Annotated in this window: 58 protein-coding genes and 1 pseudogene (2 of these 59 cut by a window edge); 33 read left to right on the top strand and 26 right to left on the bottom strand. The window is 70.2% G+C overall.

The features are described from left to right. From BM396_RS06170 to BM396_RS06155, 4 genes are all read left to right on the top strand, one after another. A protein-coding gene (locus BM396_RS06170; protein WP_244538820.1) for a PAS domain-containing protein crosses the window boundary here: on the top strand, positions 1-276 show its final stretch. It extends 306 nt beyond the left edge of the window; only the last 276 of its 582 coding nucleotides appear in the window; its start codon lies beyond the left edge, outside the window; its stop codon occupies positions 274-276. Positions 277-450: 174 nt separating this feature from the next. Beyond that, positions 451-576, top strand: coding sequence for a type B 50S ribosomal protein L36 (ykgO, locus tag BM396_RS06165; protein WP_003601867.1), 126 nt, complete (start codon positions 451-453; stop codon positions 574-576). 140 nt (positions 577-716) lie between these two features. After that, a complete protein-coding gene (locus BM396_RS06160) occupies positions 717-1,328 on the top strand; it encodes a tetratricopeptide repeat protein (protein ID WP_078947118.1) in 612 nt (203 codons plus the stop codon). After that, positions 1,325-2,341 carry an alpha/beta fold hydrolase gene (locus BM396_RS06155; RefSeq protein WP_043380290.1) on the top strand — a complete coding sequence of 339 codons (1,017 nt, stop codon included), beginning with the start codon at positions 1,325-1,327 and terminating at the stop codon, positions 2,339-2,341. Before BM396_RS06160 ends, BM396_RS06155 begins: the two co-directional genes overlap by 4 nt. 155 nt (positions 2,342-2,496) lie before the next feature. On the opposite strand, the gene pyk is transcribed toward BM396_RS06155, so the two are convergent. The 3 genes from pyk to BM396_RS06140 form a co-directional block, all read right to left on the bottom strand. Next, positions 2,497-3,933 (bottom strand): pyruvate kinase, encoded by a 1,437-nt coding sequence (gene pyk / locus BM396_RS06150; protein WP_043380293.1) that lies wholly within the window; start codon positions 3,931-3,933, stop codon positions 2,497-2,499. Positions 3,934-4,046: 113 nt separating this feature from the next. Further along, positions 4,047-4,529, bottom strand: a complete 483-nt coding sequence (locus BM396_RS06145; protein ID WP_075381519.1) for a DUF1036 domain-containing protein — start codon at positions 4,527-4,529, stop codon at positions 4,047-4,049. Continuing rightward, complete coding sequence (locus BM396_RS06140; RefSeq protein WP_043380296.1) at positions 4,495-5,814, bottom strand: glycerate kinase type-2 family protein; 1,320 nt, start codon at positions 5,812-5,814, stop codon at positions 4,495-4,497. Before BM396_RS06140 ends, BM396_RS06145 begins: the two co-directional genes overlap by 35 nt. A 178-nt stretch (positions 5,815-5,992) precedes the next feature. Here BM396_RS06140 and BM396_RS06135 point away from each other — a divergent pair, with 178 nt between their 5' ends. The 3 genes from BM396_RS06135 (at position 5,993) to BM396_RS06125 (ending at position 7,523) form a co-directional block, all read left to right on the top strand. After that, entirely contained in the window at positions 5,993-6,757 is a 765-nt protein-coding gene (locus BM396_RS06135) for an N-formylglutamate amidohydrolase (RefSeq protein ID WP_043380299.1), read from the top strand. 62 nt (positions 6,758-6,819) lie between these two features. Further along, positions 6,820-7,128, top strand: coding sequence for a DUF1244 domain-containing protein (locus BM396_RS06130; protein ID WP_043380301.1), 309 nt, complete (start codon positions 6,820-6,822; stop codon positions 7,126-7,128). Between the two features lie 116 nt (positions 7,129-7,244). Beyond that, a complete protein-coding gene (locus BM396_RS06125; protein WP_026604676.1) occupies positions 7,245-7,523 on the top strand; it encodes a DUF2312 domain-containing protein in 279 nt (92 codons plus the stop codon). A gap of 211 nt (positions 7,524-7,734) precedes the next feature. Here BM396_RS06125 and BM396_RS06120 read toward each other — a convergent pair whose 3' ends face one another. Beyond that, positions 7,735-9,567 (bottom strand): alkaline phosphatase family protein, encoded by a 1,833-nt coding sequence (locus BM396_RS06120; RefSeq protein WP_043380303.1) that lies wholly within the window; start codon positions 9,565-9,567, stop codon positions 7,735-7,737. 127 nt (positions 9,568-9,694) lie between these two features. Further along, a complete protein-coding gene (locus BM396_RS06115; protein WP_043380306.1) occupies positions 9,695-10,732 on the bottom strand; it encodes an aspartate-semialdehyde dehydrogenase in 1,038 nt (345 codons plus the stop codon). Positions 10,733-11,050: 318 nt separating this feature from the next. Between BM396_RS06115 and BM396_RS06110 the strand changes: the two genes are divergently transcribed. The 3 genes from BM396_RS06110 to BM396_RS06100 all read left to right on the top strand — a co-directional run bounded on the left by BM396_RS06110 (position 11,051) and on the right by BM396_RS06100 (position 14,211). Beyond that, complete coding sequence (locus tag BM396_RS06110) at positions 11,051-11,875, top strand: hypothetical protein (protein WP_244538819.1); 825 nt, start codon at positions 11,051-11,053, stop codon at positions 11,873-11,875. Positions 11,876-12,011: 136 nt separating this feature from the next. Beyond that, complete coding sequence (locus BM396_RS06105) at positions 12,012-12,434, top strand: hypothetical protein (RefSeq protein ID WP_043350497.1); 423 nt, start codon at positions 12,012-12,014, stop codon at positions 12,432-12,434. 157 nt (positions 12,435-12,591) lie between these two features. Then, a complete protein-coding gene (locus BM396_RS06100; RefSeq protein ID WP_043380309.1) occupies positions 12,592-14,211 on the top strand; it encodes a gamma-glutamyltransferase family protein in 1,620 nt (539 codons plus the stop codon). A 4-nt stretch (positions 14,212-14,215) separates the two neighbouring features. Here BM396_RS06100 and BM396_RS06095 read toward each other — a convergent pair whose 3' ends face one another. The 9 genes and pseudogenes from BM396_RS06095 to ruvA all read right to left on the bottom strand — a co-directional run bounded on the left by BM396_RS06095 (position 14,216) and on the right by ruvA (position 20,439). Next, a complete protein-coding gene (locus tag BM396_RS06095) occupies positions 14,216-15,184 on the bottom strand; it encodes a hypothetical protein (protein ID WP_043380310.1) in 969 nt (322 codons plus the stop codon). 152 nt (positions 15,185-15,336) lie between these two features. Beyond that, positions 15,337-15,534, bottom strand: a complete 198-nt coding sequence (locus tag BM396_RS33250) for a DUF2809 domain-containing protein (protein ID WP_244538834.1) — start codon at positions 15,532-15,534, stop codon at positions 15,337-15,339. Between the two features lie 180 nt (positions 15,535-15,714). Continuing rightward, positions 15,715-16,566, bottom strand: a pseudogene (locus tag BM396_RS06090) (DUF817 domain-containing protein); the annotation flags it as partial. A gap of 29 nt (positions 16,567-16,595) precedes the next feature. Then, positions 16,596-17,249 carry an alpha-ketoglutarate-dependent dioxygenase AlkB gene (locus BM396_RS06085; RefSeq protein ID WP_043380313.1) on the bottom strand — a complete coding sequence of 218 codons (654 nt, stop codon included), beginning with the start codon at positions 17,247-17,249 and terminating at the stop codon, positions 16,596-16,598. Then, positions 17,250-17,888, bottom strand: coding sequence for a 2,3-bisphosphoglycerate-dependent phosphoglycerate mutase (locus tag BM396_RS06080; protein ID WP_043380315.1), 639 nt, complete (start codon positions 17,886-17,888; stop codon positions 17,250-17,252). Between the two features lie 17 nt (positions 17,889-17,905). Further along, positions 17,906-18,703, bottom strand: a complete 798-nt coding sequence (gene dapB, locus BM396_RS06075) for a 4-hydroxy-tetrahydrodipicolinate reductase (RefSeq protein WP_043380318.1) — start codon at positions 18,701-18,703, stop codon at positions 17,906-17,908. A 111-nt stretch (positions 18,704-18,814) separates the two neighbouring features. After that, on the bottom strand, positions 18,815-19,312 hold the full coding sequence (gene bfr, locus BM396_RS06070) for a bacterioferritin (protein WP_043380322.1): 498 nt from the start codon (positions 19,310-19,312) through the stop codon (positions 18,815-18,817). Between the two features lie 44 nt (positions 19,313-19,356). Then, positions 19,357-19,629 (bottom strand): (2Fe-2S)-binding protein, encoded by a 273-nt coding sequence (locus BM396_RS33245; protein ID WP_081948583.1) that lies wholly within the window; start codon positions 19,627-19,629, stop codon positions 19,357-19,359. Between the two features lie 192 nt (positions 19,630-19,821). Next, positions 19,822-20,439 carry a Holliday junction branch migration protein RuvA gene (ruvA, locus tag BM396_RS06060; protein ID WP_043352190.1) on the bottom strand — a complete coding sequence of 206 codons (618 nt, stop codon included), beginning with the start codon at positions 20,437-20,439 and terminating at the stop codon, positions 19,822-19,824. 133 nt (positions 20,440-20,572) lie between these two features. On the opposite strand from ruvA, the gene BM396_RS06055 reads away from it, so the two are divergent. From BM396_RS06055 to obgE, 6 genes are all read left to right on the top strand, one after another. After that, positions 20,573-21,205 carry a YceI family protein gene (locus tag BM396_RS06055; protein ID WP_043380324.1) on the top strand — a complete coding sequence of 211 codons (633 nt, stop codon included), beginning with the start codon at positions 20,573-20,575 and terminating at the stop codon, positions 21,203-21,205. A 424-nt stretch (positions 21,206-21,629) separates the two neighbouring features. After that, on the top strand, positions 21,630-22,031 hold the full coding sequence (locus tag BM396_RS06050) for a hypothetical protein (protein WP_043380327.1): 402 nt from the start codon (positions 21,630-21,632) through the stop codon (positions 22,029-22,031). Positions 22,032-22,222: 191 nt separating this feature from the next. Continuing rightward, on the top strand, positions 22,223-22,537 hold the full coding sequence (gene rplU / locus BM396_RS06045) for a 50S ribosomal protein L21 (RefSeq protein ID WP_010683509.1): 315 nt from the start codon (positions 22,223-22,225) through the stop codon (positions 22,535-22,537). An 86-nt stretch (positions 22,538-22,623) separates the two neighbouring features. Next, on the top strand, positions 22,624-22,890 hold the full coding sequence (gene rpmA / locus BM396_RS06040) for a 50S ribosomal protein L27 (RefSeq protein ID WP_043352185.1): 267 nt from the start codon (positions 22,624-22,626) through the stop codon (positions 22,888-22,890). A gap of 187 nt (positions 22,891-23,077) precedes the next feature. Then, positions 23,078-23,674, top strand: a complete 597-nt coding sequence (locus tag BM396_RS06035) for a GNAT family N-acetyltransferase (RefSeq protein ID WP_043380331.1) — start codon at positions 23,078-23,080, stop codon at positions 23,672-23,674. 89 nt (positions 23,675-23,763) lie between these two features. Continuing rightward, complete coding sequence (gene obgE / locus BM396_RS06030) at positions 23,764-24,792, top strand: GTPase ObgE (protein ID WP_043380334.1); 1,029 nt, start codon at positions 23,764-23,766, stop codon at positions 24,790-24,792. A gap of 84 nt (positions 24,793-24,876) precedes the next feature. Here obgE and BM396_RS06025 read toward each other — a convergent pair whose 3' ends face one another. Beyond that, a complete protein-coding gene (locus BM396_RS06025) occupies positions 24,877-26,067 on the bottom strand; it encodes a cupin domain-containing protein (RefSeq protein ID WP_043380337.1) in 1,191 nt (396 codons plus the stop codon). A gap of 293 nt (positions 26,068-26,360) precedes the next feature. Here BM396_RS06025 and proB point away from each other — a divergent pair, with 293 nt between their 5' ends. The 10 genes from proB (at position 26,361) to BM396_RS05975 (ending at position 36,008) form a co-directional block, all read left to right on the top strand. After that, positions 26,361-27,476: a glutamate 5-kinase gene (gene proB / locus BM396_RS06020; protein ID WP_043358093.1), complete on the top strand. Its 1,116-nt coding sequence runs from the start codon at positions 26,361-26,363 to the stop codon at positions 27,474-27,476. A gap of 158 nt (positions 27,477-27,634) precedes the next feature. Continuing rightward, positions 27,635-28,933: a glutamate-5-semialdehyde dehydrogenase gene (locus BM396_RS06015; protein WP_043380340.1), complete on the top strand. Its 1,299-nt coding sequence runs from the start codon at positions 27,635-27,637 to the stop codon at positions 28,931-28,933. A gap of 19 nt (positions 28,934-28,952) precedes the next feature. Continuing rightward, entirely contained in the window at positions 28,953-29,627 is a 675-nt protein-coding gene (locus BM396_RS06010; protein WP_043380342.1) for a nicotinate-nucleotide adenylyltransferase, read from the top strand. A gap of 57 nt (positions 29,628-29,684) precedes the next feature. Further along, positions 29,685-30,074 (top strand): ribosome silencing factor, encoded by a 390-nt coding sequence (gene rsfS / locus BM396_RS06005; protein ID WP_075381505.1) that lies wholly within the window; start codon positions 29,685-29,687, stop codon positions 30,072-30,074. Between the two features lie 15 nt (positions 30,075-30,089). Further along, positions 30,090-30,584 (top strand): 23S rRNA (pseudouridine(1915)-N(3))-methyltransferase RlmH, encoded by a 495-nt coding sequence (rlmH, locus tag BM396_RS06000; protein WP_043380345.1) that lies wholly within the window; start codon positions 30,090-30,092, stop codon positions 30,582-30,584. Positions 30,585-30,590: 6 nt separating this feature from the next. Beyond that, positions 30,591-31,958, top strand: a complete 1,368-nt coding sequence (locus tag BM396_RS05995; RefSeq protein ID WP_091994723.1) for a murein hydrolase activator EnvC family protein — start codon at positions 30,591-30,593, stop codon at positions 31,956-31,958. Then, positions 31,958-33,298, top strand: a complete 1,341-nt coding sequence (locus BM396_RS05990) for a S41 family peptidase (RefSeq protein ID WP_043358098.1) — start codon at positions 31,958-31,960, stop codon at positions 33,296-33,298. Before BM396_RS05995 ends, BM396_RS05990 begins: the two co-directional genes overlap by 1 nt. 171 nt (positions 33,299-33,469) lie before the next feature. Then, positions 33,470-34,705, top strand: coding sequence for a divergent polysaccharide deacetylase family protein (locus BM396_RS05985; protein ID WP_043380347.1), 1,236 nt, complete (start codon positions 33,470-33,472; stop codon positions 34,703-34,705). A 94-nt stretch (positions 34,706-34,799) separates the two neighbouring features. Beyond that, positions 34,800-35,354: an RNA pyrophosphohydrolase gene (locus BM396_RS05980; protein WP_043380350.1), complete on the top strand. Its 555-nt coding sequence runs from the start codon at positions 34,800-34,802 to the stop codon at positions 35,352-35,354. Positions 35,355-35,378: 24 nt separating this feature from the next. After that, a complete protein-coding gene (locus BM396_RS05975) occupies positions 35,379-36,008 on the top strand; it encodes a DUF2939 domain-containing protein (RefSeq protein WP_043380352.1) in 630 nt (209 codons plus the stop codon). A gap of 97 nt (positions 36,009-36,105) precedes the next feature. Here BM396_RS05975 and BM396_RS05970 read toward each other — a convergent pair whose 3' ends face one another. Together BM396_RS05970 and BM396_RS05965 are read right to left on the bottom strand one after the other, a co-directional pair. Continuing rightward, complete coding sequence (locus BM396_RS05970) at positions 36,106-36,471, bottom strand: hypothetical protein (protein ID WP_043358110.1); 366 nt, start codon at positions 36,469-36,471, stop codon at positions 36,106-36,108. 24 nt (positions 36,472-36,495) lie between these two features. Further along, a complete protein-coding gene (locus BM396_RS05965) occupies positions 36,496-36,924 on the bottom strand; it encodes a response regulator (RefSeq protein ID WP_043380355.1) in 429 nt (142 codons plus the stop codon). Positions 36,925-37,131: 207 nt separating this feature from the next. Here BM396_RS05965 and BM396_RS05960 point away from each other — a divergent pair, with 207 nt between their 5' ends. The 4 genes from BM396_RS05960 (at position 37,132) to BM396_RS05945 (ending at position 40,780) form a co-directional block, all read left to right on the top strand. Beyond that, positions 37,132-37,806 carry a YoaK family protein gene (locus BM396_RS05960; RefSeq protein ID WP_043380358.1) on the top strand — a complete coding sequence of 225 codons (675 nt, stop codon included), beginning with the start codon at positions 37,132-37,134 and terminating at the stop codon, positions 37,804-37,806. Then, the gene (locus tag BM396_RS05955; protein WP_043380361.1) at positions 37,803-38,816 is read left to right on the top strand and encodes a WD40 repeat domain-containing protein; all 1,014 of its coding nucleotides are present in this window, start codon (positions 37,803-37,805) and stop codon (positions 38,814-38,816) included. Before BM396_RS05960 ends, BM396_RS05955 begins: the two co-directional genes overlap by 4 nt. A gap of 94 nt (positions 38,817-38,910) precedes the next feature. Continuing rightward, positions 38,911-39,435, top strand: coding sequence for a DUF2937 family protein (locus BM396_RS05950; RefSeq protein WP_043380362.1), 525 nt, complete (start codon positions 38,911-38,913; stop codon positions 39,433-39,435). A 106-nt stretch (positions 39,436-39,541) separates the two neighbouring features. Further along, positions 39,542-40,780: a hypothetical protein gene (locus tag BM396_RS05945; protein ID WP_043380516.1), complete on the top strand. Its 1,239-nt coding sequence runs from the start codon at positions 39,542-39,544 to the stop codon at positions 40,778-40,780. Positions 40,781-40,784: 4 nt separating this feature from the next. Here the strand turns inward: BM396_RS05945 and BM396_RS05940 are convergent, their stop codons facing one another. Both BM396_RS05940 and BM396_RS05935 read right to left on the bottom strand, forming a co-directional pair. Beyond that, positions 40,785-41,798: an alpha/beta hydrolase gene (locus tag BM396_RS05940; protein WP_043380518.1), complete on the bottom strand. Its 1,014-nt coding sequence runs from the start codon at positions 41,796-41,798 to the stop codon at positions 40,785-40,787. 116 nt (positions 41,799-41,914) lie between these two features. Next, positions 41,915-43,216, bottom strand: coding sequence for an RsmB/NOP family class I SAM-dependent RNA methyltransferase (locus BM396_RS05935; RefSeq protein ID WP_043380521.1), 1,302 nt, complete (start codon positions 43,214-43,216; stop codon positions 41,915-41,917). Between the two features lie 212 nt (positions 43,217-43,428). Between BM396_RS05935 and BM396_RS32670 the strand changes: the two genes are divergently transcribed. Beyond that, the gene (locus tag BM396_RS32670; protein WP_164706329.1) at positions 43,429-43,602 is read left to right on the top strand and encodes a hypothetical protein; all 174 of its coding nucleotides are present in this window, start codon (positions 43,429-43,431) and stop codon (positions 43,600-43,602) included. A gap of 21 nt (positions 43,603-43,623) precedes the next feature. Here BM396_RS32670 and panE read toward each other — a convergent pair whose 3' ends face one another. From panE to BM396_RS05920, 3 genes are all read right to left on the bottom strand, one after another. Next, a complete protein-coding gene (gene panE, locus BM396_RS05930; RefSeq protein ID WP_043380364.1) occupies positions 43,624-44,568 on the bottom strand; it encodes a 2-dehydropantoate 2-reductase in 945 nt (314 codons plus the stop codon). 7 nt (positions 44,569-44,575) lie between these two features. Continuing rightward, positions 44,576-46,069, bottom strand: a complete 1,494-nt coding sequence (gene guaB, locus BM396_RS05925) for an IMP dehydrogenase (RefSeq protein WP_043351032.1) — start codon at positions 46,067-46,069, stop codon at positions 44,576-44,578. 311 nt (positions 46,070-46,380) lie between these two features. After that, entirely contained in the window at positions 46,381-47,271 is an 891-nt protein-coding gene (locus tag BM396_RS05920; protein WP_043380367.1) for a DUF3313 domain-containing protein, read from the bottom strand. Between the two features lie 207 nt (positions 47,272-47,478). Here BM396_RS05920 and BM396_RS05915 point away from each other — a divergent pair, with 207 nt between their 5' ends. Then, positions 47,479-48,927 (top strand): MFS transporter, encoded by a 1,449-nt coding sequence (locus BM396_RS05915; RefSeq protein ID WP_043380525.1) that lies wholly within the window; start codon positions 47,479-47,481, stop codon positions 48,925-48,927. Here the strand turns inward: BM396_RS05915 and BM396_RS05910 are convergent, their stop codons facing one another. The 4 genes from BM396_RS05910 to BM396_RS05895 all read right to left on the bottom strand — a co-directional run bounded on the left by BM396_RS05910 (position 48,928) and on the right by BM396_RS05895 (position 52,570). Further along, complete coding sequence (locus BM396_RS05910) at positions 48,928-49,455, bottom strand: DoxX family protein (RefSeq protein ID WP_043380369.1); 528 nt, start codon at positions 49,453-49,455, stop codon at positions 48,928-48,930. Positions 49,456-49,530: 75 nt separating this feature from the next. Beyond that, positions 49,531-50,802 (bottom strand): multidrug effflux MFS transporter, encoded by a 1,272-nt coding sequence (locus BM396_RS05905; RefSeq protein ID WP_051975962.1) that lies wholly within the window; start codon positions 50,800-50,802, stop codon positions 49,531-49,533. Positions 50,803-50,889: 87 nt separating this feature from the next. Further along, positions 50,890-52,176 carry an MFS transporter gene (locus BM396_RS05900; protein WP_043380372.1) on the bottom strand — a complete coding sequence of 429 codons (1,287 nt, stop codon included), beginning with the start codon at positions 52,174-52,176 and terminating at the stop codon, positions 50,890-50,892. A 37-nt stretch (positions 52,177-52,213) separates the two neighbouring features. Next, positions 52,214-52,570: a MarR family winged helix-turn-helix transcriptional regulator gene (locus BM396_RS05895; RefSeq protein WP_244538818.1), complete on the bottom strand. Its 357-nt coding sequence runs from the start codon at positions 52,568-52,570 to the stop codon at positions 52,214-52,216. Positions 52,571-52,812: 242 nt separating this feature from the next. Between BM396_RS05895 and BM396_RS05890 the strand changes: the two genes are divergently transcribed. Beyond that, on the top strand, positions 52,813-54,109 hold the beginning of the coding sequence (locus tag BM396_RS05890) for an NAD-glutamate dehydrogenase (RefSeq protein ID WP_043380376.1). 3,548 nt of this gene lie beyond the right edge of the window; the window shows 1,297 of its 4,845 coding nt (coding positions 1-1,297); the start codon lies at positions 52,813-52,815; the stop codon falls past the right edge of the window.

The raw sequence follows: 54,109 nt of genomic DNA, 5'->3' as shown, positions 1-54,109 counted from the left end.
GGCGTCGTGGACGAGGCCCACGGGATCGTCATCGATGTGACCGCGTGCAGCCGTGAGGGCTTTCTCGACGAATCGGCGTTCTACGCGACGGATGCCGCCGCCGGCGGCATCGATCAGGTCGCCGAGATGGCGCTGGCCCTGTACACGGCTGCAGAGAATGGCCTCTCCCGGCCGGGTTTCGACCGTCTGAAACCGCTCCTCGACATGCTGCTGCACCAGATCGGCCGGCAGCTCGTGATCGCCCCGGCGGTGCCGGATCTCGACAGCGTCCATTGAGCAGGACCGGCAGCACGATGTCCGCTGCGCCTTGCCTTGTGGGGGCGACTCCTGATATGGCCGCGCCATCCCGCGATGCGTGAGCCGTGATCGCCGGACGCGACTGCGCGTCCTGCCTCAGGGCTACGTTCCCGATCCCTTACTGATGGACGGCCCTCCGGGCTCGAAAGACCGATGAAGATCCGCAACTCCCTCAAGTCCCTGCGTGGCCGCCACCGCGACAACCAGCTCGTGCGCCGCAAGGGGCGGGTCTACGTGATCAACAAGACCCAGAAGCGCTTCAAGGCCCGCCAGGGCTGAGACCGTTCCGACCGGCCGAGGCCGGACGGAGAACGGCACCGATCGAGGAAACGGCCGTGTCCACCGGGTGCGGCCGTTTCCGCGTGCGCGCGGCACCGCGGCACGTTGACGGACGTGGCGACGGCGCACAGTCTGGCTGCATGATGCCGACCCGTCTCATAGCCGCCCTGGTCTGCCTGCCGGCCCTCGCGGCGACACTGCCGGCGGCCCAGGCAGCGCCGCAATCGACCCGGCCCGGCCGGCCGACCGCCGAAGCGAAGCCGGCACCGAAGCCGCCGAGCCTCGATGACCTGTTCGCGCGCCTGCGCGCCAGCGAGGATCCAGCGGAGGCCAAGGGCATCGCGCGACTGATCGAGCGGCACATGGCCGGATCCGGCAGCCCGACCGTCGACCTGCTGACCGACCGCGCCCGCCAGGCCGTCACCGCCCACGACTTCCCCCTGGCGGCCGAGCTGATGGACCGCGTCACCGCCCTCGAACCGAATTGGTCGGAGGGCTGGAACCGCCGCGCGACGGTGTTCTGGCTGCTTACCGACAAGGACGATGCGCTGGCCGATCTGCGGCGGGCCCTAGTCCTGGAGCCGCGCCACTTCGAGGCCTGGGCCGCCATGGGCCGGATCTACGAATCCCTCGACGACAAGGCGCGTGCGCTGGCAGCGTTCCGGCGGGCGAAGGCGCTCTACCCGCAGATGGAGAAGGTAGGCGAGGCGATCAACCGCCTCACCCCGGAGGTCGACGGCCGCGACCTGTGACCCGGGTGATCGCCGTCCTCCTGACCCTCCTTGCCCTGCCCTTCGCCCTCGCCGGCCTCGTTCTGGCGATCGGGGCCCTGGCGGCGCTGGTGATCACGCTCCGGGTCGGCGCGGCCAACCCGCCCGCGGGTCCGTTCGTGACGATCACCGGCGGGCGGCTCGCGACCCTGCAGGACGGCCCGGCGAACGGGCCGCCCGTCGTCCTCCTGCACGGGGCCTCGGCCAACGCGTCGGATCCCATGGAGGGGATCGGCCGCCGCCTCGCCGCGCAGGGCTTCCGGGTGATCGCCTTCGACCGGCCGGGATTCGGATGGAGCGACCGGATTGCCGGCGGCGACGCCGCGGCACCCTCCGTGCAGGCCGGGATGATCGCGGAAGCGCTGAACCGCATGGGCGTCGGGCCGGCGGTGGTGTTCGGTCATTCCTGGGCCGGCGCCCTCGCTTTGGCCCTCGCCCTGGATCACCCGGAGCGGGTTTCCGCCCTCGCCCTCGCCGCGCCTGTGGCGATGCCCATGCCGGACCGGATGCCGGATCTGCCGTGGTACTGGCGGTTCGCCATAAAGCCCCCGGTGGCGTGGGTGCTCAGCCGGACGATCGGACCGCCGATCGCGCGTCGGTTCCTGCCCGAGGCGGCGCGCCGGGTCTTCAAGCCGCAGCCCGCGCAGGCGGATTATCCGGACTTGGCCAGATCCGACCTGGTTCTGCGACCGGAGACGCTGCTCGCCAACGTCCAGGATCTGCTCGGCCTGTCGCGAGCCCTCGCGGCGCAGAGCCCGCGCTACGGCAGGATCCACATCCCGACCCTGGTGATCTCCGGCGAGGCCGACCCGATCGTCCGCGCCGACGCGCAGGCGGTGCCGCTCGCGCGGGCGATCCCGGGGGCGCGGCTCGTGCTGCTGCCGGGCATCGGCCACATGCTCCAGTATGTCGCCGCCGAGCGGGTCACGGAGGAGATTATCCGGCTGGCCGCGGCGACCAATGCGGCCGGTTCGGAACCGGCCGTCGCGCATTGAACCGCGGGCCGGTCAGGACACGTACGTCCGCCTCGTCCCGGGGCAACGGTGGCAAGCCCGGTTTTGAGAATTGCTGTCCGCGCAAGATCCCGCCGCGTCGGCTGCCGGCATCCCGATCGCAATCGGGATGCCGGCAGTGCTGGAGGCCTGCCGCCTCACGCCTTCTCGGCGTGCTCGCGGGTGATGAAGGTCAGCCGCACGAGGTTGGTGGCGCCCGGCGTGCCGAACGGCAGGCCGGCGACGACGATCACCCGGTCGCCCACCGCGGCAAACTTCTCGCGGACGGCGAACTTGGCGGCGCGGAAGGACATGTCGTCCACGTCGCTGGCATCCTTGGTGACGATCGGATGCGTGCCCCAGGCCAGGGCGAGGCGCCGCGCCGTCTCGCGCCGGGGTGTCAGCGCGATCACGGTGGCGTTCGGGCGCTCGCGCGACAGGCGGAGCGCCGTGGAGCCGGAATTGGTCCAGGCCATGATCGCGTCGAGGTTCAGGGCATCGACCATCTGGTGGGCGGCCGCCGCGATGGCATCGGCGGCCGTCTCGTCGGGGGTCGCGCTCTGCGCCCGGATGATCGACCAGTAGATCGCGTCCCGCTCCACCTGCTCGGCGATGCGGTTCATGGTCTCCACGGCCCCGATCGGGTGGGCCCCCGAGGCGCTCTCCGCAGAGAGCATCACGGCATCCGCCCCCTCGTAGACCGCCGTGGCGACGTCCGAGACCTCGGCGCGTGTCGGGACCGGAGCCGTGATCATCGATTCGAGCATCTGGGTGGCCACGACCACCGGCTTGCCGTAGCGCCGGGCGCCGCGGGTGATGCGCTTCTGCACCCCCGGGACCTGCTCCAGGGGCATCTCCACGCCGAGATCGCCGCGGGCGACCATCAGGCCGTCGGAGATCTCGATGATCTCGTCGAGGCGCGCCAGCGCCTGCGGCTTCTCGATCTTGGCCATCACCAGGGCACGGCCGGCGCAGACCTTCTTCACCTCGGCCACGTCCTCGGGCCGCTGGACGAACGAGACGGCGATCCAGTCGGCGCCCGCGTTCAGGCCGGCATCGAGGTCCGCCCGGTCCTTGTCGGTCATCGCCGGGACCGGGATCACCGTATGCGGCAGGGATACGCCCTTCCGGTTCGAGATCCGGCCGCCGACCTCGACGCGGGTCACGGCGCGGTTGTGCGAGGTCTCGACCACCGTCAACCGGAGCTTGCCGTCATCGAGCAGGATGGCGTGGCCCGGCTCCAGCGCCTCGAGGATCTCGGGATGCGGCAGGTGGCAGCGGGCGGCATCGCCCGGCGTCGGATCGCCGTCGAGCACGAAGGTGGCGCCGGCCTCGATCATCGCGGCCCCCTCCGCGAAGGTGCCGAGCCGCAGCTTCGGCCCCTGCAGGTCGACCAGGATGCCGATCGGCCGCTTGGCCTCCCGCTCGATGGTGCGGATCGCCTCCACCTTCTCGGGCAGCTTCTCGCGCGGCAGGTGGCTCATGTTGAGCCGGAACACGTCGACGCCCGCGCGGAACAGCCGCTCGATCATCTCCGGCGAATCGGAGGCCGGGCCCAGGGTGGCGACGATCTTCGTGCGGCGTGACCGTTTCAAGCGTATTCCTCCGGTTATTCGTTGCCGTGCAGCGTGAAGCGCCGCCGGTTCAAGGGTTTGGCCACGGGTGTGAGCATCCCGCGCCGGACAGCGTCAAGGCCGCCGCCTTCACGTTACGGTTTTGCCGGCGCCTCGGCCCGGTTGGGATCGGTGAGCTGGATGGTCCAGCTCTTCTGCTCGCCGGTATCGACTTCGAAGAAGCCGTTCCGGTCGTAGCCGCGGGCGAGACAATCCTCGATCCCGCGGATCGTGAATTCCGAATCACGGGTGCACATCAGCGAGCGGCCGCTCCACTCGCCGCCGCGCGTGTAGTCGACTGCGAACACGTAGTAGAACCGCGCCGCCAGCGCGCCCTTGAGAAGCGTCTCGCAGGCCTTCGGCGCCAGATCCCACCAGCCTTCCGTCACCCAGCCCTGCGGGTCTCGATAGCCCAGCGAGATCCCGACCTTGCTGGCGGTCTGATTGCACAGGCGCAGGTCCGCCCGGGCGGGGCTCGCGCCGAGGAGCGCGAGGCCGAGGACCGTGACTGCCGGGAGGAGCTGAGCCGCCGAGACGCGCGACCTAGTTGACGAGGATGATGCGGCAGTCGTTGACATTGGTACAGGTCGGACCGGGGTTCACGAGGTCGCCGAGGGCCGCGAAGAACGCGGTGGAGTCGTTCTGCTCCAGCATCGCGGCCGGGTCGAGGCCGGCGGCCCGGGCCCGCTCCAGGGTCGTCGGATCGATGAGGCCGCCCGCCGGGTCGGTGGCGAGGCCCCGGCCGCCGTCGGTCCCGTCGGTATCGGCACTGATGCCGAAGATGCCGGGCTCGCCGTCCAAGGCCACCGCCAGCGCCAGGGCGTATTCCTGGTTCGGGCCGCCATGGCCCTCACCGCGGATCGTGACCGTGAGCTCGCCGCCGGAGATCAGCGCCACGCGCCGGCCCTCGGCCTTGAGGCGCTTGGCCTCGGCCGCGTGCTCGGCCGCGACTTCGCGGGCCTCGCCTTCGAGATCGGCGCCGAGCAGGATCGGCTCGTAGCCGGCCGCGCGGGCGGCCTCGGCGGCGGCATTCAGGGCGTCGATCGGCCGGGCAATGATCCGGTACTCGGCGCGGGCGAAGGCGGGGTCGCCGGCCTTCGGCGTCTCGTTGTTCGGGTCGTTGAGGAGCCGCGAAGCCTCCTCGGGCAGCGGGATGCCGCGCTTCTCGCAGATGGCGCGGGCATCGGCGAGCGTGGACGGATCGGGCACCGTCGGGCCCGACGCGATCACCGCCGGATCGTCGAACGGCACGTCGGAGATCGCCAGCGTCAGGATGCGCCGGGCGTTGCGGGCCGCGAGGGCGAGGCGTCCGCCCTTGATCCGCGAGATGTGCTTGCGCACCGTGTTGATCTCGCCGATCGGCGCGCCGGAGCGGAGCATCGCCCGGGTGATCGCCTGCTTCTCGACGAGCGTCAGATCGCCGGCCGGGGCGATCCAGTTGGCCGAGCCACCGCCCGACAGCAGGACCAGGACCTCGTCGTCCGGCCCGGCCTCGGTGGCGAGCCGCAGGGCCTCCCGGGTCGCCGAGATGCCGGCCTCGTCGGGCACCGGATGGCCCGCCTCGACCATGTGGATGCCCGGCGCGTCCTGGCCGTAGCCGTGGCGGGCCACTGCGAGGCCGACGATCCGGTCGTCGCCGAGTCCATGCTGCCGGCGGTAGAACCGGCTCGCCACGGCGCTCATGCTGCCGGCGGCCTTGCCGGCCGCCAGGATGATCAGACGGCCGGGGCTCGGCTCCGGCAGGTGGGGCGGCAGGCAGAGATCCGGATGGGCGGCGCGGATCGCGGCCGTGAGAATCGAGTCGAGGAGCGCGCGCTGATCCCGGATGGCCGCATCGGCGACGGGCGGAACGGTCTCGGTCATGGCGTCGAACGGGCTCCTCTCTTGTTTGTGTCGCACACTCCCCGCCCGTTTCTTCCCTGGGCGGCGGGCCCGTTTCTTGCCGTGAGCGCACGATCCTTGATAGGTGATCTGCCCGAGCGGCCGCGCGACGGCAAGCGCCATCCGCGCCCTCGCACAGATCTGAAGACCTCGGAGCCCCGTGACCCGTCCGGAGACAGAAACGGCCCTCCCGCCCGCGCATCCCTGCGAGATCATCCCCGGCGACCCCGCATGCGGCCTCGTCATCGCCTGCGATCACGCCTCGAATTTCGTGCCGCCGGATATCGAGCTCGGTTTGCCGGAGTCGGAATACGCCCGGCACATCGCTTACGATATCGGCGCGGCGGCGGTGACGCGGAGCCTCGCGGCGCAGCTCGGGGTCCCGGCGATCCTCACGAACTTCTCGCGGCTGATCATCGACCCGAATCGTGGGCGCGCCGACCCGACGCTGGTGATGCGCCTGTCCGACGGCGCCGTGGTTCCTGGCAATGCCCGGATCGACGAGGCCGGCAAGCAGGCGCGGATCGCCCGGTTCTACGCCCCGTTCGACGCGGCCATCGACGACGCGATCGCCGCCGCCGCGGCGGCCGGCCGTCCGCCCGTGCTCCTGACCCTGCACAGCTTCACGCCCTACTGGCGCGGCATCGCGCGGCCCTGGCAGGTCGGCATCCTGTACGACGGGGACGAGCGCTTCGCCCGCCCCCTCATCCGCGCGCTTGAGGCGGATCCCGCCGGGCTGACCGTCGGCGACAACCAGCCCTATGGCGGCGGCCTGCCGGGCGACACGATCGACCGTCACGCCACCGCGCGGGGCCTCGCCAACGCCCTCGTGGAGATCCGCCAGGATCTGATTGCCGGCGCGGACGGACAGGCCGAGTGGTCCGCGCGCTTCGCCCGCATCCTTCGCCCGCTCCTCGCGGCTTGATCTCCGTCCGGCCGCTCCCGAAATCGGGAACGGGCCGCCCGACCTGAAGAGAGTTGCCACCGATGAGCGCGATCGATCCCCGGACCCAGACGGAACTCGAAGCCGCGGTGTTCCGCCGCCTCGTCGCGCATCTGCGCAATCGGACGGATGTGCAGAACATCGACCTGATGAATCTGGCGGGCTTCTGCCGGAACTGCCTGTCGAACTGGCTCAAGGACGCCGCCGATGAGACAGGCGTGGCGCTGACCAAGGACGAAAGCCGCGAGGCCGTCTACGGGATGCCTTACGCCGAGTGGAAGGCGCGCTTCCAGACCGAGGCAACCCCGCAGCAGCAGGCGGGCTTCGCGGCGTCGCAGGCCAAGGAGCATTGAGGCGGCGGCCGGCAGGCAGCGAATCGGCTAAGCTTCCAGTAAGGCCGGCCCATTAACCACGGGTCCAGGGCGCAACCGCGCCGTGCATTCGGGAGAGCCCCATGAACGCCCATTCGATGCCCACCGCCGCGCAGCGGCCCGGCGGCGACGTCTCGTCGGCCGAGGGCGTAGCGGCCGACGAGCTGAAGCAGTTCATCGAGCGCCTGGAGCGCCTCGAGGAGGAAAAGGCCGGCATCATGGGCGACATCAAAGAGGTGTTCGCCGAGCTGAAGGGCCGGGGCTTCGACGCGAAGGCCGTCCGCACGATTCTCCGCATCCGCAAGCAGGATCACAGCGAGCGCCAGGAGCAGGAGGCGATCCTCGAGCTCTACATGCAAGCCCTCGGCATGGCGTAGTCGGACCAGGCGGCACCGCACGCGAACCCGTCCGCGCCATCCTTGGCCTGAGGGCCTGCAGCCCAGCGGAGGTCTCGACGGAGCAGACCAGGGAGCGCCGTGCTCCCTGGAACTCGCCTTCGAGGCCCGCGGACGCGGGCCTCTTGGGACGAGGGGGTTGGGTTGGACAGCGTTCCCTGCGCTCCGCCCCGCGGGCCGGACGGTGCGACGCTCAGTGCGCCTCCGCGGCGGCCGACACGGCAGGACTGTCGAGGCCGAGGGTGCGGCCGGGATATCCGGCGGCATCGAAGTAACGGATCTCGCCCACCGTCTGGTAGGCGAGCGCCGTCACGTGGCCGGCGGCGTCCGGCTCCGAGCGCAGCTCCGCCCGAGCGAAGGTCGGCGTGCTGCCATTGGCCAACGCCTCGGTCAGGACACGGCCGACCAGCCGGCCCTTGCCGGGAATCGTGAGGCCCAGGAGCTGGGCGATGGTCTTGCCGAGGTCGGCATTGCTCGCCGGCACCGCGCTCGCGAGGCCCGCCCGGAAGCTCGGCCCTGCCGCGCCCATGACGTTGCGGGTATCGGCGCGGGAGAAGCTGCCGTGCATGCCCTGCCCCTGCTGCAGCCCGGTATCGGAGACCTCGACCCCGCAGGTGGTCGGATCGGCGCAGCCGGTCGAGAAGCTCCGGAAATTGACCACGATGGCCGGCATCGGCGTCAGCGCCGACCCGTCGAGGGCGATCGCCGAGAGGGGCAGCGTTCCCGGGATCGGGCCGAGGGTCGCGCTGACGAACAGGCCGCTCACGTAGTCCTGACGCGCCAGGGCGTCGACCACGCGGCGCGCCAGCGCCCGGTCGCCGTTCGGCAGGTAAACGAGATCCGAGCCGCCATTGGCCGCGACCACCACCTCGGGCTTGGCCGGATCCGCGCCGATCAGGCCGTTGGCCCGGCTCGGAAAGGCGTCGGCGGCGAGCCTGATGCCCCTGGCATCCGGATCGAACAGGCCGAGCCCGAGCTCATGCGCGAGATCGATGGCGAGGAAGCCCGGCGGAAGCTGGCCCTTCGGCACGCCTTTATAGGCCTGAGACGCGGCGAAGCTGGTCCCGCTCTCCTTGGAGATGGTGGAGAAGCCGTGATCGGAGGTGACGATCACATCCGTGGTCTCCGCCAGACCGAGCGCCTTCAGCGCGCCGAGCAGCGCGGCCAGGTTGGCATCCGCGTTGCGGATCGCCGCGAGGCTCGTCGGTCCGTTGATCCCGGGGACGAGCCGGCCGAGACTGTCGCCCTGATTGTGCTGTGTCCCGTCGGGATCGCGCGACCAGTAGACGAGCACGAAGGGTTTTCCGCGGGCTTTGAACAGCGGTAGGACCGCCTTCGTCGCCACATCGGTGAAGTAGCCCTGCTGCTCGACATTGGCGGCGAGCGTCCCGGGCGAATCGGCGGTTCCGGCCAGGCCGTTGGCGCCCCGCGTCGGCGCCTGCAGCGGAAGCCCGGCCGCATCCAGGCGCGTACGCAGGTCGTCGCTCAGCGGGATGCCGCTCGGCCGGCCCGTGCTGTCGTCGACCAGGATGCTGTCCTGTCCGGAGCGCGCCGTGTGGTCGAAGATCAGGGAGGGGCCGAGCTTGCCGATGCTGGCCGTGGAGAGCCCCTGGGCGTGAGCCGCCCGCAGGATCGTCTCCTCGTTGAGGTAGTTGCCGGCGAAATGCGCGTCGACGTCGCCGAGGACGGGGTCGCTCTCCAGAAACGGCGTGAGGCTCTCTCCGGCCCCGGGGACCGGGAAGGCCGTGTAGATCGTGTTCCCGAATTGGCCGGTGTCGCCCAGCATGTGGCCGGTCGCCATCGCGGTGGCGTTCGGCATCGTGAAAGTCGGGAACAGGGAGTGCGTGTTGGTGAACCGCACCCCGGCCTTCATCAGGCCATCCATCGCCGGCGCGTTCGCGGCGTTCACCATGCCGTCGCGGAGCCCGTCCGCGATGAACAGGACGACATTCCGAGGCTGCGGCTGAGCCTGAGCCGCGCCGACGATCGACAGACCGACGAGACAGGACACAAAGAAACGCCGCATACCGAATCTCCACGTGATCCGGTCTGCGGCGTGGGCCTGAACGATGACGGGCGCGTGACAAATCCTAGGGACGTTGTCCCAAGGATTTCGGTGCTGGCTCCTCCTCCCGCCGGGAGGAGGACCGGCCTCAGGCCGCGCGCTTGGCCCGGTTCAGGAGCTTGCGGTTCACCAGAATCTCGGCGATCTGCACCGCGTTGAGGGCCGCGCCCTTGCGCAGGTTGTCCGAGACACACCAGAGGTTCAGGCCGTTCTCCACGGTCGCGTCCTCGCGGATGCGCGAGATGTAGGTCGCATCCTCGCCGGCCGCCTCGTGGGGCGTCATGTAGCCGCCGTTCTCGCGCTTATCGATCACCAAGACGCCGGGGGCGGCGCGCAGGATCTCGGTGGCCTTCTCGGCCGAGAGCGGCCGCTCGAACTCGATGTTGACCGCTTCCGCGTGCCCGATGAAGACCGGAACGCGGACGGCGGTCGCCGTCAGCTTGATCTTCGGGTCGAGCATCTTCTTGGTCTCGGCGACCATCTTCCACTCTTCCTTCGTGTAGCCATCCTCCATGAACACATCGATGTGGGGGATGACGTTGAAGGCGATCCGCTTGGTGAACTTGCCGCCCTGCTTGATCTCGCCGGCGGTGAAGACGGCGCGGGTCTGGTTGAACAGCTCGTCCATCGCCTCCTTGCCGGCGCCGGAGACCGACTGGTAGGTCGAGACCACGACGCGCTTGATCGTCGCCGCCTCGTGGAGGGGCTTGAGCGCGACGACCAGCTGCGCGGTCGAGCAGTTCGGGTTGGCGATGATGTTGCGCTTGGTGAAGCCCACCACCGCGTCGGCATTCACCTCGGGCACGATCAGCGGCACGTCGGCGTCGTAGCGGAAGGCCGACGAGTTATCGATGACCACGCAACCCTGCTGGCCGATGCGGGGCGACCATTCCTTCGACGCCTCGCCGCCGGCCGACATCAGGCAGATATCGGTGTCGGTGAAGTCGTAGGTGTCGAGCGTTTTGACCTTGAGCGTCTTGTCGCCGTAGGAAACTTCCTGCCCCTGGCTGCGGCGCGAGGCCAGCGCCACGACCTCGTCGGCGGGAAAGGCCCGCTCGGCCAGGATATCGAGCATCTCGCGGCCCACGTTGCCCGTGGCGCCGACGACGGCGACCTTGTAACCCATCTCTTGTCTCCGCGCGGAAAACCCCGACCGATCCGGGTGCCGCGCTCCTGCCAGCAAAATCGGCCGAAGGATCGTTCGTGCCGGACGCGCCCGCAAAACGGGCGCGGCCGCAGACCCCGTCCTCAGCGGAGGTGGGGGCGACGGCCGCGCCGAGCAAGGCGCGCATGTGCCCATGCTGTCAAGGCCGACGACCGCGCAACGCCTGATTCACCCTGCGCGGAGGAATCCGGTGACGGACCCGGGCCGGGAACGGGCATGCAGTCCTGCCGTGCGAGGCTGATCGCCCAATCCCGCGTCCCGCCTTCGGTACGGAGCACGATGCTGATCGGAACAGCGCCCCTCGTCGATCGAGTCGGACTCCGCCCGCCCGCGGCACGCGCAGGCTGGTCACCGGGATCCCTCGGCCTGCGTCTCGCGCTGGCATCGGCCGCGATCGCCCTGGTGTGCGTGTTCGCCCGGTTGCCCGGCCCCCTCCCCGGCATCCAGCGCGCGCCGGATCTCCAGACCGCCTTCGTGCCGTCCGTCCGGGCTTCGCCGGCGCCGCCGGCGATCGCGCCCGCCCGGTTCGGCCTCGCCGTGCCTGGGCCCGATCCAGTGCGGGTCGCCGCCCGGGTCGATCCGCGGACGGGCCTGCGCGAGGACACACTGATGCGCGGCGATGTGGCTGCGATCGAGGCGCCTGCGCTGCGGATCGTCCTCACGCGCGGAACGCTCTCCGGACCGCCGCCGTCGCTGTTCGTCCTAATAGCCCGGCGGGCCGCCAACGGCCCAGCCCTCGACCGCCCTGCCCTAGCGGTCGCGCGGACCGGAGCCCGCGGCCAGATCCGGACCCGGTTCGGCGCGGTCGAGACCCTGGAGATGACCTTCGCCGGACCGACGCAGCGGACCTGCACGGGTTTCGTCACCCGGGAGACGGGGTTTCAGCTCGATGGATGGCTCTGCGCCCCCCTCGGCCATCTACCGGAACCGCAGGCCGTGGCCTGCCTGCTGGATGCGCTGAGCCTCATCGATCTTGCCGATCCCGACACGACGGCGGCCTTCGCTGCCGTGCCCGACCCCGCGAGCGACTGCCCGGCGACAGCCGGCGCGGAACCTTCGAGCCGGATCGGATCGTTAATCCGACGGCCGCAAAATAAAAAATGAGGCCACAGTGTGGCAAATCGCACAAGCTCAGCCATAAGGGCGGAACAACAGCCTCGCCCAAGCGTCTTCTTGTCAAAGGCGGCGAACTGTTAAGCTTCGGTCGCCATACTGATGGCACTCATACACAAGGTTGGCCATGCGCTCGCTCAAGATCGCCCTTCTCGGCGTTGTCGCCGCCACCGGCCTCGGCGTTCTGGCCTCCGCGCCGGCTGAGGCGCAGGATGGTTTCGTTTCCGGCCCGATCTACCGGGTCAGCCGCCCGCTCCCGATCCGGGTGCGCCCGCGCAGCTGGCTGGATGCCGGCAACGTGCCGCTCACCTCGAACGTCCCGGGTGCCGGCGGTTCGCGCAATCCGGCTCTGAACCCCTACCTGATCGCAGCGTCCAACCAGCTGACCCCGCCCTACGGCCCGACCGACCGCTTCGGCCGCGGGATCCTGCCGGACCCGATCACCAACGGACCGTTCATCGGCGCCCGTTCGAGCGCGATCCGCAACGTCGACCTCTCCTTCGTCGATCGCCTGGATCCGACCTCGCCGCTCTACGGCCGCCCCTACTGAGCGGCTCCCACAAACAGCGTGAACGTCGCGAAGCGCGGGTCCTCGGGCCCGCGTTTTTCGTTTGGCATCCATCCCGGGCACGCCTTCACCGGCGCCGGATATCCTGTATGCCAAGTGCCGCGGGAGCAGATCCGCTGCCGAGGCCGGGAACAGTGCCATGAAGCCGTTCGACTGGGTGACCGGGTATCCGTCCCTGCGCATGCCGATGTTCGGGCGCAACTGTGTCGCCACCTCGCACGCGCTGGCGGCACAGGCCGGCATCCAGATGCTCCAGGCCGGCGGGAACGCGGTCGACGCCGCGATCGCCACGGCGGCCGCCAAGACCGTGACCGAGCCGTGCAGCAACGGCCTCGGCTCCGACGCCTTCTGCATCCTGTGGGACGGGAAGGCGCTGCACGGCCTCAACGCCTCGGGCGGGGCTCCGGCCGCTTGGAGCCCGGACTACTTCCTGCGGAAATACGGTCCGGCGGAACGGACGCCGATGCGCGGCTGGGATTCGGTCACCGTACCGGGGGCGGTGGGCGCCTGGGTCGCGCTCAGCGAGCGCTTCGGCCGCCTCCCCTTCGCCGATCTGATGCAGCCGGCGATCCGCATCGCCGAGCGCGGCTATCTCGCGCCGGTCGTCGTGCAGCAGAAATGGGCGGCCGCCGCCGGGATCGAGGCGATCACCCGCCAGCCGGGCTTCGCGGAGTTCTTTCTGCCGCGCGGCCGAGCGCCGGATGTCGGCGAGCTGGTGACCTTTCCCGGCGCCGAGCGGACCCTGCGGCTGATCGGCGAGACCAAGGGCGAGGCCTTCTACCGGGGCGAGATCGCCGAGGCGATCGCCGCGCACGCGCGGGCCCATGGCGGCGCCATGACGGCCGCCGACCTCGCGGCGTACCGCCCCGAATGGGTGATGCCGACCGCCAAGGATTACCACGGCTACACGCTGCACGAGATCCCGCCGAACGGCCAGGGCATCGCGGCACAGATCGCGCTCGGCATCCTGGAGCAGTTCGACCTCGGCAGCCTGCCGGTGGACGGACCGGAGGCGCAGCACCTCCAGATCGAGGCGATGAAGCTCGCCTTCAGCGACACCTACCGGTACGTCGCCGACCCGCGCGGGATGGAGGTGACGCCCGAAGCCATGCTGGACCGCGCCTATCTGGCGGAGCGCGCCAAGCTGATCGACCGGAACCGCGCCCAGGTCTTCGGCCCCGGCAAGCCGCCCGCGGGCGGCACGATCTACCTCACCGCCGCGGATGAATCCGGGATGATGGTGAGCTTCATCCAGTCGAACTTCATGGGCTTCGGCTCGGGCGTGGTCGTTCCGGGCTGGGGGATCTCCCTGCAGAATCGCGGCTACGGCTTCGTGCTCGATCCTGCGAGCCCGAACGTGGTGGCGCCGGGCAAGCGCCCGTTCCACACCATCATTCCTGGCTTTCTCACCCGGGACGGCGCGCCGGTGATGAGCTTCGGCGTGATGGGCGGCAACATGCAGCCGCAGGGCCATGTCCAGACGCTGGTGCGGATGATCGACCACGGCCAGAACCCGCAGGCGGCCTGCGACGCGCCGCGGTGGCGGGTGAACGAGGGTCTCGACATCAACGTCGAGGCGGCGATGCCGCGGGCGACCCTGGACCGCCTGAAGGCCCTCGGCCACCGGCTCGAGGTGATCGAGGACAGCTACCAGGATTTCGGCGCCGGCCAGTTCATCTGGCGGATGGGCGATCCGGCGGTCGAAGGCTACGTGGCGGCGAGCGACCCGCGCCGCGACGGGCAGGCCGCCGTGTGGTGAGGCGCTACTTCACCTGCACGCTGTCCACGACCTGGCGGAACTTGGCGAGGACGCCGTCGCGCTGATCCTGCCGCACGACACCGAGGGCGCGGAGATAGCCATCCGGCGCGAACCGGATGGTCTGCATGACGACCACCGGCAGGTTGGTCGGCTGGTCGAGGGCGCGGGCCACGATCTCGTGCCAGTCGACGCCGTTCGAGCGGTAGCTCTGGGCCCGCTCGATGACGAAGTCCTTCATGGTCTGGTTCGAGGCCAGGGCGGCGCGGGCGAAGCCGTCCCGCTGCTCGGCCGAGGGCGGCTGCTGCACGGCCTGGGCGAGGACGAGGATCGGCTGCTCCAGATTCTGCATCTGGTCCTTGGGGCCGCTGGTCAGGAGGATCGAATTGCCGGCCATCACCCGCACCGGCCGGAAGCCCGCCATGTCGGCGATGCGGAAGGGCAGCGCGTCGACCTGCTGGGTCAGCGTCAGCGCAGGCCGGAGGGTGACGCCGGTCACCATCTTGCGCATCGAGGCCTCGGTCTCGGCGTCGGGCAGCGCCTGGGCGATGATCAGTCCGGTCACGCTCGGCGTACCGACCACGAGAATCCACTTCCGGATCGCCGGAGCGGACGAGGCCGGATCGGCGGGCTGCTCACCGGTGTAGAGCATGCCCTCGTTGTCGCCGATCTTGACCTCCTCGCGCTTCTCGACGGCGAAGCCCTGACTCAGCAGGTTGGCGTCGGTGAAGCCGCTGACGAGTTCCGCGAAGGCGTTCGCGGGCAGCTCGACGACCGACACGGTCGCGCCCCCCTCCTTCCGCTCGAAGCCCGAGAAGCGCCGCGACAGCGACATGTCGGCCGGCGGATCGAAGCCGAAGCGCGAGCCCGGCGGGTAGACAGGATCTCCGGCCCAGGCCGCGGAGCCAAGGCTCACCGCAAGCGCGGCAGCGCCGAGAACCCGTCCGAGACGCAGCGTCAGGTTGCGCATCCGCATCGAAAACCGGTTCTCCTCGTGGACCCAACTTGGGGTTAGTCCGCCCGCGATGGGTCTGCCCGGCGACCTGATCTGTCAAGCCGGCAATGCCGCGCGCCTGCGATCACGATGAAAGGAAACCGCCAACGCCGCCGCGACGGCGATCCCGACGGCTAGGCGCAGAGATTCCACGGGGAGAAGAGTGTGCCGAGCAGGAGCTGGCCCGGCAGGGTTGCCCGGAAGGCGTCGAGCGCCGGGGTATGAACGAGACGGCTCGCTTCGATGAGCCCGGCGCCGAAGAAGGCGGCGATCATGCAGGTGCGCAGACCCCAGCCGGCCGGTCGCAGGGCGGCCACCAGCAGGAACAGCATCGCTCCCCACAGGATGCCGCCGCCGTAGTGGTGAACCGCGAGCGGCAGGTTCCACGCCGGCACGCGCAGCAGCAGCCCCAGCCCGATCACGGCGGCCGCGAGGCCGAGATGGGCTGCCCGGGCCAGCGGCAGATCCATCCGCGCGGGCGCCGGCATCGCGGCCGGCCCGATCGCGATGCCGTTCACCCGGGCGACCAGGGTGTAGGAGACGATCATCAGCAGGAACCACGACGAGAGCTTGGCCACCGGGACGAGGGACCAGTGCTGCCGCTGGTTCGGGTAGAGCCACGTCCCGGAGAGGGTCCCCAGGTTCTCCGCGAACCAGATGAACAGCGCGACGAGCAGCAGGCCGAGCAGCAGCGGCATCGCGCGGTGTGCGCGCCAGACCTTGAAGTACACGGTCGCGGGGGCGAAGGCCGCGAACGCGATCCCGATGAGGCCGAAGCGCAGATCGACGCCGAGATGATCGGTGAGGAAGTTGACGTAGATCGCAATCGACAGGAGCGAAAGCAGGCGCAGGCTCGGATGCCGCGTGAACCGGAAGTCGAAGAGGCGCCAGACCCGGGCGAGATAGCTGCCGACGGCCGCGTACATGAAGCCCGTGAAGAGCGGGACGCCGCCGAGCCGGAAGAGGTTCGCCTCGGGATAGATCCAGCTTCCGATCGCGGTTTTGTGGACCTCCATGGCCGTGCCGATGACGTGGAAGACCAGGATTACCCGGGCTTCCGACCACGTCTCCATCCGCGTCCGCAGCAGAATGACCTGAAGCGTCACGGCGGCGAGGAACAGGGCGTCGTACCGGGCGATCGGCGCGTGGGACGGCCAGACGAGGCGCGTGCCGAGCATCAGCGCCAGAAGCAGTCCCCCGAACAGGCAGGCCCAGCCCTGTTTCAGCCCGAACCGAATGAACTCGTAGATCGCGGCCGCGACGCGGCCCCGCGCCAGGACCGCCTCCTGAAGGCGGGCCTCGGCCGCGACGAAGCCGGCGATCGCCGGCCATTGCGCTGCCGCGCTGACCCGCTCGCCCGGCATCGCGGCCGGCCCGCATTCCGGCGATCGCTTTAGCGCCACGGCGGTGCCGGCGCCGTGACGCGCCGCAGGGTGAGGTTGCAGCGGCCGCCCGGCGGGAGAAAACCGAGATCGGCCGTCTCCGCGAGAAGGTCGCCGGCCGGGTAGAGCCGGTCGATGCCGTGGTAGATCAGGCGCGAGGGGCCGCCGATCACCAGCGCGTCGCCGGCCTGCAGGCGGATCGAGCGCGTCGGATCCGCGCGGCTCAGGCCGCCGTAGCGGAACAGTGCCGCCGCACCGAGGGAGAGCGAGAGGACGGGCGCCGAGAGATCCGCCTCGTCGCGATCCTGGTGGAGACCCATGCGGGATCCCGGCGCGTAGAGGTTGATGAGACAGGCTTCCGGCGGCACCGGACAGTTCGCCAACACCGCCCAGGCCGCGAGGGCGGTCGGCGGCATCGCCGGCCATGGCCGCCCGGTCTCCGGATGGTCCGGCTGATAGCGGTAGCCCGCGACGTCCGAGACCCAGCCGAGGGGACCGGCATTCGACATCCGTACGGAGAACGGCTTGCCGGTGCGCGGCATCCGCGGCGTCACGGGCGGCGCCGTTTCGAGGATGGCGGCGATCTCGGCGGCGAGCCGGGCGCGGGCCGTCGCATCGAGGAAGCCGGGATGGTGGATCAGGCCGGGGGCGAGTTCCGTCGCCACTCAGCGGCCCGCGTCGACATCCTGCTCCAGCACGATCTTCGAGGCGACCGTGGTGTCGCCGTTGAGGCGGTAGACCAGCGGGACCCCGGTCCGAATCTGGAGATCCGGCACCTGCTCCTCGTTCAGCCCATCGAGGACCATCGCCAGGGCGCGCAGCGAATTGCCATGGGCCGCCACCAGGACCCGCTGGCCGGCCATCACCCGCGGCAGGATCGCCGCGATGTAATAGGGCAGCACCCGCGCGGCAGTGTCCTTCAGGCTCTCGCCGCCGGGCGGCCGCACGTCGTAGGACCGGCGCCAGGTATGGACCTGCGCGTCACCCCATCGGGCGCGGGCCGCGTCCTTGTTGAGGCCGGAGAGATCGCCGTAATCCCGCTCGTTGAGGGCCCTCTGCCGAATGATCGGAACATCCGGGAGAGCCATCTCCTCCAGGATCAGCGAGCAGGTGCGCTGGGCCCGCAACAATTCGGAGGTGAAGGCGACATCGAAGCCGTAGCCGTCCCGCTTCAACCCGCGGCCGGCCGCCCGGGCCTCGGCGATGCCGCGCTCGGTCAGGTCCGGGTCGCGCCAGCCCGTGAACAGGTTCTGGAGGTTCCACTCGCTCTGGCCGTGCCGGACGAGGACGAGGAGCCGTTCCATGGATGCACCGCTCCCGGTCACAGGCCGAGGACGTCGGCCATCGTGTAGAGCCCCGGCGGCTTGGGATGCGCCCAGAGCGCGGCCTTGACGGCGCCCGTGGCGAACAGGCCGCGGTCGGCGGCGTGGTGGCTGATCGTCAGGCTCTCGCCGGTGCCAGCGAAGATTACGCTGTGGTCGCCGACGACGCTGCCGCCCCGCAGGGTGGCGAAGCCGATATCGCCGGGCCGGCGGGCGCCGGTATGCCCGTCCCGGGTGGAGACGCGGACCGTCTTCAGGTCGACGCCGCGGCCCTCGGCGGCGGCCTCGCCCAGCATCAGCGCCGTGCCGGACGGCGCATCCACCTTCATGCGGTGATGCATCTCGGCAATCTCGATGTCGAACTCGTCGCCCAGCGCCTTCGCGACCCGGCGGACCAGCTCGGCCATCAGGTTGATGCCGAGCGACATGTTGCCCGATTGAACGATCCGGGCATGGTACGAGGCCGCCTTCAGCTTGGCGAGATCGTCCTCGGACAGGCCGGTCGTGCCGACGACGTGGACGATGCGGGCCTGGGCCGCCAGTTCGGCGAAGGCCACCGTGGCGGCGGGCGCGGTGAAATCGAGGACGCCGTCGGCGGCCGCGAAGGCCGCGAGCGCGTCATCGGTGACCGGCACGTCGAGGGGCTGGAGACCGGCGAGCAGGCCCGCATCCTGCCCAAGGGCCGGGGAGCCTTCGCGCTCGATCGCCGCCGAAAGCGTACAGCCCTCGGACTGCGCCACCGCGCGGATCAGCATCCGCCCCATGCGCCCGTCGGCGCCGACCACCACGAGCCGCATTCCGTTCCCCAACCCACCTTGCTGCGCGCAGGATCCGCACCGCGCCGACCCGTCCTGCGTCGGTGTCCGGGCTCCCCGTCTGCCGCAGGGGCGGCGGGAGCCCGGGCAACCTCACTCCTTCTCGGGGGCGATCTGCTCGAGGCCGCCGATATGCTTCTGCGCGTAGAGCGGCAGGCCGATCTGCTTGATCAGCTCCAGCTGCGTCTCGAGGAAGTCGATGTGCCCCTCCTCGTCCTCGGCCAGATCCTCGAACAGGCGCTTGGAGACCCGGTCGTTGATCGAATCGCAGTACTTCGCGGCCTCGAGATAGAGGCTGCGGGCCTCGTTCTCGGCGGCGAGATCGGAATCCAGGATCTCTTGGACGTTCTGGCCGATCCGCAGCGGGTCGAGCTCCTGCAGGTTCGGGAACCCGTCGAGGAACAGGATCCGGTCGATGAACCGGTCCGCGTGGTTCATCTCCTCGATCGATTCCTTGCGCCAGAATTTCGCCAGCTCGACGTAGCCCCAGTCATTGAGCATGCGGAAATGCAGCCAGTACTGGCTGACGGCCGTCAGCTCGCTGCGCAGGCCGCGATTCAGATACTCGATGACCTTGGTGTCGCCCTTCATGCCCCCGTACTCCTTACCGTGCTTTCAAGCGGGGGGTAGAAGCATCAGGCCGCGACTCCCTCATCCGCAGTTTGGAACTTCACCAAACTACACGCGCTTGCGCAAGTCGTCGTGCAGGCATGGCTGCTCTCCGCCGGCGCGGCTTGGCCCAGGGCACTCTGCATGATCGCCCGGATCGTGCGGGCGCAGCGCCCGCATTTCGGGCTGCAGCCGAGACAGGCATAGACCTGCGCGGGCGTGCGCGGGCAGCCCGGGCCGGGTGCGAGGCAGCTGCGGACCGCGCCGTCCGATATGACGTTACAAGAACAGACGATCATGCGCGCCGCAAATCCCGTCATCCCCGCGCCCGCAGCGGTCGTCGACGACCGTCCCGGGCACCTGCGCCAGTTTAGAAGAATTGAAAAGTAGCTGGCTTTTCAATGCCTTATCGGCTGCGGTCGACATGGCACCGCGGCCCGCGCGGGTCAAGGGCGTGCGATCTAAGTGCGCCCCAACGGTTCCGGGGCGCGTCAGCGCGCGAGTTCGCGCAGGCCGAGCCGGATGAGCACCTTGGCCTCCGCGCCCTCTCCCGCACCCTTGAGAGCCGCAGCGATGGCGGCGGCGGCCTGGACCTGCGGGTAGCCGAGATTGACCAGGGCGGAGACGGCATCCGCCACCGGCTGGGGGGCGGCGCCGTCCTCGACGGCTCCCGTGAGGGCAACGAGGGCGGGGTCGATCGGCGCGAAGGCCGGAGCCTTGTCCTTGAGCTCGGCGGCGAGCCGTGCCGCCAGACGCGGCCCGACCCCTGGAGCCCGGCTGATCGCGCCCTTGTCGCCGGTGGCGATGGCGCTGGCCAGCGCCTCGGGCTCCATCACCGAGAGCACGCCCAGCGCCACCCGCGCGCCGACGCCCTGCACGGTCTGAAGCAGGCGGAACCATTCCCGCTCGGCATCCGAGCGGAAGCCGTAAAGGCGGATCATGTCCTCGCGGACATGGGTTTCGATCGACAGCGAAGCGGGCTCGCCGACCTTGGGCATGCGCTGCAGGGTGCGCGCCGAACAATGCACGATATAGCCGACGCCCGACACGTCGAGGATCACGAAATCCTCGCCGAACGAGTCCACGACGCCCTTGAGCTTGCCGATCATGCCACGCCTGTCGCTGTCGCGGGATGCCTACAGAACCGCGGCGCCCTCCGCCAGACGTGCTTGAGCGCGCAGGGAGATCATGAAATCACGGGCGCCGCGCCGGCCGCGCTTGGCCGGTCACGGGGGGATGACCATGCGCGCGCCACTTCTTGCCCTGCTGAGCCTGCTGTGCTTCGGCCCGGCCCGGGGGGCGGACGATCCGTCAACGGCATCCGTTCCGGTCGCGCCGAGCGCGGATCCGACGCAGGTCCGGCCCGGGAGCTACGTGCTCGATCCGGATCACGGCAAGATCACGTGGTCTGTCTCGCATCTCGGCTACTCGACCTATTACGGCCAGTTCGCGGGTCTCAGCGGCACGCTCCAGCTCGATCCGAAGGCGCCGGAGAAGAGCCGCCTCGAGGTCACCGTGCCCCTGGGCGGCGTGATGACCGGGAGCGCGCGCCTGAACGAGCACCTCGCAGCCCCGGACTTCTTCGACACGGCCAAGTTCCCGAACGCCACCTTCACCGCCACGAAGGTCGAGCCCACCAGCCCGACCACGGCGCGGATCACCGGCGACTTGAACCTGCGCGGCACGGTCCGACCCTTTGCGATCGACGCCACGTTCAATCAGGCCGGCATCCATCCGGTGGATCAGCGCTACACCGTGGGCTTCGACGGCCGGGCGGTCATCAAGCGCTCGGATTTCGGCATCAACGCCTATCTGCCGCAGCTCGGCGACGAGGTGAGCCTGCGCATCGAGGGCGAGTTCAAGGCCGCGCCCTGACGATCAGCCCGATCGGCCGACTCGGTCCGCGGAGCCGAAGGCGCGGCTTCGCAGCCGGCAAGGTCCCCGCGCGGCGGAGCCCGGATCGCCATGCGCCGACGCCGGGAACCGACGGTGTTTCCGGATCCGGGCTCGCCTGCGGCGCTCCGAAACGACCATGCGGATGAACGGGCGGGCGGACCCACACGCCGAGGAGCTCGCTCATGTGCGGCGCCCCGCGGCCGCGCATAAGACCGGGTCGAGCCGCGCGGTCTGACCGGGCGGGTGACGCCTCGCCGCCGGGGGTGTAGTCAACCGCCGTCGCGGCGCCGCAGCGAAGGGATGCCCCCAGATGACGACGCTTCTCCTCAGCGGCACCCGGCCTCGTCCCGCGCATGACGGGCGTCTCACCGCGCAGGTCGGCGCCACCCTGGAGGTCTGAGCCGTGCGGCGTTCCGGTGTTTTCAGTCTTGCCCTGGTCCTGTGCTTCGCGGGAGCCGCCGCGGCGCAGGTCCCCGCGCCGGCCGCCCGCGCCCCTGCGCCCGCCGCGGCGGCTTCGCCCCTCGACAACTATGCGACGGCGGCGGCGACGACCATCATCGCCGAACAGGCCTGCCCGGGCGTGCAGGTCAGGGCCGGACAGCTCACGACGCTCCGTCTCGCGGCCCGGGTCAATGCCGGACAGGAAGCGATGCTGGAGGAGAAGCTGAAGCAGCGCGCCCTGCAGGTGCGCCAGCAGCTCGCCGCCGACGGTCGCGAGGCTTGGTGCTCCGAGGCTTTGGCCGCCTTCGGCCCCGAGGGCAGTGTCGCGAAGGGCGTCCTGGCGACCGGCGCCCCGATCCGCTGACGGAGCCCCGGGAGTCCGGCGCGGATTGACACGGCGGCATCAGGCCCGTAGTGACCCCGCATGGCGCGCGGCCTCTGTTTGAGGTCCGCGCGTTTCGCGTTGTCCGGGCGGAAAGCCCGCGCAATGACTTCAAACAAGAAGCCGGTCCAGGGGCAGCCGCCCCGGAGGCCGTTCGAGAACACGAGAGAACGATGTTCGCAGTCATCAAGACGGGCGGTAAGCAGTACCGCGTCGCCGCCAACGACACCATCACCATCGCCTCCCTGGCGGGCGAGGCCGGCGAGGCCGTGACCTTCGGCGAGGTCCTCCTGTTCGCCGACGGCGCGGGCGCGACCCAGGTCGGCGCCCCGACCCTGTCGGGCATCAGCGTCACCGGCGAGATCGTGCGCCACGGCCGCGACAAGAAGGTCATCGCCTTCAAGAAGCGCCGCCGGCAGAACTCGCGCCGCAAGCGCGGTCACCGGCAGGACCACACGGTCGTGCGCATCACCGGCATTTCGGCCTGACGCACGCCAGACGCTGGGCGCGTGAGGATCCCTGAGGGTCCGATCTGCGACCGCATCCAAGCCCATCAGATTTCGGAGTTCATCCCATGGCACACAAGAAGGCAGGCGGCTCGTCCCGCAACGGTCGCGACTCGGAAGGCCGGCGCCTCGGCGTCAAGAAGTTCGGCGCGGAAGCCGTGATTCCAGGCAACATCATCGTGCGTCAGCGCGGCACCAAATGGCATCCCGGCGCCAATGTCGGCATGGGCAAGGACCATACGCTCTTCGCGCTGGTACCGGGCCATGTCCGCTTCGAGACGCGCCGCGGGCGCGCCTTCGTGGCCGTAACCCCGCTGGCCGAGGCCGCGGAATAAGAGGCGGGCGCCTTTAGAGGCGAAGCTGGCGTCCCGCCCGGTGTCCCACACCGGACCGGAGACGTCGTTGCCGAGCCCCTGACGGGCCGGTTCGGACGGAACACCCGGGGAGGATGGGACGCCATCCTCCCCTTCGTCGTCTTGAGGCGGTGCCCCGGAGCCGGGAACGCCGCCCTGCGAGGGCACGATGTTCCCCGATCTGACCCGTGATGACGTTTTCCGGATTGAGACGCGGCGGCTGTGGCTGCGCTGGCCGACCGCCAAGGACAGGGACGCGATCCTGAAGCTGGCCGGTGATCCGTCTGTCGCCGCGATGCTGGCGCGGGTGCCGCACCCGCTTCCGGCCCCGGTGGTGGATGCGTTCCTGCTGCAGGCGCGCGCGCAGAACACCGCCGGGTCGGCCCTCACGCTCGCCCTCGCGCCGCGGGCGGCGCCCGGCAGCCTCATCGGTGTGATCAGCATCGAGGGGCGGACCGACGGACCGCCGGAACTCGGCTACTGGCTCGGGCAGCCCTATTGGGGCAGCGGCCTGATGGCCGAGGCCGTGACGGCTCTGTGCCACGCTTTCTTCGCCTATACCGGCGGGACGGAACTGGCTGCGTCGGCCCGCACGGTCAACCCGGCGTCCCGGCACGTTCTGGAGACCTGCGGCTTCGTGCAGGCCGGCAGCGCGACCCGGCCCTTCCCGGCGCGCGGCGCGGATCTGCCGGTCGATCTCTTCAGCCTCGACCGGCGGCGCTGGCAGAACCCGCCGTCGGAGCCGGCGATGACGCGGGCCGCCTGAGGCGGCCTTTCGGCGCCGGGGCTGGCCGGCCGCCGTCGACAAGGTGATGGTGCGGGTCGCGAATCCGCACCCGACAAAGGATTCAGGTCGTGAAATTCCTCGACGAAGCCAAGGTCTATGTCCGCTCCGGTGACGGCGGTCCCGGCTGCGTCTCGTTCCGGCGGGAGAAGTTCATCGAGTTCGGCGGGCCGAACGGCGGCGACGGCGGCCGCGGCGGCGATGTCTGGGTGGAGTGCGTCGAGGGTCTCAACACCCTCATCGACTACCGCTACCAGCAGCACTTCAAGGCCAAGAAGGGCGAGCACGGCATGGGCTCGAACTGCCACGGCGCCAACGGCGCCGACACGGTCCTGAAGGTCCCGGCCGGCACACAGATCTTCGCCGAGGACGGCGAGACGCTGCTCGCCGACCTGACCGAGGTCGGCCAGAGGATCCGCCTCGCCAAGGGCGGCAATGGCGGCTTCGGCAACGCCTATTTCACGACGTCCACCAACCGCGCCCCGAAGCACGCCAATCCCGGCCTGGAAGGCCAGGAGATGTGGATCTGGCTCCGGCTCAAGCTGATCGCCGATGCCGGCCTCGTCGGCCTCCCGAATGCCGGCAAGTCGACCTTCCTGGCGAGCGTCACCGCCGCGAAGCCGAAGATCGCCGACTACCCGTTCACCACCCTGCATCCCGGCCTCGGCGTGGTGCGCTCGGACGGGCGCGAATTCGTGCTCGCCGACATCCCGGGCCTGATCGAGGGCGCGCACGAGGGCGTCGGCCTCGGCGACAAGTTCCTCGCCCATGTCGAGCGCTGCCGGGTGCTGCTGCACCTCGTCGACGGCACGAGCGAGCATGCCGGCAAGACCTACAAGCTGGTGCGCGGCGAGATCGAGGCCTACGGCAACGGCCTCGCGGAGAAGCCCGAGATCGTGGCGCTCTCGAAGGCCGACGCCCTCGACGCCGACACGCTCAAGAGCCAGGTGGCCAAGCTGAAGCGCGCCGCCGGCCGCGCGCCGCTGGTCCTGTCCTCGGCGAGCCGAAAGGGCGTCCCCGAGGCGCTGCGGGCGCTCCAGTCCGAGATCGATGCCAGCGCCAAGGCCGAACGGAAGCCGGTGGACGCCTGGCAGCCATAGCCGTCGACCGGTTGTCCCGAGGACACGGCGGCCGGGACCGACAGGACCGGGTCTGGGCCCTGTCGGTCCGGCTGAAGCGTCGTCTCAGCCCTGCTTCAGCTTCGCGATCGTGTCGGCAGGGACGCCGGCGAAGTTGTTGGCGAGGAGGTAGTTCGGGCTCGCCTTGATCCAGGCATCGAGGTCGATTTCCTCGAACTTGCCGTTGTCCCAGGTCTGGACGATCTCGAGATCGTCGTCGCCGACGTTCTTGATCGCGTGGCCGAACCCCATGGGGATGTAGGCGACGTCGCCGGGCTTGAACTCCGCGACCTTGCCGCGGCCGCCCGAGCCGAACAGGGCCACCTGACCCTTGCCCTTCAGGTAATAGTGCCACTCGTTGGCGTTCACGTTCCAGTGGAACTTGCGCATCTGGCCCGGCCGGATCGTCATCACGCCGCCCGACATCGACTTGGACACCGGCCACTCGTCGACTGTGGCGAGGCGGAACGTGCCACCGTCGAAGTCGCGGACCGCGCGCGTATCCTTCAGGAGCCGGAATTTATGGGTCGATTCCTTCGGCCAGGGCGCGTCAAGCGCCTGGGCGAGCGGGATCACCGGCCCGGCCTGGATGTAGGCCTCGCCCTTCGGGAACGCGTTCAGCGCGGCTGTCGGCAGGCCGAAATCGAGGGCCAGCATGTCCTTCGGCGACACGTCGACCCAATCGGTGATCGAGAACGTGCCGTGCTCCGAGAAGGCGCCGTTGTCGAACGACAGGATGAAGTGGCACGGCTTGTCGCCGATCGTCTGGATCGAGTGGCCGTGCCCCTTGGGGAAGAACCACAGGTCGCCCGGCTCGTAGTTGTTGATCTCGCTCGCCCCCGAGGGATCGAGGACCACGGTCTGGCATCGGCCGTCGATGACGTAAGCCCACTCGGCCGCGATGGCGTGCCAGTGCAGCTCCCGCGACGCGCCGGGATCGAGGAACATGTGTACGCCCGCGATCCCCTTGCTGATGGGGAACTGGTGGACGGTCGCCTCCTTGGCCCAGCCGCCCGACGTGATCTTGGGGACGTTGCCGTCGAGCGAGAAGTGGAAGTCCGGCATGGCGCCGACATCCTTCGGGTCGTGGTAGGCGACCGGGGCGCCGGGGGGCAGCTGCTGAACGTCCCGTCCGAAGCCGCCGGCCCCGGGCGCCCCGTGATCGGTCGCCGCGGCGGCGGCCCCCTGGGTCAGGGCGACGAGACCGCCGGCCCCGAGGGCTGCGGTCCCGAGAAACGCGCGTCGATTCGCGTCCATCTTGTCTGTGTCCTGTGTGCTGAGGTCGAGCGCGCCGGGGCTCGGTGCAGTGCAGCGTCGAACCGGCCGCCGTGCTCCCGCGCCGCAATATCGATCTTTGGCATGCCACATACTCACGACCACGTGAGGGATGAGGCCGCTCGCAGGAACGTGTGCCGCGGTCGTGCCGGTCAACGATCTGGACGCGCCGGCGGCCCGAACCGCCCGGGCGCCGCGAGCCATGTCGTCGGGCGGCTGTTCAAGAGGCGGGTCTTGCTTCACACCCGGCTCGAACACGCGTTTTCGCAAGAATCATGATCCCTGCCCTCGAAGAATTCCGCCGTGTGGTCATCAAGGTCGGCTCGGCCCTGCTGGTCGATCGCAGTGCCGGCCGCCTGCGCCACGCCTGGCTCGCGGCGCTGGCCGAGGACATCGCGGAGCTGCACGGGCGCGGCGTCGACGTGCTGGTGGTGTCCTCCGGCAGCATCGCCCTCGGCCGGACGGTGCTGGGCCTTCCGCCCGGCGCCCTGCGCTTGGAGGAGAGCCAGGGCGCGGCCTCCGTGGGGCAGATCACGCTGGCCCGCCACTGGGCCGAGGCTCTGGGCCATCACGGCATCGTCGCCGGCCAGATTCTCGTGACGCCCCAGGATACCGAGGAGCGCCGCCGCTACCTCAACGCCCGCGCCACCGTCCTGAAACTCCTGGAGATGCGCGCCGTCCCGGTCGTGAACGAGAACGACACGGTGGCGACGTCCGAGATCCGCTACGGCGACAACGACCGGCTGGCGGCCCGGGTCGCCACCATGATCGATGCCGACGTCCTGGTCCTGTTCTCGGATATCGACGGTCTCTACACCGCGCCGCCCAAGAACGATCCGGAGGCCCGCCACCTCGCCGTCGTCGAGCGCATCACCCCGGAGATCGAAGCCATGGCCGGCGGGCCGGCCTCCGAGCTGTCGCGGGGCGGCATGCGCACCAAGGTCGAGGCCGCCAAGATCGCGGCCTCGGGCGGCACCCACTTGGTCATCGCCGACGGGCGCGGGAAGAACCCGCTCAAGGCGATGATGGAGGGCGCGCGCTGCACATGGTTCCTTTCAGGCTCCACCCCGACGGCCGCCCGCAAGACCTGGATCGCGGGATCCCTGGAGCCGCGCGGCACCCTGACGATCGATTCCGGTGCCGAGCAGGCGCTGCGGAGCGGCGCCAGCCTCCTGCCCGTCGGCGTCCGATCGATCGAGGGCAGCTTCTCCCGCGGCGACGCCGTGTTGATCCGTGATCCGGCGGGACGGATCCTCGGCCGTGGCTTGGTGGCGTATGACAGCGCCGAGGCTGCGCTCATCATCGGTCACCCGAGCGCGCATATCCCGGACTTGCTCAATTATCCGGGCCGCGCCTGGATGGTGCATCGCGATGACTTGGCACTGTTCTAGAAAATGCCGATCTAAACTAATCTATTTACAATTTTCCGCTCCGATCATTGCGCCCAATCACGAGCCGGCACTCTTGTCGGACCGGTGTCGGGTGTGCAAATACGGCGCTTTCCATCGTCTGGCCGTTCCTGCGGCCGTCGCACATCGAGGACGTCAGCGTGCCCGTCCTGAACCTGAGATCGGACTTCGCCGAGGCCGATACCCTGCCGGAGCAGATGGCGGCCATCGGCCGTCGGGCCCGCGCGGCGGCCCGGCGTATGGCGCTGGCCTCGGCGCGAACCAAGGACGGGGCGCTCAAATTGATCGCCGAGCGGATCCGGGCGAGCCGTGACGAAATCCTGAGCGAGAACGCGCGGGACGTGGCCGCCGCCCGGAGCGCGGGCCAAAGCGCCGCCCTGATCGACCGTCTCACCCTGGATCCCGGGCGGCTCGCCGGCATGGCGGATGCCGTCGAGAAGGTCGGCTCCCTAGCCGATCCGGTCGGACGTCAGCTGGCCGCCATCGAGCGGCCGAACGGCCTGCTGATTGAGCGCATCGCGGTGCCGCTCGGCGTCGTCGGGGTGATCTTCGAGGCGCGCCCGAATGTCACTGCGGACGCGGGTGCGCTCTGCCTCAAGGCCGGCAACGCCGCGATCCTCCGCGCCGGCTCGGACAGCCATCGCACGGCTATGGCGATCGCGCGGGCCATGAGCCGCGGGCTCGCCGATGCCGGCTTGCCGGAGGACGCCATCCAGCTGGTGCCGACCCGCGACCGCGCCGCCGTCGGGCTGATGCTCGCGGGCCTCGACGGTTGCGTCGACGTCATCGTCCCGCGGGGCGGTCGCGGCCTCGTGGAACGCGTCCAGGCCGAGGCGCGCGTTCCGGTCTTCGCCCATCTCGACGGCATCAACCATGTCTACGTCGCCGCAGCGGCCGACCTCGACATGGCCCGCACCGTGCTGCTCAACAGCAAGATGCGCCGCACGAGCGTCTGCGGCGCCGCCGAGACCCTGCTGGTCGACCGCGCTTGTGCCGCGACCCATCTTGCGCCGCTCGTCCAAGCGCTGCTCGAGAGCGGCTGCGCGGTCCGCGGTGATGCCGAGACGCGCGCCGTCGATCCGCGGGTGACCGCCGCCTCCGAGGAGGATTGGCATACCGAGTATCTCGACGCGATCATCGCGGTGCGGGTCGTCAACGGGATCGAAGCGGCCATCGAGCACATCGAGACCTACGGCTCGCATCACACCGACGCGATCATCACCGACGACGATACGGCGGCGACCCGTTTCCTCGCCGAGGTCGATTCGGCCATCGTCACCCACAACGCTTCCACCCAATTTGCCGATGGCGGCGAGTTCGGCTTCGGGGCCGAAATCGGCATCGCCACGGGGCGGATGCACGCGCGTGGGCCGGTGGGTGTCGAGCAGCTGACCACATTCAAGTATCGCGTCCACGGCAACGGCCAGACGCGCCCGTGACCTGCGCTGAAGATCCGGCGTGCGGCTGACCCTGCCGCCGAGCGCCCCCGGCATGCGGATCGGCCTCTACGGCGGGTCCTTCAATCCCGCCCATCTGGGCCACCGGCACGTGACCCTCGCGGCACTGCGTCGGCTCGGCCTGGATCGGGTCTGGTGGCTGGTGAGCCCGGGGAACCCGCTCAAGAGCCGGAGCGCCCTCCCCTCGGTGGAGGTACGGTCTGCCCAGGCCCACCGCATCGCCCGTCATCCGCGGATCGCCGTGACCGGCATCGAGGCGGCTCTGGGCGTCCGCTTCACGGTCCAGACCCTGCGCTTCCTCAAGCGCCGCTGCCCCGGCGTGCACTTCGTCTGGATCATGGGGGCGGATTCTCTCGGCACCTTTCATCGCTGGAAGGGTTTCGCCGAGATCGCCCGGCTCCTGCCGATCGTCGTCATCGACCGGCCGGGTTTCACCATGACACCGCTCAGCGCCCGGGCTGCGCGGCGCTTGGCCGACGCCCGGGTTCCCGAGGAGGCGGCATCGACCCTCGCGCTGCGGCCGCCGCCGGCCTGGGTGTTCCTCCACGGACCCCGTTCGAGCCTGTCCTCCACGCAGATTCGCGCAAGTACGGGGCCAACGACGTCACGACGGCCGCAAGCGCGGTTGCAATCGACGACCGATACCGCCAATTTCATGTCATCCCGCACGGCATGACGCCGCCGTGCGGCAGAACGAGGAACCAGGACTCTGCCCGAGACCAGCCGCACGGAGATGATCCGCACCCCCGTCCAAGCCCCGGTGGAAGCCGGTCAGGCGCGCTCGGACGACCTTAAGGCCCTTGCGCTCGAATGCCTCGATGACATGAAAGCCGAGGAGACGATCGCAATCGATCTGGCCGGCAAGACGTCGCTCGCCGACACGATGATCATCACCTCTGGGCGCTCGCAGAGGCATGTCGGCTCGATCGCCGACAAGATCGTTCAGGAAATGAAGAACCGCGGCTTCGGCAACGCCCGGGTCGAGGGCCTCCCGGCCTGCGACTGGGTGTTGATCGATGCCGGCGACGTGCTGGTGCACATCTTCCGTCCAGAGGTCCGCGGCTTCTACAACCTCGAGAAGATGTGGGGCGCCGACCGCCCGGTCGGGATCGCGGCCGGCTGATCCGGACCGCGGCCGATGCGCCTGATTCTGGCCGCAGTCGGACGTCTGAAGGCCGGTCCTGAGCGCGAGCTGGCCTCACGATATCGCGACCGTGCCGCGCAACTCGGTCGCGGGCTCGGCTTCGCCACTTGCGACAGCATCGAGATCGCAGAATCCCGTGCCCGTCGCGCCCTCGACCGATGTGCCGAGGAGGCGGCGGCCCTGACGGGCCACATGCCGTCTGGCGGTGTACTGGTCGCCTATGACGAACGGGGTCGTGCCGATATCGGAAGCGAGGCGCTGGCCGAACGCGTTGCCGCTTGGCGCGATGCCGCGCGGCCGGCACTCGTGGTGGCGATCGGGGGGCCGGACGGTCTCGACGCCTCAATTCGGACGAAGGCGGAGTTGATCCTGTCTTTCGGGGCCGCCACCCTGCCCCATGGACTCGTGCGCGTGCTCGCTCTCGAACAGCTCTACCGCAGCCTCACCATCCTGTCGGGGCACCCCTACCATCGCGGTGAGGCGGGCTGACCCCCTATGGCCATCCCTGAGATGACGGCCGGGTCGAAGTCCGCGTCGAGACGCGCGCTGCAGACGCTGACCCTGGTCGCCCTCGTCTCGATCGGCTCGGCCGCGCGGTCGGAGACGCCTCCGGCCACCGACCCCGAAGCCATTCAGCGTGCCAATGAGGAACGTGAGCGCCGGGCCGAGAATCTGAAGCGCGTCCAGGATGCGATCGCGGCCAGTGCCGGCCAGCGTTCGCAGTTCGAGTCGGAGATCGCAGCCATCGGCTCCGACCGGGCGAAGCTCGACGCCGCCCTTCTCGATGCGGGCCGACAGGCGCAGGCGACGGAAGACCGCCTGAGCCGCCTGGAGGAGCGCCTGAAGGCGATGAGCGAGAGCGAGGCAGCGATCCGCCACTCGCTGCAGGGCCGACGCGGCATCGTCGCCGAGATCCTGGCGGCGCTCCAGCGCATGGGGCGCAGGCCGCCGCCGGCCGTTCTGGTGAGCCCTGAAGACGTGCTCGCGGCGATCCGGACCTCGATGCTGCTTGGCGCGGTCGTGCCGGAACTGCGCGGCGAGGTCGACACCCTGGCGGCCGATCTCGCGGAAATGATCAGGCTGCGCGGATTGATCGCGCAGGACAAGGAAGGGCTGTCCAATGACCTTGCCGGATGGGCGCGCGAACAGCAGCGCCTGCAGGCGCTGGTCGCCGCCCGCCGCGCCCGTCAGGCCGAGATCGAGAGCGGCCTCACGGCCGAGCGCCGCAGGGCCGCCGAACTCGGTGCGCAGGCCAAGAACCTGAAGGACCTGCTCGATCGCACGGAGGCAGAGGTCGCAGCGGCGAAGCGCTCCGCCGAGGAGGCCAAGGCAGCGGCCGAGCGAGAGGCGCGCATCACCCAGGAGCGCTTCGCCGCGGCCGGCTTCCGCGACCCCGCCCGATTGGCACCCAAAGTCCACTTCGCCGAGGCGCGGGGCGAAGTGCCGCGGCCGGTGAGCGGACGCGTCGCACGCGGCTTCAACCAGCCCGATGGCAATGGTGGCACCACCCGCGGCGTGTCGTTTACGACCCGTCCCAAGGCGTCCGTCTCGTCCCCGGCCGACGGGTGGGTCCAGTTCGCCGGGCCGTTTCGGTCCTACGGGCAACTCTTGATCATCAACGCTGGCGACGGCTACTATCTTTTGCTAGCGGGGATGGATCAGATCAGCGTCGAGGTCGGTCAGTTCGTGCTCGCGGGCGAGCCGGTCGGCACCATGGGCGAGAAGAGCGCAGGTCCCGGCGGGTCCGAGGGTGATCCCACCCTGTACGTCGAGTTCAAGAAGGACGGCGGCTCCATCGATCCGGAGCCGTGGTGGGCGAAGAGCCCGAACAATACGGTACTTGGCGAGAAGGTTCGCGGCTGATGCGCAAGACTTCCCTGATCATGCTCGGCGCCTTCCTCGGTGCCGGCACCTCCATGGTGGCCACCCAGACCGACTTCCTGTCGGGCCCGCGGGCGGTGGCTGCCTCAGCCGAGACCTATCGCCAGCTCAGCCTGTTCGGCGACGTTTTCGAGAAGGTCCGCACGGACTACGTCGAGAAGCCCGACGAATCGAAGATGATCGAGGCAGCCGTCAACGGCATGCTGACGTCGCTCGACCCGCATTCGAGCTACATGGACGCCAAGGCGTTCCGTGACATGCAGACCACGACGCGCGGCGAGTTCGGCGGTCTCGGCATCGAGGTCACGATGGAGGACGGCCTGATCAAGGTCGTCACGCCGATCGACGATACGCCGGCTGCCAAGGCAGGGCTGCTCGCCAACGACATCATCACGCAGATCGATGACGATCAGGTTCAGGGCCTCACCCTGAATCAGGCGGTCGACAAGATGCGCGGCCCGGTGAATTCGAGCGTCAAGCTCAAGATCACCCGCAAGGAATCGAAGGATCCGATCGACGTCACGCTCACCCGCGACGTCATCAAGATCAAGCCGGTACGCTCGAAGGTCGAAGGCGGCGACGTCGCCTATATCCGCCTGACCCAGTTCAACGAGCAGACCTTCGACGGCATGCGGGCTGCGATCGACAAGCTGTCGAGCGAGATCGGAGCCGACAAGATCAAGGGCTACATCGTCGACCTGCGCAACAATCCGGGCGGCCTGCTCGATCAGGCCGTGATGGTCTCTGACGCCTTCCTGGATCGCGGCGAGATCGTCTCCACCCGCGGCCGCAATCCGGACGAGACCCAGCGCTTCTCCGCCAAGGCGGGCGACCTGACCAAGGGCAAGCCGATCGTGGTGCTCGTCAACGGCGGCTCGGCCTCGGCCTCCGAGATCGTGGCCGGCGCCCTGCAGGATCACAAGCGCGCGACCATCATGGGCACGCGCTCCTTCGGCAAGGGATCGGTGCAGTCGATCATCCCCCTCGGCGGTTCGGGCGCCCTGCGTCTGACCACGGCGCGCTACTACACGCCGTCGGGTCGCTCGATCCAGGCCAAGGGCATCGAGCCGGATGTCGAGGTCCTGCAGGAGGTCCCGGACGAACTGAAGGGTAAGGACGAGACCAAGGGTGAGGCAGGGCTGAAGGGTCACCTGAAGCAGAAGGATACCGACGAGCGCGGTGGATCCTCCGCCTACGTTCCGCCGGATCCGGCCAAGGACAAGCAGCTGATCTCGGCGGTCGACTTCCTGCACGGCATCCAGAAGGGCGCCGCCAACGGCACGCCTTCGGCGCAGCAGCAGAAGCCCAGCCTGCCGAACTGACGGCGTTCGGAACGCCCTGACGACCCGATCCCGCCCGGCGCCGCGCCGGGCGGGATTTTCCGTTCCGGGACCGGGCATTAGCGGAACGTTAACCATAACCGCCGGCAATGGACGGAAGGATTGGCGTATTGCCGATCGGCGCAGCAATCGTGATCCCGCATCGAGAGCCGCTTGACCGAGTCCACGGACGATATCCTCACGCGCCCCCTCGGGGTGCCTGAGGCGGTGCCGACGCAGCCCACGAGCCGGCTCGGGCAGCTGATCGCGGCTGCCCGGCGGCCCCGTATCGCTGCTGCCGCGATCGCGGCCGGCTTTGCAGTGGCAGCCGGCCTTGTCCTCGCCCTCGGGGATCCCGACGGCGGCGAACCGCGCGTGCAGGTCGCGATCGCGATGCGCGAGGCCACGATGCGTCCGGCCACACAGGCGCCTCCCACCCTGCAGCCCCAGGTCCTTGCGACTGCCCCCAGCACGGCCCCGCTTCAGCGCAGCGCCGAGGAGGTTGAGACCGCGTCCGGCGTGACGGTGGTGCGGCCGCCCGGCAGCGGTCCGAGCGATGCGGTGGTGATCCGCGTACCGCCGCCCAATGCACCGCGGCTCGTCCCGGCGCCTGATCCGCGGATCAGCGAGGCCGGACGCCACGGGCTGATGCCGAAGCTCGGCGAGGGGCGCATCCGCCCGCTCGACGTCTATGCCCGCTCCGAGGAACCCGGCACCGGTCCGCGCATCGCCATCGTGGTGACCGGCCTGGGCATCGGCCAAGCCACGACGGCCGTGGCCACCGCTCGCTTGCCCGCCGCCGTCAGCCTCGCCTTCCTCCCCTATGGCGGCGAGGCCGAGCACGCGGCCGCACGTGCGCGGGATGCCGGCCACGAGATCTTCCTGCAGCTGCCGATGGAGCCGTTCGATTACCCTGACAGCGATCCGGGGCCCCAGACTCTGCTGACGGCCCTGAAGGGACCGGAGAATGCCGATCGTCTCGCCTGGGCGATGACGCGCTTCTCGGGCTATGTGGGCCTCGTGAATTTCATGGGCGCCAAGCTGATGGCCGATGCGGCCTTCGAGCCGGTGCTGCGCGAGATCGGCGCCCGTGGCCTGGGGTTCCTCGACGACGGAACGGCGCCCAAGGCCGCGACGATGCCCGCCAACAAGGGCAAGACACCGATCGCCCGCGCCGAGATCGTCCTCGACACCACGCCGCGCGCCGACGCCATCGATGCGGCCCTGGCGCAGGCGGAAGCCCGGGCGCGTGCCAATGGCTTCGTCCTCGTCTCGGCGACCGGAACGGCACTGAGCGTCGACCGGATCGCCCGCTGGGCGAAGGACATCGACGCCCGCGGTCTGCGCTTGGTCCCGGCGAGCGTTGCGCTGCGCGGCGTCCGCGACAAGCGGGTCTCGACGGCAGATTGAGGACGCGCGTGATTATAGTCAGCGCAAGTAGATCCACCCCCACCGGGATCGGGAAAGACTTGGGCGGCGTTGCCGCAACGGCCACCCCTGACCTATGGTCGTCTCGATGGTAACGGATTCGGACCTGGGCACCGCCCTGCCCTACCGCCCCTGCGTGGGCATCGCGCTGATTGCGCCATCGGGCGGCGTGTTCGTCGGACGGCGCAAGAAGGGTGCGGGTTCTGAGCATGTGGCCGGCCCGCACATGTGGCAGATGCCTCAGGGCGGCATCGATCCCGGCGAGGATCCCGAGGCCGCCGCGCGCCGCGAACTCTATGAGGAGACGAACGTACCGCCGGAGGCCGTGAAGCTCCTCGCCGAGATCCCCGAATGGCTCGCCTATGATCTGCCACCGGCCGTGATGAAGCAGGCCTGGAAGGGTCGGTATCGTGGCCAGACGCAGAAATGGTTCGCCTACGGCTTCCTGGGCAGCGAGGACGTGATCGACGTGCTCAATCCCGGGGGCGGCGCCGACAAGCCGGAATTCGATGCGTGGCGCTGGGCGCAGTTCGCCGAACTTCCCGATCTGATCGTCCCCTTCAAGCGGCCGGTCTACGAGGGGGTCGTCGCGGCCTTCTCCGGTCTCGATCGATGGTCGGCGCAGCCTTGACCGCGCGGACGGGGCGCTGAGGCCATGCGCTGGCTCGCGATCCCGCTCGCCCTGGCCGTCGCGTGGCTTGCCTTCACCATGAGCCCGCTGTGGTCGCTCTACGACCTCGCGCAGGCGGTCCGCCGGCACGATGCCGCCTATGTCGAGGGCCATGTGAACTTCAGGACCCTGCGACTTTCGCTGGTCCGGCAGATCACCGCGGCAATGCGCACGGCATCCGAGACCGATCCTGACCTCGAGCCCCGCGACCGCCAGCGCCTCAACGACGCCGCCTACGGCCTGGCGCTTGCACTCTCCGAAACGATGGTGACGCCGGAAACGGTGATGGACCTTCTGGCCAATGGCTGGCCCGACAAGCTCGATGTCGAGCGGCCGGCCGGCGCTCATCCCGAGGGCTTGGCGATCCGCGGTCTCGGGCGGCTCGTGTCATACTATACGGCGTTGGAGATGCGGGGCTTTCGCGCCGTCGTGATCCCGATCCCGCCCGAGGGGTCCCGCACCGAGCGCACGCGCATCCGGCTGCGGCTGCGCGGGTTGAGCTGGCGCCTCGTGGATATCGAGATGGCCGATGTTCTGCGCGAGCAGATCGCCGCCAAGTTGGGCCGGGCTCTGGCCCGCGCCAAGATCGGCGCCAGCGCCGGCGAGGAGCGTTAGACGGCGGGCCCTCGACGCGTCCGGCCGACTTCCGCGCCCGCGTATTCGGGTCGACGCGGAATTGCGCCTGACCCGTGCCGTACGGAGCGGGGCATGGCTACTTCGCCGTCGGGGTGCCGCCGGCTGCCTTGGGCTGGCGCGCCTCGTTCAGATCCTCGGCCTTCTCCTCATCGGTGTCGCCGCTCTGCTCGATGGTCTTGCTCGGGTTGGCGAGGAGCGACCGGACGATGCCGAGAAGCACCTCGCACTCGCCGGGAAACTTGTAGCTCTCGAGGACGATCGCGGCATCGCGCAGGGTCCGCAGGTCGCGCACCAGCTGGGCATTGGCATCCTCGCGCAGCTCGCTCTTCTTGGCGATCGCCTCCTCGATCTGCGCGCCTTTCACGTCGCAGGCGGCTCGGGCCGGCGATGCAGCGATCGCGGCGGCGAGGGCGAAGCCGATTGCGGGAAGGGAGCGCCACATGGCGGATGTCCTCGAAGGTCCAGTTCAGACGGCATGAAGGAGCGCGGCGCGCAGGACGTCCTGCGTCAGCGCCACGAGTTGGCTCGGACGATAGGGCTTCGGCACGAACACCGAGCCTGGAACGGCCTCGCACGGCGGAAGGCAAGCCCGGCCGCCGGAGGTGTAGACGACCGGGAGGTCGGGAGACAGCTCGCGGGCACAACGCGCCAGCGACAGGCCGTTCGTATTGCGGGCGAGGTCGATATCCGTGAAGAGCAGGTCGACGCTCTCGCGAGCCAGGATGGCCTCGGCTTCCCAGGCATCCGCAGCGGTGAGCACCCGATACCCTTCCTCGAGCAGCGCCTCGGCGGCCAGTTCGCACACGGTCGGCTCATCCTCGACGATCAGGATCGTGGCGGCCCGGTCCGGGACGGGCATGGACGGGCAGACGAATGCGGCGGCGAACGGAACCATGACGCAACTCCCACTCACCCGGCGGGGGCTCGATGGCCCCGGGCCGGATCGTAAGGGCAACGGCCCCTTCCGACGCGGCGTTCACCGTGTTTGCATCGAATTGCTCGGGTTTGGTGAGCGGCGCGTTAACCGCGGCCCGGCGTCCCTCAACGAAGCCGTCCGAATGGTTAATGGTTCGTTACCGCGCCGTGACGGCGAGGCCCGGTCGTGAGGCGTCCCTGGCAGCTCGGCTCCGGCCTGCTCCTCACGGGCCTCGCCGGTTATGTCGACGCCCTCGGCTTCGTGCGTCTCGGCGGCCTGTACATGTCGTTCATGAGCGGCAACACCACGCAGCTCGCGGTCCTGGGCGCCGGGGCCGAGCTGCATCGCATGATCCTGCCCGCGACCCTGATCGTCGCCTTCCTGGCGGGGTCGGTTCTCGGCAGCGGGCTGACCATCCTGGTCCCGGCCCGGTGGACGACGCCCGCGGTGCTGGCCTACGAAACCCTGCTGATCCTCGCCGGTCTGGGGCTCGGTCTCGAGTCGCCCGAGCTGGGCCTCGCGGCCTTCTTCGTCGCCTTGGCGATGGGGTCGCAGAACGCCGTCCTGGCGCAGGTCACGGGCTTCCGAGCCGGGACCACCTTCGTGACCGAGGCGCTGTTCAGCCTCGGCCAGAAAATCGCGCAGGCCCTGACCCGCACCGGCGATCCGCTGGGGTGGATCGGCGATGCTCTGGTCTGGATGTCGCTGCTGTTCGGCGCCTTTCTCGGTGCCCACGCCTATCAGCAATTCGGCCTGTACGCGTTGGTCGCCCCGGCGGCCGTCTCGGGCGGCCTGGCGTTGATTACCGCCTTCATGGTCTTGCGCGCCGCGCCGCCGGCCGCAAATGTCCCCCCGACATGAGCAGCGCCATCAGCAATCCCTCCCTCACCAGTCACGTCGCCGCGCTGGAGCCCGGCGAACACGTGCTCGCGACGCATTTCCTCAAGGATGTGCCGGCTCTGGCGCTGAGCGACGGCACCGTCGTCCTGGCGAAGGACGACGGCCTGACCCGCCTCGCGGCCCATCCCGACAGCGGCATCCTCGTGGCTGCCGGTGGCGGCGACCGCCTGCTCACGGGCGGCGACGACGGCCGCGTGGTGGCGATCCGCGCGGATGGGACGATGGAGCCGGTCGGACTCTCCAAGGGTGGGGCGTGGATCGATGCGCTCGCCGTCCATCCCGACGGCGCCGTGGCATGGTCGGCGGGCCGCACGGTCGTGGCCCGGGACGCGAAGGGTCGCGAGAAGACCTTCGAAGCGCCTTCCTCCGCCCGCGGCCTCGTATTCGCGCCCAAGGGGTATCGCCTCGGAGTCGCCCACTACAACGGCGTGAGCCTCTGGTACCCGAACCTGGAGACGCCCGCCGAGGTGATCGGCTGGAAGGGTTCGCATATCGACGTGACGTGGTCGCCGGATGGGCGGTTCGTGGTCTCCACCATGCAGGAGAACAGCCTGCACGGCTGGCGGCTCCAGCCGGATCGCGGCCACATGCGGATGTCGGGCTATCCCGGCAAGGTCCGCTCGATGTCCTGGTCGTTCGATGGCCATTGGCTCGCCACGAGCGGCGCCGAGGCGGCGATCATCTGGCCCTTCGACTCCAAGGAGGGACCGACCGGCAAGGCTCCGCGGGAATGCGGCGTCCGTCCGGCCCGCGTGTCCCGGGTGGCGTTCCACCCGAAGGCGCCGGTTCTGGCCATGGGCTACGAGGATGGCTGCATCCTGCTGGTCCGCTTCACCGACGCGGCCGAACTCCTAGTCCGTCCGGCCGTATCGGGCAGCGGCGTGACCGCGCTCGCCTGGGATGGCCGCGGCGGCCGATTGCTGTTCGGCTGTGCCGACGGCAAGGCGGGCTTGCTGACGCTGCCCGGCTGACGCTGCCGGGCTGAAGCCTGTCCCGGCTCCGGCTGGAACCGCGACCATCGGCATGTTCTTTGTCCGGGGTCGATTCCCGCACCAGAGGCCAGACATGTTTCGCGTGTTCCGCACCCTCGGCCTCGCGCTCGGCCTGTTGGGCGGCGTCGTCGCCGCGCAGGCGCCGGAATTCGCTCAGCAATACGCCCAGCGGCTCGGCGGCGCCGCCGACGAGCTGCGTCGCCAGGTGGCCGTGCTCGAATCCGACGCGCAGGCATCCGGCACGACCCGCGACGGCGCCGTCGATCGGCTGCGCGCCAATCCGGATCAGCTGGTCGCCCGCCGCGGCGACGCTGCCCAGGCGGACATCGCGCGTCTCGCCCGCCTGAGCGCCCAGCAGCAGGCCCTGGCCTCGGCGACGAGCCCCCTCGGGCGCGTCGTGGCGATGCTGCGCGATCCCGACCTGCCCGTGGCCGAGGCGGCCTATCGGGACTTCAGCCCGGCCATCCCCACCAGCGCCGACGGCCTCGCCGCGGGCCTGATCGGGTTCTTCGTCGCGTGGGGCGGCTGGCGCGTCGCCTCGGATGTGGGCCGGCGGGCGGTGCGTCGGCGCCCGCGGGAGACCGCAACCGTCGCCTGAGCGCGGTTCACGCGCCCGAGAGTGTGGCGCCACGTCTACAGCAGCTTGCGCGAGCCTTGCGTATCGAGCAGGGATCCGGCCGTCCCGGTCCGGAAGAAGGCGCATGATGCCGCGCGCGTCGACCTCCACCACCATCGATCCGGCGCTCGACGCCGCCGCCTTGCTGCGGCGCATCGGCTTCTTCGGTCTGTTCGTGGTTCTCCCGGTCCTGGCGCAGGTCGCCCGCCGCGCCTCGGTGATCCTCGCACCGATCGCCGTGATCCTGCTGATCATCGCGAGCGTCATCGACCGGCGCCAGCGTCCGGTGCGCCCGGCGACCTACCGCCTCCTGACCGCTCCGGCCTTCCTGGCCGGGATGCTGGTGGTCCTGTGGTCGGCTCTCTCGCTGACGTGGACCCCGTTCCTCGGACCGGCCCTGGAGCGGCTGGCCAATCTGGGCGCCACGATCGGCCTCGCCCTCCTCGGCTATCTCGCGCTCCCAGACCGGATGCGTTCGGCGAATCTCTACCTCCTGCCCCTCGGCGTCGTGGCAGGCGGGATCGTGGCGATCATGCTCGGGTTGTTCGGCGCCCACATGGCGCCGTCCGGTGTCGAGGATGACGGCGCGCTGGATCGCGGCCTCGTCCTGCTGATCCTTCTGCTCTGGCCCGCGCTCGCATGGCTGCGATCCCGTCGCCGCGACCGGGAGGCGCTCGGCCTCGCGCTGCTGGTCGCCCTCGCCCTGACGGTCCAGCCGGACGGGACCCAGATCGCCGCACTGTCGGTCGGCGCCGTCGCCTTCGCGGTGACGAGCTACCGGCCGCGGTTGGGCGTGATGCTCACCGCCGTCCTCTCGGCGGCTCTCCTCGCGGCTGCGCCGCTTCTGCCCTTCCTGGCGCGGCCGGTGGGCGCCGCCCTCATGGGGCCGCTCGCGCCCGCCGTGCTGTCGCTGAAGAGCTGGCAGAAGGTGGTGACCGCCGATCCGGTGCGGCTGATCACCGGGCACGGCTTCGAGACGGCCCTGCGCGGCCGCCTGGTCGGCCTCCTGCCGGCCAATGCTCCGACCACGGCGTTGTTCGAGTTCTGGTACGAGCTCGGTATCGTCGGTGCGCTGGCCGCCGCCTTCGCCCTGTACGCATCGATTCGGCGGGCTGGGCGGGACGGGCCGGCCCTGGTGCCGGGGGCGATGGGCTGCTTCGCGGCCGCCTTCACGGTGGCCTGCCTGAGCGTGGGGCTGACGGCGGTGTGGTGGCTGACGACCGTCGCCATCGCCATCGTGGTCTTCGTCGCTGTGGAGCGAGGTCAGTTCCGAACCAGCCGGCCGAAGGTGGCCAAGCTGCCCAGGATCCAGGCCCGCGAGGAGTAAGCGGTCAGGCGCGCAGGAAGCCGTGCAGGCGGATCCAGGCCAGGAACAGGCCGGGCCACGCCGCCACGGGGGTACCGGGCGCACCGAGGCCGAACCCGTGGCCGCCGCGCTCGAACAGGTGCAACTCGGCCGGAACCCGCGCCTTCCGCAGGGCCGAGAACATCAGCAGCGGATGGTCGGCCACGGCGATGGGATCGTCGATGGCCTGAACCAGGAAGGTCGGCGGCGTCTCGGGCCCGACCTGCAGGTCCACCGAGTAGGTCTTCATCTCGTCGGGGGTGACGTCGTCGCCGACCAAGATGCGGCGGGTCGCGGTCCGGTCGAACGGCTTGCGCATGGTGATGACCGGGTAGATCAGCCCGGCCAGCGCCGGCCGGATCGGCAGGGCATCGGCGGTGTCGATGCCCGCGTACAGGTCCCGGGCGCTGCCCACCGCGGTCTCGCCCATCAGGTGGCCGCCCGCCGAGAAGCCGAGGACGCCGACCCTGCCGGGATCGATGCCGAACTCCGCGCCGCGCGCCCGGACGAGCCGCAGGGCGCGCTGGGCGTCCTGCCGCGGCGCGTCCGGTCCCGAACCCCAGCCCTCCGCCGGCAGTCGGTAGACGAGGAGGAAGACCGTGATCCCGGCGGCGTTCAGGACCCGTCCGACCGGCACGCCCTCGTTGCCGAGCGAGATGAACTCGTATCCGCCACCCGCGGCGACGATCATTGCGGCGCCATTCGGATTGGCCGGTCGCATGACCAGCAAACAGGGCCGCGACACCCGGGTGATATCCCCGAACCGGCCCTCGACGTAGCGGTAACCGTCCGCCTTCGGTCCGTCGCCGCCGCCGGGCGCTTCGCCGGGCCACAGATCGATCACCTGCAGATCCGCGCCGGGCAGGGAGCGCGGAAGCGCCCGGACCGCCTCGTGCGGCGCCGGCTGGGGCGCCGTCTCCCCGGAGACCTCCGCGCGGGCGGTGCGAAGGCCCAGGACGCTTCCAAGGCCCGCGAGCAGGAAACGGCGGTCGAGCCGCAAGGGCATCCCCTCTGATCAAGCCGCGCACGGGGCCGCTCGTCGGCGGTCCCGACTCCCTAAGATGAGCGGGTCAAACGCCCCGGCAACCGCCGTCGGTTCCGTCGTGTCCGCGCGCGTCAGGCCTTGCGCGCGATGATCGCGACATAGAAACCGTCGGTCCCGGTCCGAAGCGGGCTCATCTGGATCCCGTGGGCGGTCCTCCGCACCGCCGCCCGGAGCGAATCCGGTCCTGCGGCCAGCACCTCCTCCGCCGGGACGACATCGAAGCGACCGCGCCAGCGCGACAGCAGACCGGACACGGCTGCGTCGTTCTCCGCCGACAGCAGCGAGCAGGTGATGTAGACGATCCGGCCGCCGGGCCTGACGAGCCGCGCCGCCCGGTCCAGGACCTGCGCCTGTTCGGCGGTGCGCAGCGCGAGGCTTCCCGGCCGCAGACGCCATTTGGCGTCCGGATTCCGGCGCCACGTCCCGGATCCGGTGCAGGGCGCATCGACCACGACCCGATCGACTTTACCGTCGAGATCCTCCAGCACGTCGACCCGTGCCTTGCCGCTCCGCGGGGTCCGCACCTCGGCCACCGCGCCGGACCGGCGCAGGCGTTCGTGAATCGGCGCGAGCCGGCGCGGATCGCCATCGGTGGCGATCAGTCGGGCCTCGTTCCGGGTCTCGGCGGCCAGGGCCAGGGTCTTGCCGCCACCGCCGGCGCATAGGTCGACGATGATCTCGCCGGCCCGGGGGGCGGCCAGGAGTGCGGCGAGCTGCGATCCTTCGTCCTGGATCTCGTACCAGCCGTCCAGGAACTCCGCCTCCACGTGCAGCGCCGGACCGCGCCCATCGGCACCGATCGGAATGCGCAGACCCGCCGGCGCGTGGGGTGTCGGCGCGGCATCGAAGGCCGCCAGCGCCGGCAACACCGCGTCGCGGTCGCCGCGCAGGGCGTTCACCCGGATATCGAGGGGGGCCCGCCGCGCCAGTGCCTTCAGCTCCGGGACGAGCTCGTCGCCGAGCGTGGCCGCAAGATCGGGAAGCACGAAGGCCGGGGCGTCGCCCGCGACTTCGGGAGGAGCGTCGTTCAGCGTCCCACCGTCGAGGCGGGCGCGCTCGTCGTCGCTCAGGGGTGCGGGCGCGAAGCGCTCCCCCGTGAACAACGCCGCCACCGAAGCGGCGGCGAGGCCCTGCTGGAGTCGCAGCGTGCCGATCAGGATGGCGCGCGGCGTCTCCGCGCCCATGATCCAGGCCGCCGAAGCCCGGCGCCGCAGAGCATCGTAGACGAGGCTGGCGATGCCCGCACGGTCACCCGAGCCGGCGAAACGATGGGCGAGGCCCCAGTCCTTGAGGGCGTCGGCGGCCGGCCGGCGACGCTCGGCGATATCGGTCAGGACTTCGATGGCGGCGGAGCAGCGAGCGGCGGGAGTCAGGGGTCGGATCCTCCGGAATGGGTCGGCGACGACGCGAAACGGCCACGCTTGGCCCACGATGCCGCCACGATACGGCCGAGCTTCCTGCACCTTCAGGGCGCAGATCGTGCCGCGGTTGGGCCGCCGTGCGGGCCGCCACGTGTCGTATGGCATCCGCCCGTCCCGGACCAGTGTGGTCCGCCGCCGGGCGCATACCGGGAGTACCTCAGCCCATGACGTCCATTGTACGCGTCGCCCTCGCGGCCCTGGTGACCGCCTCCCTCGCCGCCTGCGCGAGCGCCCCCGCCGCACAGCCGGACCTGACGCCGCCGCCGCGTCCGCGGGTCGATGCCAAGACGCAGCTGGAATACGGCACGCCGCCCGCGCCGCCCCCCGGCCGCTACTGAGACGTCAGCGCGGGGCGCGGCTCAGGCCGTTTCCCGCGCCCGCCGAGCCTCGTAAGCCTTGAGGCCGGTATAGACCGCGGTCAGGACCTGGAACGAAACCTCCGGCGCAAGCCGCTGGCCGCGGGCGATCAGATCGCCGATCACGTGATCCGCCTCGATCCGACCCTTGCTCTCGATGTCGCGCAGCATCGAGGCCGTGAAGGTGGATCCGGCCGCCGTCAGCTGCGCCCGCGCCCGCTCGGCCACGATGGCGCGCGGCTCGAAGCCGCTCGATGCGGCCACGATCGTGCATTCGGCATGGAGCGCTTCGATCAGGGCGGTCCCCTCGGGCGCCGCCACGATGTCGCCGACCGCGGCGCGCATCAGCGTGGTCGCTCCGGCGAGCGTCGCCAGGAACACCCATTTCTCCCACATCTCCTGCAGGATCACGTCGCTCAGGCGCGGCTGGAACTTCAGGCCGCGCATCATGGCGTCGACAGCCTCGATCCGCGCCGAGCGCGACCCGTCCCGCTCACCGTAGGTGATGCTGCACAATTCGCTCATGTGGCGGATCGCACCGTCCGGCGCGACCGTCGCCGCGATGGCGCAGGAGCCGCCAAGCACGCGCTCGGCGCCGAACCGGGCGTCGAGCGCGTCGAGATGCGACATGCCGTTCAGCACGGGCAGGATCGCCGTGTCCGCACCCACCGCCGGCGCCAGATCCGAGATGGCGCTGTCGAGGTCGTAGGCCTTGCAGGACAACAGGATCAGGTCGAACCGCCCGGCCTCGCCCAGATGGTCGGCCGTCACGGTGGGCGGATCGGGCAGGTGCAGATCGCCGAGCGGGGAGCGGACGTTCAGGCCGTCCGCGGCGAGCTTCGCCGCCCGGGCCGGCCGGACCAGGAAGGTCACGTCGGCCCCCGCCTCGGCGAGGCGCGCTCCGTAATAGCCGCCGGTCGCGCCGGCCCCGACGATCAGCGTGCGCATCGGTCCCTCAGGTCCGCGACGGGTAGTTCGGGCTCTCGCGGGTGATCGTCACGTCGTGGACGTGGCTCTCGCGCAGGCCGGCATTGGTGATGCGGATGAACTGCGCCCGCTCCTGGAACTCGGGGATCGTGGCGCCGCCGACATAGCCCATGGCGGCGCGCAGGCCGCCGGCGAGCTGGTGCAGGACGTTGCCCACGGGGCCCTTGTAGGGGACCTGCCCCTCGATGCCCTCCGGCACGAGCTTGTGGGTGTCGTTCACCTCGGCCTGGAAGTAGCGATCGGCCGAGCCGCGGGCCATGGCGCCCACCGAGCCCATGCCCCGGTACGACTTGTACGAGCGGCCCTGGTAGAGGAACACCTCGCCCGGCGCCTCATCGGTGCCGGCGAGCAGCGAGCCGAGCATCGCCACGGAGGCGCCGGCAGCGATCGCCTTGGCGAGGTCGCCCGAGTACTTGATGCCGCCGTCGGCGATAACCGGAATGCCGGCCTCGCTGGCGGCCTCGACGGCCTCCATCAGGGCGGTGAGCTGCGGCACGCCAACGCCCGCGACGATGCGGGTGGTGCAGATCGAGCCCGGCCCGATGCCGACCTTGATGGCGTCCGCGCCGGCATCGATCAACGCCTTGGCGCCGTCCCGCGTCGCCACGTTGCCGGCGATGACCTGCACGGCGTTCGAGAGCTGCTTCACCCGGGCGACGGCGTCGAGCACCTTGATCGAGTGGCCGTGGGCGGTGTCGACCACGATGACGTCGCAGCCGGCGTCGATCAGGCGCTCGGCCCGCTCGAAGCCGCTGTCACCGGTCGTCGTGGCGGCGGCGACCCGCAGGCGGCCCTGCTCGTCCTTGACGGCGTGCGGGTAGGCGACCCGCTTCTCGATATCCTTGACGGTGATCAGGCCGATGCACCGGTAATGGTCGTCTACGACCAGCAGCTTCTCGATCCGGAACTGGTGGAGCAGGCGCTTGGCCTCGTCCTGGGTCACGCCCTCGCGGACCGTGATCAGGCGGTCGCGGGTCATGAGCTCGGCAACCGGCTGGGCCGAATTCGTCGCGAAGCGGACGTCGCGATTGGTGAGGATGCCGACGAGCTTGCCCCGCGAGCCGTTCGGGCCGCGCTCGACCACCGGAATGCCGGAGATCCGGTTGAGCTTCATCACCTCGAAGGCGTCGGCCAGCGTCTCGTCGGGATGGATGGTGATGGGATTCATCACCATGCCGGACTCGTACTTCTTGACGAGGCGGACCTGCTCGGCCTGCTCCGGCGGCTCCAGGTTGCGGTGGATGACGCCCATGCCGCCATTGGCCGCCATGGCGATGGCCATCGGGGCTTCCGTCACCGTGTCCATGGCCGAGGCCAGGATCGGCAGGTTCAGGGGGATCGTGCGGGTGAGCCGGGAGGCCACGTTCACTTCGGTGGGCATCACCGAGGAGGCGGCGGGCCGCAGGAGCACATCGTCGAAGGTGAGGCCCTCGATGATCGATGCGGTTTCTACTCGGGCCATGTGCCAACTTTCCTCGGACGGGGGCGCGCAGGGATCGCGCTGCGGGATCGGGTTGGCAAGTGCCAGTATCACGGGCTCCGCGACGGCGCCAATGCGCGCGCGACGCGTCGCAACCCGAAAACACGCAGGGCTCGCGGCTTATCCACGCCCGGTCGGGTCGCGGGGCGGTGCGCGCAGTCCCCGCGACGGTTGATCGCAACCGTTAGCCGCCCTTCGTCTCGGATGAAGCCAAGCGACCCAGGGCGGCGCCTTCGCGTGTAGCGCCGTCGTGGATTGCTTCGCCCGCGAAGACCGGGTTGGCGGCGTGCGCCCTAGCGCATGGCCGGCGTGGCCGGCCCCTTGTCGGTATATTCGGGCGGCAGGCCGATATAGTCGCCGAGCATGCCGTCGATGCCGGGCGCGCGGCCGAAGGCCTCGCAATCGGGGTCCAGCGGCGCCTCACCGAGCGTCGTGACGCGGATCCGGTCCCAGGTCGGCAGCGTGTTGGGGGCCGTGAACGGGTCCTCGCCGGTCGCCAGCATGTAGCCGAAATCCTGGCCGAACTCGCCGGCGAGGTCGTAGGCGTCGCTGGCGCGGGAGAAGCGCGGCTGGCTGGTGAAGGAGTTCGCCGCTCCGCCCCAGACTATGGCGGCCCGCTGCTCGCGACGCCGGTCCAGAGCCTCGGCCTCGACGGTCAGGCTCCCGAGCCCGATCGGCACCCGCGGGATCGGCACGCGCCCGACCCCCTCCGCGAAGCTGAGACCCAGCTGCGAGGCCACGGTCACGCCCGCCGAGCCCGCGATGGTCGCGCCGGCGCCGAGGAGATCCGTCGGATCCACGCGGGTGACCTGCGCGCGCACGGTCAGATCCGCGTCGCGGCTGGTGACGATGTCGTACTTCAGCGACAGGTCATAGCAGAGCGCCCGGTCGGCGGCGTTCGCGATGAGCCGGCGCTCGGCCGCGGTCAGGGGCGCTGCACCGGAGACGTCAGCGTGAAACACCGTCGGGATGATGCGGACCGTGCGCGCCTTCGCCAGCGCGGGCCGGTCGACGTAGATCCGCGAGGCCGAGGCGACCTGATCGCTGGACTTCAGCCGGTCGTAGCGCGTCAGCGAGCCGCGATCGTTGAGCAGGACGGTGCCGCAGGCGGCGACCATCGAGAGAAGGGCGACGCCGGCGGCGATCCGCGCCACGGAGCGGACCTTGCTGGGGCTGGGCTGCATCGAAATCCTCGCGCGCCGGCCCCGGGCCGGCTGGAGCGGCCTCACGGACGCGTGATGGAAACTTAGCCATTGGCGCACCCGCAAAAAAGGTGGCTCCGCGCCGCGGCTCAACCTCTGTTGCACGATGGATACATTCGCGAAACACGAGGGTGCGAGGTGGCCGCGCTGCCGTGCAACCGCGGCGGCGCGACACGCGTCTGCTGTGTGATGCCTGCGACCGCTCAAAGACCGCTCTGGATCGTCCCGCTGACGGTCGCCACCGCCCTGTTCATGGAGAACACCGATTCCACGGTGATCGCCACGGCGCTCCCGAGCATCGCGGCGAGTCTCCATGAGGACCCGATCGCCCTCAAGCTCGCGCTGACCTCCTATCTGGTCAGCCTCGCGATCTTCATCCCGGTGAGCGGCTGGATGGCCGACCGCTACGGGTCGCGGACCGTGTTCCGCGCGGCCCTCGTGGTGTTCATGGCGGGCTCGCTGGCCTGTGCGGCCGCGAACGGGCTCGCGTGGTTCGTCGCCGCGCGGTTCCTCCAGGGGATGGGCGGCGCCATGATGGTGCCGGTCGGGCGGCTCGTGGTCCTGCGCAGCGTGCCGAAATCGCAGCTCGTCACCGCCCTCGCCTATCTCACCTTTCCGGCTCTCGTCGGCCCGGTACTGGGGCCGCCGGTCGGCGGCCTGATCACGACATGGTTCGACTGGCGGTGGATCTTCTTCATCAACCTGCCGATCGGCTGTGCCGGGATCGTGCTGGCGAGCCTGTACTTCGAGGACATCCGCGAGGCGGAACGGCCGCCCCTCGACCTGCTCGGCTTCGCCCTGCTCGGCACCGGGCTGGCGGCGCTGATGCTCGGGCTGGCCTCGCTGGGCCGACATCTGCTGCCGGCCACGATCTCCTGGGGCTGCCTCGCAGCGGGCGCGATCCTGCTGCCGCTCTACTGGGCGCATGCCAGGCGGATCGCCCACCCGATCGTGCGCCTCGACCTGATGCAGCGGCCGACCTTCCGCGTCGCCGTGCTCGGCGGCAGCCTGTTCCGGATCGGCACCGGCGCGATCCCGTTCCTGCTGCCGCTGATGCTGCAGGTCGGCTTCGGCCTCGATGCCCTGCAGTCCGGCCTGATCACCTTCGCGGCGGCAGCCGGCGCGATGTTCGTGAAGACCCTGGGTCCGCGGATCCTGCGCCGCACCGGATTCCGCGCGCTGATGGTCTGGAACGCCGTGCTGGCGTCGGCCTTTCTGGCGGTGAACGGGTTCTACACGGCGCAGACGCCGCACTGGATCATGGTGGGCCTGCTGTTCATCGGCGGCTGCGCGCGCTCGATCCAGTTCACCTGCATCAACGCCATCGCGTATGCCGACCTCGAATCGCGCGAGATGAGCGCGGCCACGAGCTTCGCCAGCGTCTGCCAGCAATTGTCGCTGAGTCTCGGCGTAACGCTCGGCGCGCTGGCCCTGGAAGGAACGGCCCATTGGCATGGCCGAACGCAGATCGCGGCCGCCGATTTCGGGCCGGCCTTCTTCGCCGTGGCGGTGATCTCGGCAGCCTCCGTTCTGGCGTTCCGCAATCTGTCGCACGATGCCGGCGCGGAGATCTCCGGGCGCAAGAGGGTCGCAGCGCCGCCGTCCGCGACCGCCGAGATGAGGCCCCGCCACGGCTGATCAGGCGGCAGCCCGGGCGGGCGGGCGCCCGGCCGCCCGCTTGCCTCCGCCCCGCGACGCGGCGGCCTTGCCGGACGCCTTCGCGGATGCGGGCTTCGGGCTCGGCGCCGGGGCGCGGTTTCCGGCACGCCAGCCCTGCCAGCTCAGGGCGCCCGGGCCGCTCAGGGCGTACATGAGGAATCCGCCCGCGAGACCGAGATCGGCGAGCATCAGCGTGCGCTCGGCGATCGCGGCGGGTCCGACGTAGTGCCAGAACGGATGGAGCACGAAGGCCGTCACGGCGGCGAAGACGGCGAGCGCCAGACCGGTCAGCCGCGGCAGCACGCCGAGGATGAGCGCCAGCGGGCCGAAGACCTGCACCACGACGGCGGCCGTGGCGACACCGTTCGGGAAGGGCATGCCGGCGCCGGCAAGCGTCAGCGCGAAGCCCGAGACGTTGAGCGCCCGCGCGATGCCGGTCGGCAGGAGCGCGGCGGCGAGCAGCAGACGCGCAGCGAGGAGGGTTCCGTCCTGGGCGCGGGCAAGCATGGGCGGGTCCGGTCGGCTGGGATCAGGCGTGGAGCTTGACGCCTTCCCGCTGAAGACCGCGTTAAGGCGTCCGGATCAGCCGCCGACGCCGCCGCGGAACAGCCGGCCGCGCTCCGTCCAGGCCACCACGAGCAACGACAATGCACCGAGGCTCGCATAGCCGACAGCCACCGGCATGACGCTGCCGTCGAAGGCCTGTCCGATCAGGAAGCCGCAGAAGGCGCCCAGGATCGTCGTGTAGAAGCCGAGGAACGACGAGGCCGTGCCGGCGATGGCCCCGAGCGGCTCGAGCGCGAGCGCGTTGAAGTTCGGCATCGCGAAGCTGATCAGGAACTGGTTGACCGCCAGGATCGACAGGAACAGCGCGAGCGGCGGATGCCCATGATAGGCGAGCCCGGCGGCGATCTGCACGAGCCCCACCAACGTGAAGGCGATGACGCCACTGTGCGACATCGCCCGCATCCCGAGCCGCCGGACGACGCGGGCGTTGATCAGCGTCGCGACGCCCATGGCGCCGGCCACGAGCCCGAAGGCCAGGGGAAAAAGCGGGCCGAGGTGATACAGGCCGGTGTCGAAAAGCTGCTGGGCCGAGCCGACGTAGCCCATGATGCACCCGGTCATCAGGCCGAGCGCGGTGGCATAACCGACGGCGACGCGGGTCTTCAGGGTCAGGCGGATCGCCTCCCAGGTGGCGGCGGGCGAGAGCGGCCGGCGGTATTCCGGGTGCAGCGTCTCGGGCATGCGCAGGGAGAACCAGACGGTCAGCCAGAAGGCCAGGACCAGCATCGAGACGAAGACATAGACCCAGGAGCCCAGCGCCAGCATCGTGCCGCCGATCGCCGGCGCGATCATCGGGACGATCAGGAACACCATCATGGTGAACGACATCACGCTCGCCATCTCCCGGCCGGCGAAGCGGTCGCGCACGATCGCCACCGAGAGAACGCGCCCGCCGGCTGCACCGATGCCCTGGATGATCCGCGCGGCCAGCAGCCAGCCGAAGCTCGGCGCCATCATCGCGAGCCCGCAGCCGACCACGTAGACGGCGAGGCTCGCGAGCAGCACCGGGCGCCGGCCGAGGGCATCGGAGACCGGTCCGTAGACGATCTGCGCGAAGCCGAAGCCGATCATGTAGACGTAGACGAGGAGTTGCAGCCGGTTCGGATCCGGCACTCCGAACCGCGCCTCGATGGCCGGGAAGGCCGGCAACAGATTGTCGATCGAGATGGCCGTCACCGCCATCATCAGCGCGATGATGGCGACGAACTCGGCAAATCCCGGTCCGGACCAGGGACGCGGGGTCCGGACCTCCTGGACCGGCGGCAGGGGCCGGATCGCGACTGTCAAAACGGGCTCTCGGGATGCGCTGGGAGGAGCCGATCAGGGCTCCTCCTTCGCGGCGCACTTATGACGACCGCGCTCACCCCGCGCAGTTCAGGCCGGCAGCGGATGCAGGGCCGGCGCGGCCGGCTTGCGGCCCACGAAGGTCGCCATGAGAGCGGCGACGAGGCAGAGCAGGCCGGCCGAGATGAAGGCGCCGAAATAGGTGCCGCTCTCGGTGCGGATCATCCCGCCGAGCCAGGCTGCGGAAGCCGCACCGATCTGGTGAGCTGCCGCGATCCAGCCGAACATCAGGGCCGCGTTATCTTCGCCGAACGACTTGCCGGCCAGCTGCACGGTGGGTGGCACGGTGGCGATCCAGTCGAGCCCGTAGAACACCGCGAAGAGGGACAGGCCGTAGAAGCTGAAGTCGAAGGAATAGGGCAGAAAGATCAGCGAGAGGCCGCGCAGGCCGTAATACCACGCGAGCAGCTTGCGCGAGTCGAACCGGTCGGTGAGCCAGCCCGAAGCCGTGGTGCCGATCAGGTCGCAGATCCCCATGAGGGCCAACAGGCCGGCAGCCGTCACTTCGGCGATGCCGTGATCGATACAGGCCGGGATCAGATGCGTGCCGACCAGGCCGTTGGTAGAGGCGCCGCAGATGAAGAACGTGCCGGCGAGCAGCCAGAAATCCCGGGAGCGCAGTCCGATCCGCAGGCCGCGCAGCGCCCGCAGGGCCGGATTCTCGGTGAGGACCGGCGTCGGCGTCACCACGGTCTCGCCGTAGCGGGGCAGGCCGAGATCGGCCGGGCGATCCCGCATCAGCAGGGCCACCAGCGGGATCAGGGCCAGGGTCGCGGCCGCGACCACCAGGGAGACCGAGCGCCAGCCCTGGCCGACCGCGAGGGAGGCGAGCATCGGCAGGAAGACGAGCTGCCCGGTGGCGCTGCTCGCCGTCAGCATGCCGAGCACGAGACCGCGCCGCTTGGCGAACCAGCGTCCCGCCACGGTGGCGCCGAGGACGTTGGCGACCATGCCGGAGCCCGACCCGACGACGATGCCCCACAGCAGCACCATCTGCCAGGGCGCGGTCATGAGGCTCGTTGCGGCGGTGCCGAGCGCCAGGATGAGGAGCGCGCCACAGATGCAGCGCCGCAGCCCGAACCGCTCGATGATGGCGACCGCGAAGGGCCCGATCATCCCGTACAGGAAGATGTTGAGCGCGATGCCGACGCCGATCGTCGCCGCGGTCCAGCCGAATTCCCGCTCCCACGGCACGATCAACACGCTCGGGGTGGCCCGGACTCCGGCGCCGACGAGCAGCACCAGGAAGGTCACCGCGGCGATGATCCAGGCATAATGCAGCGGCGGCTTGGCGTGCGTGTCGGCGATGACGGACATGAACGGCCTCTGGAAAGGGCGGATTGCGGCGGATCGGTCAGGAGACGGAGGTCAGGGCGTCGGCGAGGGCGGCCACGGCCGCTGGCTCGACCCGGGCGTTGATGCGCGCCTGGGCGTCGCGCCAGTACGGCGTCGCCGCCGCGATCGCCTCGCCGCCGGCCTCGGTCAGCACGACCACGCGCTCGCGGGCGTCGGCCGCGCCAGGCGCGATTCGCACGAGGCCGCGACGCTCCAGCGGATCGAGGTTGCGGCCCATCGTGGTCCGCTCCAGGGCCGCCTCCGCGGCAAGTCGCGTCAACGGCGTCGGTCCGAGCCGCTGCAGCAGGCGCAGGATCGCGAACTGCGTCACGCGCAAGCCCACCGGCCGCAACGCGGCGTCGTAGGTCGTGGTCACCGCCCGTGTCGCCCGCCGCAGGGCTGAGCAGGTGCAGAGCTCTTGAGGACCATCGCCGGAATGAATGTCGGCCATAATATGTGCATATACACCCTTCTCGTCGGCGACAAGGCGCATCTGCGGTGAGCCTGACGGTTTGCGCCGATCGACACTGGCGGGCCGGCAAACCGGCGGGGGTGTCATCGACACGGCGGAAGACGCTGCTATCGATTGGATGAGTGACCCGGTTCGGGAGACGCGCGATGACACTCGAAACCGCCACGGCCTTGTCTTCCTCAGAGCAGAAGACGGCCCGGACGGGATTGATCGAGGCGGCCGCCGACATCGTGACCGAGCAGGGCGGACCGGGCGGCTTCGTGCGCGACCTGTTCGGCCGCGTGACACCGGAGGATCTGGCCTCCTACGACGCGGTGACTCTCGCCGATCTCGCCGCGCGCGCCCGTGCCTTCCTGGCTGAGCCGCGCCGGCCCGGTGAACCGGCACGGTTGCGCCTCAGCGAGGGTGCCCTCGTCCGCGGTGGCCGGGCGCGCGAGATGACGATCCTCGAAGTCGTCAACGACAACCGGCCCTTCCTCCTCGACTCGACCCTCGCCGAACTGACCGAGCAGGGCCTGTCCCCGCACCTCGTCGCGCACCCGATTCTCGGCATCGAGCGGGATGGCGGCGGCGGTCTGATACGGGTCGTCGGCGAAACGACGGCCGATGCCCAGGGCAGCCTGGCGCGCGAGAGCTTCATCCACATCCACCTCGACCGGCTGGCGGCCGAGGCCGGCGAGCGGCTGCTGGACGCCCTCGCGGCGGTCTACCGGGACGTCGCTCTGGCGACCGACGATCACGACGCCATGCTGACGCGCGTTGCGGAACTCGCGACGGATCTCGGCCGCGCCCCGACGCCGATGCCCGAAAGCGAGACCGAGGAAGCACGCGCTTTTCTGGAGTGGCTGACAGAGGGCCAGTTCCTGCTCCTCGGCATGCAGCAGCACGGTATCGACGGTGAGGGGCATCCCCTGGTCGAGGGGTCGAGCCTCGGCGTGCTGCGCGATCCCGGCGCCACGCCCCTGCGCCGGGGCCGGATCCCCGTGGACTACACCCCCGAAATCCTCGCCTTCCTGGAGGAGCCGCAGCCCCTCATCATCACGAAGGCGAGTGTGAAATCCCGCGTCCACCGCTCGGCCTTCCTGGACTATGTGGGCGTCAAGCTCTTCTCCGGGCTCGGGAAGCTGTCCGGTGAGGTGCGGATCGTCGGCCTGTTCACAGCGTCGGCCTATACCAGCCCCGCCCGCGAGGTTCCGGTCCTGCGCCGGAAGGTGGAGGCGGTGGTCCAGCGCGCCGGTCTCGACCCGACGAGCCATGCTGGGCGAAGCCTCCTCGCGGTACTGGAGAGCTATCCGCGCGACGATCTGTTCCAGATCGACATCGAGCGGCTCTACCGGTTCACCCTGGCCATCGCAGCTCTGGCCGACAGGCCGCGAGTGCGCGTGCTCTCGCGCCCGGACCGGTTCGGCCGCTTCGTGTCGCTCCTCGTCTACGTTCCGAAGG

It is taken from the genome of Methylobacterium sp. UNCCL125 (genome assembly GCF_900116795.1).
In the GTDB taxonomy this organism is placed as follows: Bacteria; Pseudomonadota; Alphaproteobacteria; order Rhizobiales; family Beijerinckiaceae; genus Methylobacterium; species Methylobacterium fujisawaense.
This window is presented reverse-complemented; position numbering and strand designations above follow the sequence as displayed.

What these genes read in the sequence shown, in the direction of transcription:
- ykgO (WP_003601867.1), top strand. Translation starts at nt 451, where the DNA reads ATGAAGATCCGCAACTCCCTCAAGTCCCTGCGTGGCCGCCACCGCGAC.
- BM396_RS06160 (WP_078947118.1), top strand. Translation starts at nt 717, where the DNA reads ATGATGCCGACCCGTCTCATAGCCGCCCTGGTCTGCCTGCCGGCCCTC.
- BM396_RS06145 (WP_075381519.1), bottom strand. Translation starts at nt 4,529, where the DNA reads ATGTCAACGACTGCCGCATCATCCTCGTCAACTAGGTCGCGCGTCTCG.
- BM396_RS06140 (WP_043380296.1), bottom strand. Translation starts at nt 5,814, where the DNA reads ATGACCGAGACCGTTCCGCCCGTCGCCGATGCGGCCATCCGGGATCAG.
- BM396_RS06130 (WP_043380301.1), top strand. Translation starts at nt 6,820, where the DNA reads ATGAGCGCGATCGATCCCCGGACCCAGACGGAACTCGAAGCCGCGGTG.
- BM396_RS06125 (WP_026604676.1), top strand. Translation starts at nt 7,245, where the DNA reads ATGCCCACCGCCGCGCAGCGGCCCGGCGGCGACGTCTCGTCGGCCGAG.
- BM396_RS06120 (WP_043380303.1), bottom strand. Translation starts at nt 9,567, where the DNA reads ATGCGGCGTTTCTTTGTGTCCTGTCTCGTCGGTCTGTCGATCGTCGGC.
- BM396_RS06115 (WP_043380306.1), bottom strand. Translation starts at nt 10,732, where the DNA reads ATGGGTTACAAGGTCGCCGTCGTCGGCGCCACGGGCAACGTGGGCCGC.
- BM396_RS06110 (WP_244538819.1), top strand. Translation starts at nt 11,051, where the DNA reads ATGCTGATCGGAACAGCGCCCCTCGTCGATCGAGTCGGACTCCGCCCG.
- BM396_RS06105 (WP_043350497.1), top strand. Translation starts at nt 12,012, where the DNA reads ATGCGCTCGCTCAAGATCGCCCTTCTCGGCGTTGTCGCCGCCACCGGC.
- BM396_RS06100 (WP_043380309.1), top strand. Translation starts at nt 12,592, where the DNA reads ATGAAGCCGTTCGACTGGGTGACCGGGTATCCGTCCCTGCGCATGCCG.
- BM396_RS06095 (WP_043380310.1), bottom strand. Translation starts at nt 15,184, where the DNA reads ATGCGGATGCGCAACCTGACGCTGCGTCTCGGACGGGTTCTCGGCGCT.
- BM396_RS33250 (WP_244538834.1), bottom strand. Translation starts at nt 15,534, where the DNA reads ATGCTGTTCCTGCTGGTGGCCGCCCTGCGACCGGCCGGCTGGGGTCTG.
- BM396_RS06080 (WP_043380315.1), bottom strand. Translation starts at nt 17,888, where the DNA reads ATGGAACGGCTCCTCGTCCTCGTCCGGCACGGCCAGAGCGAGTGGAAC.
- dapB (WP_043380318.1), bottom strand. Translation starts at nt 18,703, where the DNA reads ATGCGGCTCGTGGTGGTCGGCGCCGACGGGCGCATGGGGCGGATGCTG.
- bfr (WP_043380322.1), bottom strand. Translation starts at nt 19,312, where the DNA reads ATGAAGGGCGACACCAAGGTCATCGAGTATCTGAATCGCGGCCTGCGC.
- BM396_RS33245 (WP_081948583.1), bottom strand. Translation starts at nt 19,629, where the DNA reads ATGATCGTCTGTTCTTGTAACGTCATATCGGACGGCGCGGTCCGCAGC.
- ruvA (WP_043352190.1), bottom strand. Translation starts at nt 20,439, where the DNA reads ATGATCGGCAAGCTCAAGGGCGTCGTGGACTCGTTCGGCGAGGATTTC.
- BM396_RS06055 (WP_043380324.1), top strand. Translation starts at nt 20,573, where the DNA reads ATGCGCGCGCCACTTCTTGCCCTGCTGAGCCTGCTGTGCTTCGGCCCG.
- rplU (WP_010683509.1), top strand. Translation starts at nt 22,223, where the DNA reads ATGTTCGCAGTCATCAAGACGGGCGGTAAGCAGTACCGCGTCGCCGCC.
- rpmA (WP_043352185.1), top strand. Translation starts at nt 22,624, where the DNA reads ATGGCACACAAGAAGGCAGGCGGCTCGTCCCGCAACGGTCGCGACTCG.
- BM396_RS06035 (WP_043380331.1), top strand. Translation starts at nt 23,078, where the DNA reads ATGTTCCCCGATCTGACCCGTGATGACGTTTTCCGGATTGAGACGCGG.
- BM396_RS06025 (WP_043380337.1), bottom strand. Translation starts at nt 26,067, where the DNA reads ATGGACGCGAATCGACGCGCGTTTCTCGGGACCGCAGCCCTCGGGGCC.
- proB (WP_043358093.1), top strand. Translation starts at nt 26,361, where the DNA reads ATGATCCCTGCCCTCGAAGAATTCCGCCGTGTGGTCATCAAGGTCGGC.
- rsfS (WP_075381505.1), top strand. Translation starts at nt 29,685, where the DNA reads ATGATCCGCACCCCCGTCCAAGCCCCGGTGGAAGCCGGTCAGGCGCGC.
- rlmH (WP_043380345.1), top strand. Translation starts at nt 30,090, where the DNA reads ATGCGCCTGATTCTGGCCGCAGTCGGACGTCTGAAGGCCGGTCCTGAG.
- BM396_RS05995 (WP_091994723.1), top strand. Translation starts at nt 30,591, where the DNA reads ATGGCCATCCCTGAGATGACGGCCGGGTCGAAGTCCGCGTCGAGACGC.
- BM396_RS05990 (WP_043358098.1), top strand. Translation starts at nt 31,958, where the DNA reads ATGCGCAAGACTTCCCTGATCATGCTCGGCGCCTTCCTCGGTGCCGGC.
- BM396_RS05980 (WP_043380350.1), top strand. Translation starts at nt 34,800, where the DNA reads ATGGTCGTCTCGATGGTAACGGATTCGGACCTGGGCACCGCCCTGCCC.
- BM396_RS05975 (WP_043380352.1), top strand. Translation starts at nt 35,379, where the DNA reads ATGCGCTGGCTCGCGATCCCGCTCGCCCTGGCCGTCGCGTGGCTTGCC.
- BM396_RS05970 (WP_043358110.1), bottom strand. Translation starts at nt 36,471, where the DNA reads ATGTGGCGCTCCCTTCCCGCAATCGGCTTCGCCCTCGCCGCCGCGATC.
- BM396_RS05965 (WP_043380355.1), bottom strand. Translation starts at nt 36,924, where the DNA reads ATGGTTCCGTTCGCCGCCGCATTCGTCTGCCCGTCCATGCCCGTCCCG.
- BM396_RS05955 (WP_043380361.1), top strand. Translation starts at nt 37,803, where the DNA reads ATGAGCAGCGCCATCAGCAATCCCTCCCTCACCAGTCACGTCGCCGCG.
- BM396_RS05950 (WP_043380362.1), top strand. Translation starts at nt 38,911, where the DNA reads ATGTTTCGCGTGTTCCGCACCCTCGGCCTCGCGCTCGGCCTGTTGGGC.
- BM396_RS05945 (WP_043380516.1), top strand. Translation starts at nt 39,542, where the DNA reads ATGCCGCGCGCGTCGACCTCCACCACCATCGATCCGGCGCTCGACGCC.
- BM396_RS32670 (WP_164706329.1), top strand. Translation starts at nt 43,429, where the DNA reads ATGACGTCCATTGTACGCGTCGCCCTCGCGGCCCTGGTGACCGCCTCC.
- panE (WP_043380364.1), bottom strand. Translation starts at nt 44,568, where the DNA reads ATGCGCACGCTGATCGTCGGGGCCGGCGCGACCGGCGGCTATTACGGA.
- guaB (WP_043351032.1), bottom strand. Translation starts at nt 46,069, where the DNA reads ATGGCCCGAGTAGAAACCGCATCGATCATCGAGGGCCTCACCTTCGAC.
- BM396_RS05920 (WP_043380367.1), bottom strand. Translation starts at nt 47,271, where the DNA reads ATGCAGCCCAGCCCCAGCAAGGTCCGCTCCGTGGCGCGGATCGCCGCC.
- BM396_RS05915 (WP_043380525.1), top strand. Translation starts at nt 47,479, where the DNA reads ATGCCTGCGACCGCTCAAAGACCGCTCTGGATCGTCCCGCTGACGGTC.
- BM396_RS05910 (WP_043380369.1), bottom strand. Translation starts at nt 49,455, where the DNA reads ATGCTTGCCCGCGCCCAGGACGGAACCCTCCTCGCTGCGCGTCTGCTG.
- BM396_RS05900 (WP_043380372.1), bottom strand. Translation starts at nt 52,176, where the DNA reads ATGTCCGTCATCGCCGACACGCACGCCAAGCCGCCGCTGCATTATGCC.